The organism is Pigmentiphaga sp. NML030171 (genome assembly GCF_002188635.1).
In the GTDB taxonomy this organism is placed as follows: domain Bacteria; phylum Pseudomonadota; class Gammaproteobacteria; order Burkholderiales; family Burkholderiaceae_B; genus Pigmentiphaga; species Pigmentiphaga daeguensis.
Genome location: NZ_NINX01000011.1, coordinates 1 through 55,895, shown reverse-complemented (window position 1 = coordinate 55,895; position 55,895 = coordinate 1). Strand labels below are relative to the sequence as shown.

At 68.2% G+C, this 55,895-nt stretch carries 51 protein-coding genes, 1 tRNA gene and 1 pseudogene (2 of these 53 only partly in view); 27 read left to right on the top strand and 26 right to left on the bottom strand.

What is annotated here, in order from left to right:
- Positions 1–2, top strand: a 2-nt sliver of a protein-coding gene (locus CDO46_RS02105; protein WP_087836921.1) for a hypothetical protein. Its footprint begins 676 nt before the window's first position; a 2-nt sliver of its 678-nt coding sequence is all that appears in the window; the start codon falls outside the window, past its left edge; its stop codon straddles the left edge of the window (only 2 of its three bases are visible, at positions 1–2).
- Here CDO46_RS02105 and CDO46_RS02100 read toward each other — a convergent pair.
- Together CDO46_RS02100 and CDO46_RS02095 are read right to left on the bottom strand one after the other, a co-directional pair.
- Positions 1–1,268: the 5' portion of a CaiB/BaiF CoA-transferase family protein gene (locus CDO46_RS02100; RefSeq protein ID WP_176400642.1), read on the bottom strand. It extends 7 nt beyond the left edge of the window; 1,268 of the gene's 1,275 nt are visible here — the first part of the coding sequence; the start codon lies at positions 1,266–1,268; its stop codon lies off the left edge, out of view. The genes CDO46_RS02105 and CDO46_RS02100 overlap by 9 nt on opposite strands.
- A gap of 91 nt (positions 1,269–1,359) precedes the next feature.
- Complete coding sequence (locus CDO46_RS02095) at positions 1,360–2,337, bottom strand: LysR substrate-binding domain-containing protein (protein ID WP_176400641.1); 978 nt, start codon at positions 2,335–2,337, stop codon at positions 1,360–1,362.
- A gap of 143 nt (positions 2,338–2,480) precedes the next feature.
- Here CDO46_RS02095 and CDO46_RS02090 point away from each other — a divergent pair, with 143 nt between their 5' ends.
- The 5 genes from CDO46_RS02090 (at position 2,481) to CDO46_RS02070 (ending at position 6,944) form a co-directional block, all read left to right on the top strand.
- Positions 2,481–3,191: a glutathione S-transferase family protein gene (locus CDO46_RS02090; RefSeq protein WP_087836918.1), complete on the top strand. Its 711-nt coding sequence runs from the start codon at positions 2,481–2,483 to the stop codon at positions 3,189–3,191.
- A gap of 24 nt (positions 3,192–3,215) precedes the next feature.
- Positions 3,216–4,481, top strand: a complete 1,266-nt coding sequence (locus tag CDO46_RS02085; RefSeq protein ID WP_087836917.1) for a CaiB/BaiF CoA-transferase family protein — start codon at positions 3,216–3,218, stop codon at positions 4,479–4,481.
- 28 nt (positions 4,482–4,509) lie between these two features.
- On the top strand, positions 4,510–5,475 hold the full coding sequence (locus CDO46_RS02080; protein WP_087836916.1) for a tripartite tricarboxylate transporter substrate-binding protein: 966 nt from the start codon (positions 4,510–4,512) through the stop codon (positions 5,473–5,475).
- Positions 5,476–5,507: 32 nt separating this feature from the next.
- A complete protein-coding gene (locus tag CDO46_RS02075; RefSeq protein ID WP_087836915.1) occupies positions 5,508–6,110 on the top strand; it encodes a 2-hydroxychromene-2-carboxylate isomerase in 603 nt (200 codons plus the stop codon).
- A gap of 111 nt (positions 6,111–6,221) precedes the next feature.
- The gene (locus tag CDO46_RS02070; protein ID WP_087836914.1) at positions 6,222–6,944 is read left to right on the top strand and encodes a GNAT family N-acetyltransferase; all 723 of its coding nucleotides are present in this window, start codon (positions 6,222–6,224) and stop codon (positions 6,942–6,944) included.
- A gap of 9 nt (positions 6,945–6,953) precedes the next feature.
- On the opposite strand, the gene CDO46_RS02065 is transcribed toward CDO46_RS02070, so the two are convergent.
- The 8 genes from CDO46_RS02065 to metC form a co-directional block, all read right to left on the bottom strand.
- Positions 6,954–7,148 (bottom strand): hypothetical protein, encoded by a 195-nt coding sequence (locus CDO46_RS02065; protein WP_087836913.1) that lies wholly within the window; start codon positions 7,146–7,148, stop codon positions 6,954–6,956.
- A gap of 134 nt (positions 7,149–7,282) precedes the next feature.
- Positions 7,283–9,190, bottom strand: coding sequence for an ATP-binding protein (locus CDO46_RS02060; RefSeq protein ID WP_087836912.1), 1,908 nt, complete (start codon positions 9,188–9,190; stop codon positions 7,283–7,285).
- Positions 9,191–9,300: 110 nt separating this feature from the next.
- Positions 9,301–11,475, bottom strand: coding sequence for a glycogen debranching protein GlgX (glgX, locus tag CDO46_RS02055; protein WP_087836911.1), 2,175 nt, complete (start codon positions 11,473–11,475; stop codon positions 9,301–9,303).
- Between the two features lie 93 nt (positions 11,476–11,568).
- Positions 11,569–12,828 carry a D-amino acid dehydrogenase gene (locus tag CDO46_RS02050; protein WP_087836910.1) on the bottom strand — a complete coding sequence of 420 codons (1,260 nt, stop codon included), beginning with the start codon at positions 12,826–12,828 and terminating at the stop codon, positions 11,569–11,571.
- Between the two features lie 12 nt (positions 12,829–12,840).
- Positions 12,841–13,845 carry a tripartite tricarboxylate transporter substrate binding protein gene (locus tag CDO46_RS02045; protein ID WP_087836909.1) on the bottom strand — a complete coding sequence of 335 codons (1,005 nt, stop codon included), beginning with the start codon at positions 13,843–13,845 and terminating at the stop codon, positions 12,841–12,843.
- Between the two features lie 196 nt (positions 13,846–14,041).
- On the bottom strand, positions 14,042–14,821 hold the full coding sequence (locus CDO46_RS02040) for an SDR family oxidoreductase (RefSeq protein WP_087836908.1): 780 nt from the start codon (positions 14,819–14,821) through the stop codon (positions 14,042–14,044).
- A 16-nt stretch (positions 14,822–14,837) separates the two neighbouring features.
- A complete protein-coding gene (locus CDO46_RS02035) occupies positions 14,838–15,773 on the bottom strand; it encodes a 4-hydroxy-tetrahydrodipicolinate synthase (RefSeq protein ID WP_087836907.1) in 936 nt (311 codons plus the stop codon).
- Between the two features lie 82 nt (positions 15,774–15,855).
- Positions 15,856–17,058, bottom strand: a complete 1,203-nt coding sequence (metC, locus tag CDO46_RS02030; protein ID WP_087836906.1) for a cystathionine beta-lyase — start codon at positions 17,056–17,058, stop codon at positions 15,856–15,858.
- Positions 17,059–17,241: 183 nt separating this feature from the next.
- On the opposite strand from metC, the gene CDO46_RS02025 reads away from it, so the two are divergent.
- Together CDO46_RS02025 and CDO46_RS02020 are read left to right on the top strand one after the other, a co-directional pair.
- Positions 17,242–17,700 carry an Lrp/AsnC family transcriptional regulator gene (locus CDO46_RS02025; RefSeq protein ID WP_087781515.1) on the top strand — a complete coding sequence of 153 codons (459 nt, stop codon included), beginning with the start codon at positions 17,242–17,244 and terminating at the stop codon, positions 17,698–17,700.
- Between the two features lie 16 nt (positions 17,701–17,716).
- Positions 17,717–20,029, top strand: a complete 2,313-nt coding sequence (locus CDO46_RS02020) for a molybdopterin guanine dinucleotide-containing S/N-oxide reductase (protein WP_087836905.1) — start codon at positions 17,717–17,719, stop codon at positions 20,027–20,029.
- On the opposite strand, the gene CDO46_RS02015 is transcribed toward CDO46_RS02020, so the two are convergent.
- Positions 20,010–21,425, bottom strand: a complete 1,416-nt coding sequence (locus CDO46_RS02015; protein WP_087836904.1) for an amino acid permease — start codon at positions 21,423–21,425, stop codon at positions 20,010–20,012. The two genes, CDO46_RS02020 and CDO46_RS02015, sit on opposite strands and share 20 nt — an antisense overlap.
- A 126-nt stretch (positions 21,426–21,551) precedes the next feature.
- Here CDO46_RS02015 and CDO46_RS02010 point away from each other — a divergent pair.
- Positions 21,552–21,626, top strand: a tRNA-Arg gene (locus tag CDO46_RS02010).
- Positions 21,627–21,662: 36 nt separating this feature from the next.
- On the opposite strand, the gene CDO46_RS02005 is transcribed toward CDO46_RS02010, so the two are convergent.
- Positions 21,663–22,616, bottom strand: coding sequence for a LysR family transcriptional regulator (locus CDO46_RS02005; protein ID WP_087836903.1), 954 nt, complete (start codon positions 22,614–22,616; stop codon positions 21,663–21,665).
- A gap of 114 nt (positions 22,617–22,730) precedes the next feature.
- On the opposite strand from CDO46_RS02005, the gene CDO46_RS02000 reads away from it, so the two are divergent.
- From CDO46_RS02000 to CDO46_RS01990, 3 genes are read left to right on the top strand one after another with little or no spacing between them, the layout of a single operon-like run.
- The gene (locus CDO46_RS02000; protein ID WP_087836902.1) at positions 22,731–23,798 is read left to right on the top strand and encodes an Ldh family oxidoreductase; all 1,068 of its coding nucleotides are present in this window, start codon (positions 22,731–22,733) and stop codon (positions 23,796–23,798) included.
- A 51-nt stretch (positions 23,799–23,849) separates the two neighbouring features.
- Entirely contained in the window at positions 23,850–24,821 is a 972-nt protein-coding gene (locus CDO46_RS01995) for a tripartite tricarboxylate transporter substrate binding protein (RefSeq protein ID WP_087836901.1), read from the top strand.
- A gap of 16 nt (positions 24,822–24,837) precedes the next feature.
- Positions 24,838–25,251 carry a cupin domain-containing protein gene (locus tag CDO46_RS01990; protein WP_087836900.1) on the top strand — a complete coding sequence of 138 codons (414 nt, stop codon included), beginning with the start codon at positions 24,838–24,840 and terminating at the stop codon, positions 25,249–25,251.
- Between the two features lie 8 nt (positions 25,252–25,259).
- Here the strand turns inward: CDO46_RS01990 and CDO46_RS01985 are convergent, their stop codons facing one another.
- The 4 genes from CDO46_RS01985 to CDO46_RS01970 form a co-directional block, all read right to left on the bottom strand.
- Positions 25,260–26,144, bottom strand: a complete 885-nt coding sequence (locus CDO46_RS01985) for a TauD/TfdA family dioxygenase (RefSeq protein ID WP_087836899.1) — start codon at positions 26,142–26,144, stop codon at positions 25,260–25,262.
- Between the two features lie 26 nt (positions 26,145–26,170).
- Positions 26,171–27,160 (bottom strand): tripartite tricarboxylate transporter substrate binding protein, encoded by a 990-nt coding sequence (locus CDO46_RS01980; protein ID WP_087836898.1) that lies wholly within the window; start codon positions 27,158–27,160, stop codon positions 26,171–26,173.
- A 42-nt stretch (positions 27,161–27,202) separates the two neighbouring features.
- A complete protein-coding gene (locus CDO46_RS01975; RefSeq protein ID WP_087836897.1) occupies positions 27,203–28,036 on the bottom strand; it encodes an IclR family transcriptional regulator in 834 nt (277 codons plus the stop codon).
- Between the two features lie 131 nt (positions 28,037–28,167).
- Positions 28,168–29,103: a LysR substrate-binding domain-containing protein gene (locus tag CDO46_RS01970; RefSeq protein ID WP_087836896.1), complete on the bottom strand. Its 936-nt coding sequence runs from the start codon at positions 29,101–29,103 to the stop codon at positions 28,168–28,170.
- Positions 29,104–29,223: 120 nt separating this feature from the next.
- Here CDO46_RS01970 and CDO46_RS01965 point away from each other — a divergent pair, with 120 nt between their 5' ends.
- From CDO46_RS01965 to CDO46_RS01950, 4 genes are read left to right on the top strand one after another with little or no spacing between them, the layout of a single operon-like run.
- Positions 29,224–30,111 carry a MaoC family dehydratase N-terminal domain-containing protein gene (locus tag CDO46_RS01965; protein ID WP_176400639.1) on the top strand — a complete coding sequence of 296 codons (888 nt, stop codon included), beginning with the start codon at positions 29,224–29,226 and terminating at the stop codon, positions 30,109–30,111.
- Complete coding sequence (locus CDO46_RS01960; protein ID WP_087836894.1) at positions 30,108–31,355, top strand: CaiB/BaiF CoA-transferase family protein; 1,248 nt, start codon at positions 30,108–30,110, stop codon at positions 31,353–31,355. The genes CDO46_RS01965 and CDO46_RS01960 overlap by 4 nt, the downstream gene beginning before the upstream one ends.
- Positions 31,352–32,269, top strand: a complete 918-nt coding sequence (locus tag CDO46_RS01955) for a CoA ester lyase (RefSeq protein ID WP_243724452.1) — start codon at positions 31,352–31,354, stop codon at positions 32,267–32,269. The genes CDO46_RS01960 and CDO46_RS01955 overlap by 4 nt, the downstream gene beginning before the upstream one ends.
- 57 nt (positions 32,270–32,326) lie before the next feature.
- Positions 32,327–33,301, top strand: a complete 975-nt coding sequence (locus CDO46_RS01950; protein ID WP_087836893.1) for a tripartite tricarboxylate transporter substrate binding protein — start codon at positions 32,327–32,329, stop codon at positions 33,299–33,301.
- 45 nt (positions 33,302–33,346) lie between these two features.
- Here CDO46_RS01950 and CDO46_RS01945 read toward each other — a convergent pair whose 3' ends face one another.
- Positions 33,347–34,300 (bottom strand): tripartite tricarboxylate transporter substrate binding protein, encoded by a 954-nt coding sequence (locus CDO46_RS01945; protein WP_087836892.1) that lies wholly within the window; start codon positions 34,298–34,300, stop codon positions 33,347–33,349.
- A gap of 62 nt (positions 34,301–34,362) precedes the next feature.
- The gene (locus tag CDO46_RS01940; protein WP_087836891.1) at positions 34,363–35,271 is read right to left on the bottom strand and encodes a dihydrodipicolinate synthase family protein; all 909 of its coding nucleotides are present in this window, start codon (positions 35,269–35,271) and stop codon (positions 34,363–34,365) included.
- Between the two features lie 213 nt (positions 35,272–35,484).
- Here CDO46_RS01940 and CDO46_RS01935 point away from each other — a divergent pair, with 213 nt between their 5' ends.
- From CDO46_RS01935 to CDO46_RS01895, 10 genes are all read left to right on the top strand, one after another.
- Positions 35,485–36,207 (top strand): GntR family transcriptional regulator, encoded by a 723-nt coding sequence (locus CDO46_RS01935; protein ID WP_087836890.1) that lies wholly within the window; start codon positions 35,485–35,487, stop codon positions 36,205–36,207.
- Between the two features lie 82 nt (positions 36,208–36,289).
- Entirely contained in the window at positions 36,290–37,495 is a 1,206-nt protein-coding gene (locus tag CDO46_RS01930) for an MFS transporter (protein ID WP_087836928.1), read from the top strand.
- Between the two features lie 27 nt (positions 37,496–37,522).
- Positions 37,523–37,690, top strand: a complete 168-nt coding sequence (locus tag CDO46_RS28245; RefSeq protein WP_176400638.1) for a hypothetical protein — start codon at positions 37,523–37,525, stop codon at positions 37,688–37,690.
- 117 nt (positions 37,691–37,807) lie between these two features.
- Entirely contained in the window at positions 37,808–39,766 is a 1,959-nt protein-coding gene (parE, locus tag CDO46_RS01925; protein ID WP_254914541.1) for a DNA topoisomerase IV subunit B, read from the top strand.
- Positions 39,766–42,075 (top strand): DNA topoisomerase IV subunit A, encoded by a 2,310-nt coding sequence (gene parC, locus CDO46_RS01920; protein WP_087836888.1) that lies wholly within the window; start codon positions 39,766–39,768, stop codon positions 42,073–42,075. The genes parE and parC overlap by 1 nt, the downstream gene beginning before the upstream one ends.
- A 4-nt stretch (positions 42,076–42,079) precedes the next feature.
- Positions 42,080–43,168, top strand: coding sequence for an MBL fold metallo-hydrolase (locus tag CDO46_RS01915; protein ID WP_087836887.1), 1,089 nt, complete (start codon positions 42,080–42,082; stop codon positions 43,166–43,168).
- Positions 43,169–43,419: 251 nt separating this feature from the next.
- Positions 43,420–43,986, top strand: a complete 567-nt coding sequence (locus CDO46_RS01910; RefSeq protein ID WP_254914542.1) for an HNH endonuclease — start codon at positions 43,420–43,422, stop codon at positions 43,984–43,986.
- A gap of 254 nt (positions 43,987–44,240) precedes the next feature.
- Positions 44,241–46,145, top strand: coding sequence for a molecular chaperone HtpG (htpG, locus tag CDO46_RS01905; protein WP_087836885.1), 1,905 nt, complete (start codon positions 44,241–44,243; stop codon positions 46,143–46,145).
- Positions 46,142–46,957: a spermidine synthase gene (locus CDO46_RS01900; RefSeq protein ID WP_087836884.1), complete on the top strand. Its 816-nt coding sequence runs from the start codon at positions 46,142–46,144 to the stop codon at positions 46,955–46,957. Before htpG ends, CDO46_RS01900 begins: the two co-directional genes overlap by 4 nt.
- Positions 46,954–47,463: a DNA-deoxyinosine glycosylase gene (locus tag CDO46_RS01895; RefSeq protein ID WP_243724450.1), complete on the top strand. Its 510-nt coding sequence runs from the start codon at positions 46,954–46,956 to the stop codon at positions 47,461–47,463. Before CDO46_RS01900 ends, CDO46_RS01895 begins: the two co-directional genes overlap by 4 nt.
- A 146-nt stretch (positions 47,464–47,609) precedes the next feature.
- Here the strand turns inward: CDO46_RS01895 and CDO46_RS01890 are convergent, their stop codons facing one another.
- The 5 genes from CDO46_RS01890 to hda form a co-directional block, all read right to left on the bottom strand.
- Complete coding sequence (locus CDO46_RS01890; protein ID WP_087836882.1) at positions 47,610–48,227, bottom strand: LON peptidase substrate-binding domain-containing protein; 618 nt, start codon at positions 48,225–48,227, stop codon at positions 47,610–47,612.
- Positions 48,228–48,364: 137 nt separating this feature from the next.
- The gene (gene folK, locus CDO46_RS01885) at positions 48,365–48,853 is read right to left on the bottom strand and encodes a 2-amino-4-hydroxy-6-hydroxymethyldihydropteridine diphosphokinase (protein ID WP_087836881.1); all 489 of its coding nucleotides are present in this window, start codon (positions 48,851–48,853) and stop codon (positions 48,365–48,367) included.
- The gene (gene pcnB, locus CDO46_RS01880) at positions 48,850–50,253 is read right to left on the bottom strand and encodes a polynucleotide adenylyltransferase PcnB (RefSeq protein WP_087836880.1); all 1,404 of its coding nucleotides are present in this window, start codon (positions 50,251–50,253) and stop codon (positions 48,850–48,852) included. The genes folK and pcnB overlap by 4 nt, the downstream gene beginning before the upstream one ends.
- The gene (locus tag CDO46_RS01875) at positions 50,250–50,942 is read right to left on the bottom strand and encodes an HAD family phosphatase (RefSeq protein WP_087836879.1); all 693 of its coding nucleotides are present in this window, start codon (positions 50,940–50,942) and stop codon (positions 50,250–50,252) included. Before CDO46_RS01875 ends, pcnB begins: the two co-directional genes overlap by 4 nt.
- Positions 50,939–51,661, bottom strand: a complete 723-nt coding sequence (gene hda, locus CDO46_RS01870; RefSeq protein ID WP_087836878.1) for a DnaA regulatory inactivator Hda — start codon at positions 51,659–51,661, stop codon at positions 50,939–50,941. Before hda ends, CDO46_RS01875 begins: the two co-directional genes overlap by 4 nt.
- Positions 51,662–51,908: 247 nt before the next feature.
- Here hda and purM point away from each other — a divergent pair, with 247 nt between their 5' ends.
- Positions 51,909–52,958, top strand: a complete 1,050-nt coding sequence (purM, locus tag CDO46_RS01865; protein ID WP_087836877.1) for a phosphoribosylformylglycinamidine cyclo-ligase — start codon at positions 51,909–51,911, stop codon at positions 52,956–52,958.
- A 92-nt stretch (positions 52,959–53,050) separates the two neighbouring features.
- Here purM and hisC read toward each other — a convergent pair whose 3' ends face one another.
- The 3 genes and pseudogenes from hisC to mutL form a co-directional block, all read right to left on the bottom strand.
- Positions 53,051–54,115, bottom strand: a complete 1,065-nt coding sequence (gene hisC / locus CDO46_RS01860) for a histidinol-phosphate transaminase (protein ID WP_087836876.1) — start codon at positions 54,113–54,115, stop codon at positions 53,051–53,053.
- Positions 54,116–54,229: 114 nt separating this feature from the next.
- A complete protein-coding gene (miaA, locus tag CDO46_RS01855) occupies positions 54,230–55,204 on the bottom strand; it encodes a tRNA (adenosine(37)-N6)-dimethylallyltransferase MiaA (RefSeq protein WP_087836875.1) in 975 nt (324 codons plus the stop codon).
- Positions 55,205–55,217: 13 nt separating this feature from the next.
- A pseudogene (gene mutL, locus CDO46_RS01850) lies at positions 55,218–55,895 on the bottom strand (DNA mismatch repair protein MutL); the annotation flags it as partial.

Below are 55,895 nucleotides of genomic sequence, written 5' to 3'. Positions count from 1 at the left end.
GACTTGTGCTGTAGCTCGGCCGCTTGTGGTGCGCACCGTACAACCCCGCGTGCCGCCAGTTCCTCGATGCGCTGGGGCGACAGCCCGGCCAGCGTTTCCAGGATCTCCTGCGTGTGGGCGCCGGGCAGCGGCGCCGGCGCGTCGTAGCCGGCCTGGCCGGCGCTGAACTTGATGGGGAAGCCGGGGGCGCTGGCGGCCATGTCGGTGCCGGTCATGGGGTTGTGCACCGGGACCACCATGCCGCGCTCGCGCAGTTGTCGCCATTGCATGACCTCGTCGATGCTGCGCACCGGGCTGCACGGAACCTTGGCCGCGTGCAGGGCCTGGACGATGTCCAGGGTGGCGCGCGCCTCGGTCCAGGCGGACACGATGGCGTCGACCTGCGCGTTGTGGGCGATGCGCCAGCCCAGGTCGTTCATCCGCGTATCGTCGGCCAGGTCCCGCCGGTCCATCGCGCCCAGCAGCGCGGTCCAGTCGGCGGCGGTGGCCGCGCCCAGCACTACCCAGCCATCGCGCGAGCGATAGACGTTGAAGGGCGAGAACCGCATGATGCGGCTGCCTTGACGCTGGGGCAGGCCCAGCTGCTCGTAGCAGTCGAAGGGTTCGTCGAACATCAACGAGAACAGGCAGTCGGCCATCGAAATGTCCACCGCCTGGCCGCATCCCGTGCGCTGGCGGTGCAGCAGGGCGGCCAGGATGCCGGACGCGGCGAACACGCCGGCGATGGCGTCGGACAGCGGCGAGCCGGTCTTGACCGGGGGGCCGCCGGCTTCGCCGGTCACGCTCATCAGGCCTACCGCCGCCTGCACCATCAGGTCGTAGGCCTTCAGGTGCCGATCGGAACCGGTCGAGCCGTATCCCGTCAACGAGCAATAGACGATGCCGGGGTTGACCGCCGCCAGCGCGTCATAGCCTACCCCCAGCCGGTCCGCCACGCCCGCGCTGAAGTTGTCGATCACGACGTCGGCGCCGGCTGCCATGCGCAGGAAGACCTCGCGGCCCGCGTCCGATTTCAGGTCCAGCATGACCGATTGCTTGCCGCGCGCGCGTTTCAGGTAGGCCAGCCCCATGTCCGCGTCCGAGGTCCGCTGGAAGGATACGCCGCCGGGGCCGGCGTAGGGGGGCGAGAACGCGGTGGGGTCGCCTGTGGCGGGATCGTCGATCTTCACGACCTGCGCGCCCATGCCGGCAAGGAACAGGGTGGCCTGCGGGCCTGAGAAGAAGCGGGTCAGGTCCAATACGATCGTCCCGGATAATATTTTCTGCATGCTCAGGTTCATTCGGTGGCTTGGCGGGCAGTCTAAGCAGAACCGGCGATGCCGGCGTCATAGGACTTTGCGCGGGGGACATATCCCGCAGTTATGGACCCTCCGTGGCAGCCAGCATCGTCGCGCCGGGCCAGCCGCCCGCCGCGACGATGTCCCGTACCAGCTCGGGGACCAGCGCGGCCACGCTTTCTGCGGCGGAGCCCATGGCGACGATGTCCGGGCTGCACAGCGAGAGCCGCCGCAGGATGGGCGGATCGCCCACCGACAGCGCCGACAGCCGGTCGCGCGCGCCTTCGCCTACCAGCGAGGACAGCGACAGGATGGTGGCCGCCTGGCCGCGTTCGACGATGGCCTGGATGGTGGACAGCGAATCGAGTTCGGCCATGACCTGGGGGGCCAGCCCGCGCGCGGCGAAGACCTGGTCGATGAGCTGGCGCGTGATGTTGGCGCGTCCGGGCAGCACCAGCCGCATCGCCGCGGCGTCCTCCAGTCTGACGCGGCCGCCGCGGGCACTCGGGGCGGGAGTGGCTGACAGCAGAAACAGTTCTTCCTCGACCAGCGGGACCCGGTGGATGTGGGGCAGGTCGCCGCCCTCGCGCGCGGCCGCGCCCGGCGGCGGAGCCGGCTCGAACAGCAGGGACATCTCCAGGCGGCCGTTGCCCACCAGTTCGCGCAGATGGCCGCTCAGGCTTTCGACCAGGCTGAGCTGGATGTCGGGATAGCGCTGCTGCACGGCGGCGATGAGCGGGCCGGCCAGTACGTTCGCGGCGCTGGTGGGCATGCCCACCGATACCGGGCCGCCGGGCAGAGCGCCGGCATGGGCCACGTCCCGGCGCAGGCGATCGACCTGCCGCAGCACGGCTTGGGCATGCAGGTACAGGGTCTTGCCTCCCGCCGTGGGCGTGACCCCGCGCACGCTGCGCGCCAGCAGCCGCACACCCAGTTCGGATTCCAGGTTCGCCAGTTGCGCGCTCAGGGCCGGTTGCGCGATGTAGAGATCCTTGGCGGCGCGGGACACGCTGCCCAGTTCAACGATGCGAACGAAGTACCGCAACTGTCTCAGCTCCATGTCCTTCCTTCGTACTCGAGGCGGAACACTGTAGACCATAGGTTCCGCGTATACCGGGATCGCAATGTCCTATTATTCCCGACGGATCGATGTCCCTACCATGGCTCCCATTCCCGGCGAAGTCGCGCAAGGGCACGGACATCATGATCGACCTCTATTTCTGGACCACTCCCAACGCCTACAAGGTCTCTATCCTGCTGGAGGAGCTGGAACAGCCCTATCGCGTCGTGCCGGTGCACATCGGCAAGGGCGAGCAGTTCGATCCTGCCTTCCTGGCCATCAGCCCCAACAACAAGGTGCCCGCCATCGTGGACCATGACGGCCCGGGTGGGCGGCCGCTGGCCATGTTCGAATCGGGCGCGATCATGATGTATCTGGCCGAGAAGTTCGCCAGCCCCTTGCTGCCCGCGGACCCTGTCGGACGCTATGCCACCGTGCAATGGCTGATGTTCCAGATGGGCGGCGTGGGCCCCATGCTGGGCCAGGCGCATCACTTCCGCAAGTACGCGCCCGAAACCATCCCATACGCGGTGGAACGCTACACCAACGAGGCACACCGTCTGTACGCCGTGATCGACCGCCGCCTGGGCGAGGTCGAGTACCTGGCCGGAGACGCCTGCACACTGGCCGACATCGCCACCTACCCCTGGCTGCGCCCCTATAAGTGGCAGGGCCAGGACATCGATGCCTGGCCCAACCTGAGACGCTGGTACGCGGCGGTCCGCGCCCGCCCGGCCGTGCAGCGCGGGCTTGCGGTAATGGCCGGCAAGGTGGACCGCAGCGGCGCGCCGCCCCAGGGCGAGCGTTGGAACAACCTGTTCGGCGACGCCCAGTTCGGCGCACGCCGCGCCTGAGAACCATCACACCGAAGGAGTCCCATGTCCGCCGCCTTGCCCATGCTCAAGGGATACCGCGTCCTGGATATGACGCAGATCGTGGCCGGGCCGACCTGCTCGCGCATCATGGCCGAACTAGGCGCCGACGTCATCAAGCTCGAACTCGCGCCATTCGGCGACCGTACCCGCATAGGCGGATTGCGTTCGCGCGATCCGCTGCTCAAGAACTCCAGCCGTAGCACCTACTACTTCCAGCACAATCATTCCAAGCGCAGCCTGGCGGTGGACATGAAGCATCCGCGCGGCGTGGCGCTGATCAAGGCACTGGCCGCGCGCTGCGACGTGCTGGTCGAGAACTTCAGTCCGGGTGTCATGGAGCGTGCGGGGCTGTCCTATGAAACCTTGCGGGAAGCGAATCCGGGGCTGGTCATGTGCTCGATCTCGCTGGCGGGCCAGCACGGGCCGCTGAGCCGCAAGCCCGGCTACGACTATGTCGCCCAGGCCTATGCCGGGGTCACGGACCTGATCGGCGAGCCGGATGGCGATCCAGCGATGATCACGATGGCCGTGGGCGATACGGCCACCGGCCTGGCCGCTGCGATGGCCGTGGGCTACGCGCTGCTGCATCGCGAACGCACAGGCGAAGGCCAGCACGTCGAGGCCTCGTTGCTGGATACCTATTTCCAGATGCACGAGGTGGCGGTGCCGCGCGTGTCGCTGCGTCCCGCCTACACGCCGCGCCGCACTGGCTCGCAGCATCCCGACGGCGGTCCGACCGGATTGTTCCGCTGCGGCGATGGCCGCTACATCGCCCTGGCCACGCTGCCCCACCAATGGGAAGCCTTGGTCCGCGCGCTGGACATGCCCGAGCTGCTGGCCGATCCGCGCTTTGCCACGCCGGCCCTGCGGCGCGATAACAATGCCGCGCTCAAGATCTTGTTGGAGCGGTGGCTGGCGCGCTTCGATTCCTGTGAGGCGGCCATTGCCGCCCTGGAAGCGTATCGCATTCCCTGTGCACCCGTCCTGACCCTGAACGAGGCGATGGCGCACCCGCACCTGCGCGAGCGCGGCACTGTGCGGCGCGTCCGGGACGAGGTGCTGGGCGATTTCGACATCCCCGGACTGCCTGTCCGGTTTTCCGCCTGGGAGCCGGCGAGCGAGCTGCGCGCCGATGCCCTGGGCGAGCACAACGAAGACGTGTTGAGCGAGGTGTTGGGGCTGGGGCCCGAGGACATCGAGACGCTCTACGCGCAGGAGGTCCTGGTACAGGACAGGCTGATCGCGCGCGGCAGACGCGGGGCGGCCTGACGAGTCATCCATCCAAGGAGGAGGAACCATGCGGACATTCATGCTTGCGGCGGCATTGGCCGTGGCGGCCGGACCGGTATCGGCGCAGACCTTTCCGACGCGGCCCGTCACGATGATCGTGCCTTTCTCGGCCGGCGGACCGACGGATGTGGTCGCGCGCCATCTGGCTCTGGCCATGGGCGCCAACCTGGGCCAGACCGTGGTGGTGGACAACCGCCCCAGCTCGGGCGGCATCGTCGGCGCGGAAGCGCTGCTGCGCGCCGCACCCGACGGCTACACGCTGATGATCCACAACATTGGCATGTCCACCGTGAAGGCCTTGTCCCCTGAGATCAAGTTCGATCCGGTGCATGACTTTGGCTATGTGGGCGAAGTGGTCGATGTACCCATGACCCTGGTGGGCAAGAAAGACCTGCCTCCGAGGAATTTCCAGGGGCTCTCTGCCTACCTGAAAAGCCAGGGCTCGCGCATCAACCTCAGCAACGCCGGTGTCGGCACCGCTTCCCATCTATGCGGGCTGATGCTGATGACGCGCCTGAAGGTGACCCTGACGACCGTCCCGTACAAGGGCGCCGCGCCGGCCATGACAGACCTGCAGGGCGGTCAGGTCGACCTGCTGTGCGACCAGATCACGACCACGCAGCAACCCATCCTGACGAACCGCGTGCAGGCCTATGGCAGCACCACGGCGGTCCGCCTGCCTTCGCTGCCGGAACTGCCTACCCTGAGCGAGCAAGGCCTGCCCGGCTTCGAGGTCACCGTCTGGCACGGCCTGTACGCGCCGCGCGCCACGCCGCCGGCCGTGATCGGCCGGTTGCAGCAGGCCTTGCAGGCGGCCCAGTCGGATCCGGCCTTCGTCGACAGCATGAAGAAACTGGGCGCCATGCCCGTGGGTGCCGAGCGTGCGACGCCCGCTGCGCTGGAGCAGAAGCTCAAGAGCCAGGTGGCTACGTGGACACCACTCATCCAGCAGTCGCAGGGATTGGCGCAATAGCACGGACGCGGTTTTTTCTGGAGCAAGACGCGATGAAGATCGAGATGTACTGGGACGTGGGGAGCACCAATACCTATTTCGCCATCAAGCTGATCAAGCCACTGCTGGCGCGCTACGGAGCCGAGCTGGTGCTGCACCCGTTCAACCTGGGCTACGTGTTCCGCAGCAACAACTACGAACTGATGAAGGAGCCCAAGGCGAAGCTGCGCAACCGCAAGCGCGACCTGATGCGCTGGGCCGAGAAGTACGGCCTGCCATTCCAGATGCCGCGCGAATTCCCGATCAAGTCCAGCCGCGCCTTGCGCGGATCGCTGGCCATGCGCCGCCACGGCAAGGAACTGGCGTTCGTCGAACGGGTCATGGAGTGCTACTGGGAGCAGGGCGACGCCAGCATTGCCGAGTATGCCGGCCTGCGGCCCATCGCCCAGGCGCTGGGGGTGGATCCGGACGAGTTCGAGCGCGTGAGCGCCTCGGACGAGATCGCCGAGGAACTGGCCCGAAGCACCAACGAGGGCATCGAGCGCGACGTGTTCGGCGTGCCGATGATCATCGTGGGCGACGAGTTGTTCTGGGGTAAAGACCGGATGGAATTCGTCGAGGACGAGCTGCGGCGCCGGCAGGTCCGTGCGGCCTGAAAGACCGCGCAGGCGGCCTCCCTCCCGGGAGGCCTTTTGCCATGGGGCTTTTGGAAAGGCCGGGCTTGGCTTATCTTGGAGCGTTGCACACCAGGCAGAGGCGGGAACGACGTGACGGCCAGATTGAACGAATTCCAACAGCCGGTCGGTGCGGCCCTGCCGGATTGGCAAGGCGCCCGGCTTCCCGATGGCCGAACGCTCGCGGGGCGCTATTGCAGGATCGAGCGCATCGATCCGGAGCGCCATGCGGCCGAGCTTTACGAGGCGTATCGCGATGCGCCCGACTGGCGCGACTGGACCTATCTTTCCGTCGGCCCGTTCGACTCGCTGGATGCCTATCGCCGCTATCTGGAAACGGTCGCGGGCTTGAACGATCCCATGCATTATGCCGTGATCGACCTCGCCAGCGGACAGGCGGTGGGCACGATCGCCCTCATGCGCATCGATGCGCCCAACGGCGTGATCGAAGTGGGCAGTGTCACCTATTCGCCGCGCATGAAGCGCACGCGCATCGCCACCGAAACGATGGCGCTCCTGCTCGGGCATGTGTTCGAAGACCTCGGCTATCGCCGTTTCGAGTGGAAGTGCGACGCGCTGAACGCCCCGTCACGCGCGGCGGCTTCGCGCTACGGCTTCACCTTCGAAGGGATTTTCCGCCAGGCCGTGGTCACGCGCGGGCGCAATCGCGATACGGCATGGTATTCGATCATCGACAGCGACTATCCGGCCCTGCATGCGGCGTATGGGCGATGGCTCGACCCCGCCAATTTCGACGGGCAGGGCCGCCAGATCGAAACGCTGGCAGAGATCCGAAGCCGCGTGGCCCCGGCCTGACCGCCGTTCCTAGCCGCGCTGTTCGGCCAGGCAATGCGGGCAGTAACGGGCGTGCGGCTTCAGGTATCGGCCGCATTCCATGCACAGTGACCCGCCTCGCAACTCGATTTCCCGCAGCCGGCGCCGCTTGCGCCACGACGCGCGGAACTTGAGCAGGCCCAGCAGGAAGGCAACCGCGAGCGAGCTGTAGGCGAGGGTGGTCATGGCACCTCGAAAGCGAGGAATAGGGACCGTTTATTCTATGTTTTCGGTGTTGCATCCTGTAAACATTTCCGCAATGTAATGTTGCAGTGGCGTTTTACATACGGATACAGGTACCGAAGGGCGCGCCTCCGGGTTTATACGGAATGGGGTTCGTGCGGCAGCGTGAACCGGAGCGTGGCGCCCTTGCCGGGTTCGCCATGGGCGACGATGCGCCCCCCGTGGCGCTCGACGATGCGGCGGCAATGCGCCAATCCGACGCCGGTGCCTTCGAAATCCCGGTTGGAATGCAACCGGCTGAACATGGTGAAGAGTTTGCCGGCCTGACGCATGTCGAAGCCGGCGCCGTTGTCGCGTACGTTGATGGCGATGGTCTGCTCGTACTCGTCCGCCCAGACCTCGATCAGCGCGTTGGGGGTATAGCGGGTGAACTTGACCGCGTTGTCCAGCAGATTGACCATGACCAGCCGGATCAGGTGGGGATCGGCGAACACGCGCGGCAGTTTGTCGATGCGCCACGAGACCGTGCGGTCCGCCACGTTGGCGGCCATTTCCGACTGGATTTCCTGCACCATGGTGCCCAGCGGCCACAGCGAGGGCACGATGCCGGCGCGTCCCAGGCGTGACAGCTCCAGCAGCGCGTCGATGGTGCGGTTCATGCGCTCGGCGGTGGTCAGGAGCGCCGACAGCATGGGCTTGATGTCGCCGCCCGGCTGTCCGGCCTTGCGCAGCATGATATCGGCGGCCGACATGATCTGGCGGGCCGGCGCACGCAGGTCGTGGCTGACGGAACTGGTGAACGCCTCGAGTTCGGCCGTCCGCTCGGCCACGCGCAGCTCCAGGGTTTCGTTCAACTGCCGGATCTTGTCCTCGGCCAGCCGGTGTTCCGTGACGTCGACGCAGAACAATTCGACCCGCTGTCTGCCGTCCCGGGTGACGCTGATCGCGGCCAGCTCGACGTCGCGCTTCTGGCCGTCCAGCGCCACCAGCCGATAGGGCCTGAACTCGGCGAAGCCCGGGGCCTGGGCGAGTTCCTCGATGCGCCGGCGGACCTTTTCGCGGTCCTTGTCGACGATGAAGTCCGAGAACGGCCGTCCGATGGCGCGGCCCGACCAGTCCGCCGACAGCATGAGCAGCGCCGCGGGGTTGGCATAGATCAGCAGGCCGTCGACCTGGGTCAGGATGCCGATGGGAGCATGCTCGATGACGGCCTTGTACATCGATTCGCGTTCGATCAGGCCATGCTTGGCGCGTACCGCGTCGGTCACGTCCACCAGCATCATCAGTGTGGCCTGGGTGCCCCCGTCCGTATCGGCGTGGGGCGAGAGGAAGACGTCGAATTCGCGCTTGACGTTGTCGGGCGTGGTGAAGGGCAGCCGGAAACTCGCGGCCTTGCCCTGGGCGGCCTGTTCCAGGTGGGGCGCGCACAGCGAGGCCGCGCGGCGCGGCCACAGCTCGCGCATGGTGCGCCCCAGCGCGACGTCGGCGGGCTTGTCGATCAGGGCCAGGTAGGGGCCGTTGGCATAGGCCAGCGCGCCGTCGGCGCCGGCGATCGCCATGGCGTGCGGCAGGCGGTCCAGCAGCGGCTCCATGTGTGTGGCCGGCCGCGCGGGGCGGTCGAGGGCCGCTCGCGCAGCCAGCCGCTGGCCCGCCGCCTGCGATGCCGACAGGCAGAGGTGAACCACGGCGACGGACAGCAGCGTGGTCACGGCGAACAGCGGCGCGACCGGGACGTCGGGCAGACGCCAGACCAGCGGCAGCGGACCGATCATCCAGTTCCAGAAATCCAGCAGCGAGGTGAAGACCACCGAGGCCGCCGACAGCAGCGTCGATTCGCGCAGGGGTAGCACGATGACGCCGGCGACCAGCGTGGAGATCAACGGCAGGGCGATGGGCCATTGCAGGCCGCCGGTGACCGCGCAGGCCAGCAGGGCCAGCGCGGAGCATCCGTATATCAGGCCCCGTCCACGGACGGGAAGGCGGACTTGGGCGGGGGCAGCGGCTCCGGCGTCGCCTGCCTGGGCGCTTGCTCGGTCAGCCGACATTGGAACTTGGTATCAATTGAAATAAAGGGTTACTTGTGGCAGCCGCGCCGGATTGTACCGGCTTCCCCCGGGGCTGGGAATCGGCGCGGCCATGCAAGAACCAATTTGGTCTATTCCGGCGCGTCGGTCAGGCGGGTCTCGATGTTGGCCAGCACGCGTGCCGAGGCGCCCTTGGCCTCGAGCGCGAACAGCAGCAGGGAGTGCGCGGTGACCTGGTAGACGTCCCCTGCGTTGAATACCGGCAGGTCTTCGCGCACCGGCATGTTGGTGTCCAGCAGGCAGGTCCAGGCATCGGGGCCGGGGACGTCCGGCAGCGTGAAGTTGACCGTGTCGTGATGGGCGTTGAAGACCAGCAGCAGCGTCGCATCCGAGGCCGGGCGCTTGATGCCCGAGGCCTGGGCGCGGCCGTCGATCAGCATGCCGAAGCAGCGCATGGATTCGTCGGCCCATTGTTCGCCGGTCAGCGGCGTCGCGGCGGGCGAGAGCCACTGTACGTCGGTGACGTCCAGGGCTTCGTTGTACTCTCCCGTCAGGAAACGGTTGCGCCGCAGGACCGGCAGGCGCCGGCGCAGGTACAGGAGCTTGCGCACGAACTCCTGCAACGCGCGGCCGTCGTCGTCCACCCCTTCCCAATCCACCCAGCTGATCTCGTTGTCCTGGCAATAGGCGTTGTTGTTGCCCCGCTGGGTGCGGCCGAACTCGTCGCCGGCCAGGATCATGGGCGTGCCCTGCGACAGCAGCAGGGTCGCCAGCATGTTGCGCTTCTGGCGTTCGCGCAGCGCGCGGATGTCGGGGTCGTCGGTCGGGCCTTCGGCGCCGCAGTTCCACGATCGGTTGTCCGAATGTCCGTCGCGGTTGTCCTCGCCGTTGGCTTCGTTGTGTTTGTCGTTGTAGGACACCAGGTCGTTCAGCGTGAATCCGTCGTGCGCGGTGATGAAGTTCACGCTGGCCCAGGGCTTGCGTCCGCGGCGGTTGAACCGGTCGCCCGACGCGGTGATCCGGGTGGCGAAGTCGGCGGCCGTGCCGGCATCGCCCTTCCAGAAGCCGCGCACGGTGTCGCGGAAGCGGTCGTTCCATTCGGCCCAGCCGGGCGGGAAGCCGCCGACCTGATAGCCGCCTGGGCCGCAATCCCAGGGTTCGGCGATGAGCTTGACGCTGGAGAGGATCGGATCCTGGCGGCAACTGTCGAGAAAGCCGCCGCCTTCGTCGAAGCCATGGGTCTCGCGCCCCAGTATGGTGGCCAGGTCGAAGCGGAAGCCGTCCACCTTCATCTCCGCGACCCAGTAGCGCAGGCTGTCCGTCACCATTTGCAGCGTGCGCGGATGGCTCAGGTTCAAGGTGTTACCGGTACCCGTGTCATTGATGTAGTAGCGGGCCTGGTCGGGCAGGAGGCGGTAGTACGAGGCGTTGTCGATGCCCTTGAAGGACAGCGTCGGCCCCATTTCATTGCCTTCGGCCGTATGGTTGTAGACCACGTCCAGGATGACTTCCAGGCCGGCATCGTGGAAGCGGTCCACCATGCCCTTGAATTCCTGCACGGCCTCGCCGGCGAAATAGCGCGGGTCGGGCGCGAAGAAGCCCAGGGTGTTGTAGCCCCAGTAGTTGGTCAGTCCTTTTTCGAGGAGGTGGTTGTCGTTGACGAAGGTATGCACCGGCAGCAGTTCCACCGACGTCACGCCCAGGCCGCGCAGGTAGGAGATGACTTCGGGATGCTGCAGCCCGGCCAGGGTCCCGCGCAGTTCGGGCGGCACGGCCGGGTGCAGCCGGGTGTAGCCCGCCGCATGCATCTCGTACAGGACGGTCAGGTCCCAGGGCACGCGCAGCCGTTCGGGGCGGCTTCCCGACGTCGAGTCGACCACGATGCACTTGGGGACGAAGGGCGCGCTGTCGCGTTCGTCGAAGGACAGGTCCGCGTCCGGATCGCCCACGCGGTAGCCGAACACCTCCGGCGACCACTTCAACTGGCCCGCGTGGGCCTTGGCGTAGGGGTCCAGCAGCAGCTTGTTGGGATTGAAGCGATGCCCCTCGTCGGGGACATAGGGACCATGCACCCGGTAGCCGTACAGCGTGCCCGGCTGCAGGCCGTGCAGGTAGCCGTGCCAGATCTCGTCGGTGAACTCGGGCAGTTCGATCCGTTCGGTCTCATGGCCGTGCGCGTCGAACAGGCACAGCTCCACCTTGGTGGCATGGGCCGAGAACAGCGCGAAATTGGTGCCTCGTCCGTCCCATGTCGCCCCCAGGGGATAGGGGTGGCCTTCGGCAAGTCGATAAAGTCCGTTCGCCATGCTGCTTCTTCCGCTACGAGCCGGGCCATAGCATGCAACAAGCGGGCGCCCAAGTGTCCTACGCGAGGTAAAAGACGTAAGCGGCCCTAGGTTCTAGGCGTGGAAACGTTCCGCCGTCAGTCCGTCCAGGTCGATGGCGGGTTGCCGGCCGGCCACGATGTCCGCCACGATGCGGGAGGTGCCGCAGGATTGCGTCCAGCCGTTCGAGCCATGGCCGCTGTTCAGGAACAGGTTGCTCCAGCGCGTGCGGCCCAGGATGGGCGGGCCGTCCGGCGTCATGGGCCGCAGGCCGGCCCAGAACTCCACCTGGTCCCAGTCCAGTCCCCGCGGGAACAATTCGCCCACGACGTCGACCAGCAGCTTCTTGCGCGCGGGGTTCAGTCCCAGCCCGTAACCGGTCAGCTCGGCCATGCCGGCGGCGCGTATGCGGTTGCCCAGGCGCGAGATCATGATCTTGTTGTGCTCATCCATGACCGCCATGCGCGGGACCGCGTCGGGGTCGGACACGGGCACGGTGATGGAGTAGCCCTTGAGCGGATAGACCGGCAGGTTCAGGCCCAGCGGCCGCACCAGGAACGGCGCATGGCTGCCCAGCGCGACGACGTAGGCATCGGCGCGCAGCGGGCCCTGCGACGTGCGGACGGCGCCGATGGCGTCGCCCTCGCGCTCCAGCGCGTCGATGCGCACGCCGTAGCGGAAATCCACGCCGCGCTGCTGCAGGAAGGCGGCCAGCCCTTGCGAGAACTTGTAGCTGTCGCCCGAGGCATCGGCCGGCATGTGCAGCGCGCCCGCCACCGTGGCGCGGCTATGCGCCATGGCCGGTTCGAGGGCGCTGATGTCGGCGGCATCCAGGATGCGCCAGGGCACGCCGTATTCCTCCAGCGCCTTGGCCGACAGGCGGCCCAGGTCGAGCTCGGCGGGCGTGCGGAAGATCTGCAGCGTGCCGCCTTCATGGAAGTCGAACGAGGGCAGGTCCTCGCCGCTGGCGATCTCGCGCAGGCATTGCAGGCTGTAGTGCGCCACGCGCTGCATGCGCAGCTTGTTGACGCGGAAGCGCTCGGCATTGCAATTGCGCATCCATTGCAGCACCCAGGCCACCTTGCGGGGCTCGGGCAGCGGCGAGAACCGGATGGGGGAATCGCGCTGGACCGACAGCTTCAGCACCTTGGAGATCATGCCCGGCGCGGCCCAGGGGCCGGCGAAGCTGGGACACAATCCGCCCGCGTTGCCGTAGCTCGTTTCCCGGCCGGGGCCGGGCTGGCGCTCGACCACGGTGACTTCGTGACCGTCCTTCCACAGGTAGTAGGCGGTCGCGACGCCGACCACGCCGGCGCCCAGCACGAGTACTTTCATGAACCTTGCCGCTTATTCGACCGTGATCTTGGCCGCGTCGATGATCTTCTGGTAGCGCGCCATCTCCGAGTCGATGTACTTGGCGAAGTCGGCCGAATTCTTGTAGGCCGATTCGAAGCCCAGCGACGACAGGCGTTCCTTCATGTCGGGCGACGCCATGATCTTGGCCGTGGCGGCGTCCAGCTTCTTCAGGATGGGGGCCGGCACCTTGGCGGGCGCCCACAGGCCATACCAGGAGTAGAACTCGAAGTCCTTGAAGCCGGATTCGCGCATGGTGGGCACGTCGGGCAGCAGCGGGCTGCGTTCGCGGCCGGTCACGGCCAGGGCGCGCAGCTTGCCGGCCTTCACGTGCGGCAGCGACGACAGCATGGGATCCATCATGGCCGACACCTGGCCGCCCACCAGATCCTGCAGCGCCGGGGCGGCGCCCTTGTACAGCACGATGGGGATGTCGCCCGTCAGGTGGGCCTCGTGCAGGAACTGCGCGGCGCCGAGGTGGCCGGCCGAGCCGAAGCCGCTGGTCACGAAGGTGTACTTGGTGGGGTTGGCCTTCAGGACGGAGACGAACTCCTGCACGTTGTGGGCCGGGACCGAGGGATGGACGCTGAAGATCAGCGCGCCCTGGGCCAGCATGCTGACGGGGGCGAAGTCCTTGACCGCGTCGAACTTGATGTTCTTCTTGTACAGCAGCGGATTGATGGCGTGGATCGAGGCATTGAAGTACAGCGTGTAGCCGTCCGGTTCCGCGCGCGCGACATAGGCGGCGCCGATCATGCCCGACGCGCCGGCGCGGTTCTCGACCACGATCGACTGCTTGAGCTCGTCCCTGAGCTTGTCGGCGAACAGGCGCGCCGTGTTGTCGACCGCGCCGCCAGGGGCGTGCGGGACGACGATGGTGATCGGACGGGACGGATAATCGCCCTGCGCATGGGCAGGGCTGGCCAGGGCTGCGGCACCGGCCAGGCCGGCGACGGCCAGGGAGGTGTGCAGGAAAGAGCGGCGGGTCGTGCGGTTCATGATTTCCCCATATTCGAAAAACAGAATTGTCTCCGTTTTCTATATATTTTTCGGTTATTAGAAAATGCGCCAGCCGTCCCCCGAAGGGGTGGGCCGGAGCCCGCGCATCCTGGGCCGTTCCGCAAGCGGGACGGCGCGGACGCCTTGTTGTTCTCCTGTTTTCCTTCTTGTTCCCGGATCGCTGTCCAGGTGCCCGTCAGAACGTGCCCGGGTAGCCGCCGCCATCGATCAGGAGGCTTTGGCCGGTGATGTAGCCCGTGTGCGCCGAGCACACGAAGGCGCACAGCGCACCCAGTTCCTCGGCGCGCCCATAGCGGCCGGCGGGGTTGTTGCTGCCGCGTTCTTCCCACAACTGGTCGAAGGTCTTGCCGGTGTCCTCCAGCATGCCCTCGATGTGGCGGCGCTGGGCGTCGGTGGCGAACACGCCCGGCAGCAGGTTGTTGATCGTGACGTTGTGGCGCACGGTCTGGCGCGCCAGTCCCGCCACGAAGCCCACCAGGCCCGAGCGCGCACCGTTGGACAGGCCCAGCTCGATCTGCGGCGTCTTCACGCTGCGCGACACGATGTTGACGATGCGGCCGAACTTGCGTTCGACCATGCCATCCACCGTGCGGCGGATCATCTCGATCGGACCCAGCATCATCGAGTCCAGCGCCTGGTGCCAGTCGTCCAGCGTCCACTTGCGGAAATCGCCGGGCTCGGGACCGTCGGCATTGTTGACCAGGATGTCCGGCGCGGGACAGGCGGCCAGCGCCGCGTCGCGTCCCGCTTCGGTGGTGATGTTGGCGACCACGTAGCGTACCGGCGTGCCGGTCTGCGCGGTGATCTCCGCCGCCGCCTTCTCGAGCGTGGCCTGGGTGCGCGCCGCGATGGTCACGAGCACGCCCTCTTGCGACAACTGGTGCGCGCAGGCGCGCCCCATGCCGCGGCTGCCGCCGAATACCAGCGCGCTCCTGCCTTGGATGCCGAGGTCCATGAGTCGCGTCCGTCCGTCAGGCCGACTTCAGCTCGGGCGAGCTCCAGCCGTATTTCTTGTCGAGCTCCAACTCGCGCACCACGCGCAGGCCCTTCTGCAGCGCCTCGGGCGCCAGACCCTTGAGCGGCCTGCGCAGGTCGCCGGCGGGCAGGCCCACGGCCTTCATCAGCGACTTGATCGCCACCGGGTTGATGGCGGAGTACGAGAAGTGCAGCATGGGCAGCATGTGCAGGTACATGTCGCGGAAGCTCTCGGACACTTCCGGCGTCTTCCAGGGCTTGGAGATCGTCGCGATCTCGGCCGGGGCGATGTTGCCGGTCATGTTGGCGGTGCCGTGGCCGCCCAGGCTCATGGTCGGGACGACCAGGCCCAGGTTGGGCGAGTCGCAGCACATCACGGCCACGTCGGGGCGGGCGCGCAGCACTTGGGCGACCTGGCCCACGCGGGTGGTCGATTCCTTGTGCACGACGTAGTTGGGATGCTTGAAGATGCGCAGCAGGTTGTCCCAGTGCAGGTCGGTCTTCACGCGCGGCGGGTTGTTGTAGATGCCCAGCGGCAGGTCGGTGGCGTCGGCCACTTCCAGGAAGTAATCCTCGATGTCGGACTCGGGACCGCAGATGTAGGCCGGCGCGGCCAGGATGGCGCCGTCCGCGCCGTTGGCGTGGGCGAAGCGCAGGTAGTCGATGGTGGTGTCGGTGTTGTTGCCGGTGCAGCCATAGAAGAACTTCATCTTGCCGTTCTTCATCTTGGCGGTCTCGGCGATGATCTGCTGGCGCTCCTGCTGCGACAGCATCGAGACTTCGCCCGTCGAGCCCATGATCAGCACGGCGGAGGTGCCGTTGTCCTCATGGAACTTGAGCAGGGTGCGGAAGCCTTCGAAATCGACGCTGCCGTCTTGATTGAAAGGAGTGATCAGGGCGACGAACGACCCTTCGATTTTCATCTTAGCCATGGCGATTCCACCGATTGAATAACTGTTACATGATACTCCGCGGGGAAACCTTCGTTCCCCGCGCGAGACCTGGGTTTCTCGGTCAGGCCCGGCGCGCGACGGGGGCCGAATCGATTTCGGCCAGCGCGGCGAAGCCGCCTTCGAGGTCGGCGATCAGGTCGGCCGGGTCCTCCAGCCCGACGTGCAGCCGCAGCGCCTGGCCGGTGTACGGCCACTTGGCGGTGACGCGGTCGCCCGACGGGTTGAAGGGGATGACCAGGCTTTCGTAGCCGCCCCACGATACGCCGATGCCGAACAACTGCAGGCTGTCGATGAAGGCTTCCACCGCGGCCGGCGATGCGGGCTTGAGCACCACCGCGAACAGTCCGGCGGCGCCCAGGAAGTCGCGTTTCCACAGCGCGTGGCCGGGATGGCTGGGCAGCGCGGGGTGCAGCACCTTTTCCACCTCGGGCCGGGTCTCCAGCCACGAAGCCACCTCGACGCCCGACTTCCAGTGCTGCTGCAGGCGCACGTTCATGGTGCGCAGGCCGCGCAGCGCGAGATAGACGTCGTCGGGGCCGGCGGTCTGGCCCAGGTCCTGGGTGGTGCGCTTGATCAGCGGCCAGGTTTCCTCGGTGCAGGTGACGATGCCCAGCATGGCGTCGGAGTGGCCGACGATGTACTTGGTCGCGGCCTGGATGGAGACGTCCACGCCGTGCTGGAAGGGCTTGAAGAACAGCGGCGTGCCCCAGGTGTTGTCCATGACCACCTTGGCGCCGTGGCGATGGGCCACGGCCGCGATGGCGGGGATGTCCTGGATCTCGAAGGTCTCGGATCCGGGCGACTCGACGTAGACCACGCGGGTGTTGGGCCGCATGCTGGCTTCGATGCCGCCGCCCGAGGTCGGGTCGTAGATGGTCACTTCCACGCCGAAACGGCCCAGCACGCGGGTCAGGAAGGTGCGCGTGGGGGAATAGGCGCTGTCGGTCAGCAGCACGTGGTCGCCGGCGGCCAGCAGGGCGGTCAGCGCGGTGGCGCAGGCCGCCAGCCCCGACGGGAACACCTGCGAACGGTGGCCGCCTTCCAGTTCGGCGATGGCTTCTTCCAGCGCGTGGTGGGTGGGCGTGCCGAAGCGGCCATAGGTGGTGGCGCCCGGCTCGTCGGCGGCGCGCCGCTTCTTCTTTTCCTCCCATTCGGCCATCGACCCGTGAAGAATGGTCGATCCGCGGAAGATCGGGGTATTCACGAGCCCGGCGAAACGCTCGGGATGCCTGCCGGCGGTAACCAGCCTGGTCTTCTCTTTCATTGCTGCGTTTGTCCTCGAATGCACAGACGGCGCCGGCGGCGCCGAACCCCATCCGCGATACGGTCGGGCATGGAGAAAGTGTAGGGGGGAAGGGGATTAAATTTTTTTCCTTATTGACACCGGTTTGTCAAAAAATGGGAAAATTATTTATCCTCCAATCTCTAGAATAGTGATTGATTCCCCATGGATAAAAAAGACAGCAATATTCTTTCTATCCTCCAGGAAGACGCCACGCTCTCGGTCAACGAGATCGCCGAGCGGGTCAGCCTGTCCCCCACCGCGTGCTGGAAACGCATCCAGCGTCTGACGCAGGAGGGTGTGATCCGCAAGCAGGTGTGCCTGCTCGACAACCGCAAGCTGGGCGTGGGAGTGACCGTGTTCGTGGCCGTCAAGACCAACCACCACGACCTGCAATGGCTGCAGAAATTCGCCGCCGGGGTGCGCGACATGCCCGAGGTGGTCGAGTTCTACCGGATGAGCGGCGAGATCGATTACCTGCTCAAGGTCGTGGTTCCGGACATCCAGGGCTTCGATATGGTGTACAAGAAACTCATACAGGTCGTGGAACTCTTCGACGTCAGCTCGAGTTTCGCGATGGAAGAACTGAAATACACGACGGCGCTGCCGTTGGACTACGCTTGATCCTGCCGAGACCGCCATGGCCGTAGATGTCAAACGCTTTCCGTCCCTGTCCCACTGGGGCGCCTTCACCGCCGTCGTCGCCGACGGTCGCCTGCAGGCCTGCGAGCCGTTCGCGCTCGATCCGGCCCCGTCGCCCATCCTGCGGTCCATGCCCGGCATGGTCCACTCGCCCTTGCGCATCGCCCGCCCCGCCGTGCGCGAGGGATGGCTGCGCGACCGCGAACGCGCCGATCGCAGCGCGCGTGGCGGCGACCGGTTCGTGGAAGTGGAATGGGACGTAGCCCTGAAGCTCGTGGCCGACGAACTGGCGCGCATCCGGACCACGCATGGCGATGCGTCGATCTTCGGCGGATCGTACGGCTGGTCCTCGGCCGGCCGCCTGCACCATGCGCGCACGCAGACCCACCGTTTCCTGAACGCGGGCGGTGGCTGCGTCAACCAGGCCGGCAACTACAGCTGGGGCGCGGCGCAATTCCTGCTGCCGCACATCATCGGCACCTATTCGCCGGTCACCGGGCGGGTCACCGACTGGAACAGCGTGGCCGCGCACACGCGGCTGCTCGTGGCCTTCGGCGGGATACCGCTGCGCAATACCCAGATCACCTCGGGCGGCGCCGGCGAGCATTCCACGCCGCGCTGGCTGGCGCGCGCCAGGGAAGCGGGCGTCGAATTCGTGGTCGTCAGCCCCACCCGGGCGGACGTGCCGGAAGGCATCGATGCGCGCTGGATCCCCATCCGGCCCAACACGGATGCCGCCCTGATGCTGGCCATGGTGCACGTGCTGTTGGCCGAGGGCCGGCACGCCGCCGATTTCGTGCAGACCCATTGCGCCGGCTTCGACCGCTTCGCCGACTACGTGCTGGGCAGGGCCGACGGCCAGGCCAAGAGTCCCGAGTGGGCGCAGGAGCTGTGCGGCGTGCCGGCGGCCGACATACGCGCCCTGGCGCGGCGCGCGGCCGACACGCGCACCATGCTGACCTGCACCTGGTCGCTGCAGCGGGCGCACCGCGGCGAGCAACCCTATTGGGCGGCGATCGCGCTGGCGGCGGCGCTGGGGCAGATCGGCCTGCCCGGCGGCGGCTTCGCGTTCGGCCACGGTTCCATGAACGGCGTGGGCAATCCGCGGCCGGCCGCGGCCTCGCCCGAGATGTCCTCGGGAGCGAACCCCATCGGCCGCTCGATTCCCGTGGCGCGCATCGCCGACATGCTGCTGCAGCCCGGCGAGCCTTTCGAGTTCAACGGCCGCAAGGACGTCTACCCCGACATCCAGATGATCTACTGGGCGGGCGGTAATCCCTTCCATCACCACCAGGACCTGAACCGCCTGGTGCGCGCCTGGAGCAAGCCCCAGACCATCGTCGTGCACGACAGCTGGTGGACGCCCACCGCGCGCCGCGCCGACATCGTGCTGCCGGCCACCACCACGCTCGAGCGCAACGACATCGGCGGTTCCTCGCGCGACCGCTTCGTGCTGGCCATGCATCAGGCGCTGGCGCCGCATGCGCAAAGCCGCAACGACTTCGACATCTATCGCGAGCTGGCCGCCATGGGCGGCTACGAGCAGGCCTTCACCGGCGGCCGCGACGAGTTCCAGTGGATACGCCACATCTATGACGGCATGGCCGCGGGGTGGCGCGAGGCGGGATTCGAGGCGCCCGGTTTCGAGGACTTCTGGCGCGCGGGACACCTGGAACTGCCCGAGCCGACGCGCGAGTTCGTGCTGTTCGAGGAGTTCCGCCGCGATCCCGCCGCCCATCCGCTCAAGACGCCGTCGGGCCGCATAGAAATCTATTCCGAGCGCATCGCCGGCTTCGGCTACGACGACTGCCCGCCCCATCCGGCCTGGGTGCCGCCGGCCGAATGGCTGGGCGCGGACCTGGCCGCGCGCTTTCCGCTGCACCTGGTCACATCGCAGCCGGGCGACAAGCTGCACTCGCAGCTGGACGCCGGCATTGTGTCCACCGCCAACAAGCTGCACGGGCGCGAGCGCGTGCGGATGGCGGCCGAGGACGCGGCGGCGCGCGGGATCCGGGACGGCGACCTCGTCAGGGTCTACAACGACCGCGGCGCCTGCATCGCGGCGGCCTCCGTGCAGGACGACGTGATGCGCGGCGTGGCCATCATGTCCACCGGCGCGTGGTTCGATCCCCTGGATGCGGCGCTGGAGCGGCATGGCAATCCCAACGTGCTGACCCTGGACGCGGGTACCTCGCGCCTGGCGCAGGCGCCCAGCGCGCTGTCGGCGCTGGTGGAGATCCGCAAGTGGGAAGGCGAGGCGCCGCGGGTGGAAGCCTTCGAGGTGCCGGCGATCAGCGTCCAGGCGGCGTGACCGGTTCGCCGGCCAGCACGGCCTTGCGGCGCGAATACAGGAAATACACCGCGAGGCCCGCCAGCAGCCATACGCAGAAGGCCAGCCAGGTGATCCGGTCCAGGTGCGCGATCAGGAAGACGCAGCAGACGACGGCCGCGAGCGGGACGTAGGGGACGCCGGGGCAGCGGAAGCCGCGGCGCAGTTCCGGATGGGTCCTGCGCAGGACGATGACCGCCAGCGAGATCAGCGCGAAGGCGGTCAGCGTGCCGATGTTGATCAGCTCGGCCAGCACCGCCAGGGGGATGAGCCCGGCGATCAGCGCGAAGGCCAGTCCGACGGTCCACGTCAACGTGAAGGGCGTCGCATGGCGCGGATGCAGGCTGGCCAGCCGCCGTGGCAGCAGGCCGTCGCGCGCCATGGCGTAGAGGATGCGCGTCAGGCCGTAGCTCATGACGAGGATGACCGTCGTCATGCCCAGGATCGCGCCCAGGTCGACCACGCCGGCCAGGCCCAGCTGCCCGGTGCGCTGCAAGGCCAGCGAGACCGGGTGGTCGGAATTGGCGGTGAAGTCCTGGTAAGGCACGATACCGGTCATGACCAGGGTCACGAGCACGTACAGCACGGTGCAGATCAGCAGCGAGCCCAGGATGCCGAGGGGTAGCGACCGCTGCGGATTCCTGACTTCCTCGGCCGAGGACGCGACCGCGTCGAAGCCGATGAACGCATAGAACATCAGCGCGGCGCCGGCATAGACGCCGCTCATGCCGTAGGGCATGAAGGGCGTCCAGTTCTCGGTTCGCACGTGGGTGGCGCCGGCGGCGATGAACAGCACCACCACCAGGATCTTGATCACCACCATCGCGTTGTTGACGCGCTTGGATTGGCGCACGCCGAGCGAGAGCAGGGCGGTGATGGCGGCCAGGACGAGGAAGGCCGGCAGGTTGAACAGCGACGCGCTGCCGGCCACCGCGCCCGGCGCGGCGCGCAGCGCCTCGGGCAGGTGCAGGCCGAAGCCGGCGATCAGCGATTGCAGGTAGCCGGACCAGCCAGCGGCGACGGCCGAGGCCGCCAGGCCGAACTCCAGGATCAGGATCCAGCCGATCAGCCAGGCGGGCAGTTCACCCAGCGTGGCGTAGACATAGGTGTAGACCGAGCCCGATACGGGCAGCGATGACGAGAATTCGGCATAGGACAGCGCCGAGAAAAAGCAGGCGATGGCGGCCAGGACGAAGGACAGCGACAGCGCGGGGCCGGCGATCAGGCTGCCGGTGCCGGTCAGGATGAAGATGCCCGAGCCGACGACCGCGCCCACGCCCAGCATGACGAGGTCGAAGGTGGACAGGCTTTTGCGCAAGCCCGCCGTCTCGCGCTGCGCCAGCATGCTGTCTATGCTCTTGACGCGGAACAGGTCCATGGGCACCTCGCTGGATGTGGTGTCGGCGCGTTCTCGCCCGGTCCGTTGACCGCATTCTCACATGGCTTGCACCGCAAGGCGATTCTTGTCCCAGGGGCCTTTCTGCTGTTACAGTAGCGGGCTTGCGTCCCTGTAGTTCAATGGATAGAACAGGTTCCTCCTAAGAATCAGATCCAGGTTCGATTCCTGGTGGGGACGCCACCCGCCGCCCCTCGTCGTTCCTGCGCCCTTTCCCCGTCACTCTCCTGCCCGCATGGCATCCCGTTCGCCAGCGAATGGCCCGCCCAGGTTCGATATGCCGAATACATTGGCGCGATTGAGCCGCGCGAATTCCGCGTGCAGCAGGTCCTGCACCGCGTCGTAGGCCGCCGGGCTGTCCCGCTCGATGCGGCGCGCCAGCACCAGCATGCGGTTCAGTTGCACGCCGGTGATTTCCGAGCCGGTCACCCGGCCCGCGGCAACCAGGTCCTTGAACACCGAGATCGGCATGATGGTGGCCCAGCGGCCCCGGCAGACGAGTTCCCGGATGGCGTCGACCGAGTCGATCTCGGCCTCCAATCGCAGGTCCACGCCCAGCGGCATCAATTGCCTGTCCACGATGTCGCGGTGCAAGGAGGTCATCAGCAGCGGCATGCGATGCAACTGCGTGGCCGGGATGACGGGGCCCAGGCCCAGCGCGACGTTGGCGACCAGCGCGAAGGGTTCGCCCAGCAGCGGCTGCAGGGCCAGCGCACCGCCTGGACTGGGGTTGGTGACCACGGCCATGTTCACCATTCCACGTTCCACCCATTCCAGCAGCGAGGGCGTGAAGGCCTCGCGCACCTTGATGCGGATGCCGTCCAGGCCCCGCCGCGATTGTTCGAACAGGCCCGGCACCAGCACCGCGGCCAGGGTGGGCGAGATGCCGATGGTGACCGTGGTGGCGGCGCTGGCCGGGCGCTGCGTCATCTGCCGGCGCAGCCGGGCCGCCTCGGCCAGCATGCGCTGCGCGGACTCGTACAGCGTCAGCCCCGCGGCCGTCAGCCGCACGCCGCGCGCGCCTCGTATCAGCAGGGGCTGGCCCATTTCCCGTTCCAGCTCGCGCAGTTGGCGGCTGAGCGCGGGCTGGGCGATGGAGATGGCCTGCGCGGCCGCGCTCAGGCTGCCGGCGTCGACGATGGCGACGAAGTACCGCAAGGTGCGCAGATTCATGGCTGCCCCCGATAAACCATATCAGGATGATATGGCCCGGAGCGAATTCTGTATTGGATTTCCGCCCTGGCGCTCTCTAGCATTGGCCGTCAACGCGCTGTGGCATGGACGGACATGGGTGTAGATAGCAATTCGATATCGGTTTCCCTGGAACAACTGGAGCGATTCATTGCCGCGGCGCTGCGGCGGGCGGGGCTGCCCGAGGGCGATGCCGCCACCGTGGCGGGCCTGATGGCCCAGGCCGACCTGCAGGGCTCGGACGGCCACGGCGTCATCCGCCTGCCCCAATACGTCAGGCGGATCCGGTCGGGCGGCATCAACGTGCGGCCCGACATCCGGGTGGTGGCCGACATGCCGGGCATGGCCGTCGTGGACGGCGACAACGGCATGGGACACCTGGTGGTGTCGCGCGCGACCGCAATCGCCATCGACAAGGCCAGGACCCAGGGTGCGGCCTGGGTGGGCACGCGCCGCAGCAACCATGCCGGCCCGGCCTCGCTGTACTCGGCCATGCCGCTGCGGCACGACATGGTCGGCATCTATTTCGCGGTGGGCAACGCCAATCACCTGCCGCCCTGGGGCGGCACCGACATGCTGCTGTCGACCAATCCCATCTCGGTCGGCGTGCCGGCGGGCGACGAGCCGCCGGTGGTGCTGGACATGGCGACCACGGTGGCGGCCTATGGCAAGGTCAAGGCCAAGGCCAAGCGCGGCGAAATGATGCCCGAAGGTTGGATGATCGACCGCCAGGGCCGGCCGCTGCTCGACCCCGCTCGATCGGACGAGGGTTTCCTGATGCCCATAGGCGGCCACAAGGGCTATGGCCTGGCCCTGATGGTTGGCCTGCTGGCCGGCACGCTGAACGGTGCCGCGATGGGGCGGGACGTCGTCGATTTCAACAAGGACCACGTCACGCCGACCAATACCGGCCAGGCCATGCTGGTCCTGAACCTGGCCGCCTTCGGCCCGGTGCAGGGCTTCAAGGAGGCGGTCGACCGGCTGGTGGGAGACCTGCGCGGCAGCGCCCGCATGCCCGGCACCGAGCGCATCTGGATGCCCGGCGAACAGAGCCACGTGCGCCGCCGGCACTACCGGGAAACGGGCATTCCCGTTTCCCGCGGCGTGGCGGCCGAGCTGGACCAGCTGGCCAGGGAACTGGAGATTCCGCTCCTGGCCAGCTGACCGCAGATTCGTTCCCAGACACCACCCGCACAGACGGGGGAGGAGACAGACATGAAGTCCATCATCGCAAGCGTGGGCATGGCGCTGCTGGTCTGCGCGGGCACCCCCGCGCGGGCAGCCGACGCCTATCCCGCCAAGCCCGTCCGCATGGTGATCCCGCTGGCCGCGGGCTCCGCGGTGGACAAGGCGGTCCGGATCGTGGTCCAGAAGATGTCCGAGGACCTGGGCCAGCCCTTCGTGGTCGAGAACATTCCCGGCTCGTCCGGGCTGATCGGCGCGGACAAGGTGGCCAAGGCCGCGCCGGACGGCTACACGCTGGGCGGCTTCAACGACAGCATCCTCACCATGATCCCGCACATCTATCCCAGCATGCCGTGGCATCCCCTGAAGGACTTCGATCCGGTGTCGCTGGTGGCGACGGTCGAGTGGGGGCTGGTGGTGCCGGCCGACTCCCCCTACAAGACCGCGGCCGATTTCATCGCCGATGCGCGCGCCAACCCCGGCCGCATCAACTACAGCTCGGGCGGCAACGGCAGTCCGCAGCACATCGCGATGGCGCTGTTCGCCCGCAAGGCCGGCCTGGACATCGTGCACGTGCCCTACAAGGGCGCGACGCCCGGCGCCGTGGCGGTGGCGGGCAAGGAAGTGCAGGCGGGATTCCAGGGGCTGGGAACGGTGGCGGGGTTGATCCAGGGCGGCAAGGTGAAGCTGCTGGCGGTATCCACGAAGGAGCCGCTGGCGCAGTTCCCCGGGGTGCCGACGGTGGACACCTCCGGCCTGCCCGGGTTCTTCTTCGACTCGTGGGCCACGATCGTCGCGCCGCACGGGACGCCCCGGCCCATCGTCGACCGCCTGCACCAGAGCGTGGTGAAGGCCCTGGCCGCGTCCGACGTGAAGGCGCAGTTGGCGCCGCTGGGCATGACCCTGCGCGGCATCGGCCCCGACGAATTCGGCGCCGCCACGCGCGGCAACTTCGACCTGTACCAGCAACTGATCCGCGACGGCAACATCCAGTCCAACTGAGGCCGAGGAACCCACGATGAACGTCACGCCATCCCGGGCCGTCCTGCTCAAGGCCGCCGAACTGCCCGTCCACGACCGCGGCGGCGGCGCGCGCACCACGCCGCTGGTCGGGCGCCAGGTCGGCGCCCAGGGTTTCCTGACCGGCTACACCGAATTCGAGGCCGGCGCGCAGATTCCCTTCCATTTCCACAACTGCGAGGAAAGCGTCGTGCTGATCGAGGGCGAGGCCGTGCTCGACATCGACGGCGAGTCCCACCCGCTCAAGGCGCACGACGCGACCTACATTCCGCCGGGCGTGCCGCACCGCTTCCGCAACCTGTCGGCGACGCGGCCGATGAAGATCCTGTGGATCTACGGCTCGCCGGACGCCACCCGCAGCCTGGTGGAGACCGGCGAGACCCGGCCGATCGCGGCCGAGCACGGCAAGTAGCGGCAGGGTCAGGCCGCCGCGCGCGCCTCGGCCGACAACTGCACTTCCTCGGTGGTCGCGCGCCGCAGCTCGCGCCGCTGCGCGAAGTCGAAGCGCCGGCCGCGATGCAGGGTGGCGGTGTTGTCCCACATGACCAGGTCGCCCACGCGCCACGCGTGGCGGTAGACGAACTCGCGCTGGGTCGCGTGTTCGAGCAGGTCGAGCAGCAGCATGCGGCCCTCGGCCACGGTCATGCCCACGACTTCGCAGGCGTGGATGCCCACGAACAGGATCTTGCGGCCGGAGCGCGGATCGGTCTGCACCAGCGGCCAGCGCACCGGAGGCAGGGCATTGCGCTGGGCCTCGGTATAGTCGGTGTCGCCCAGCAGGAAGCGCGAGTGCAGGGCGTAGTGCACGGCCTGGAGGTCGCCGATGGCGGCCTTCATGGCCTCCGGCAGATGGTCGTAGGCGGCGCGCAGGTCGGCGAATTCCGTCTGGCCGCCGTCCTGCGGCACGACCACCGCCGACAGCATCGAATACTTGGCCCGCGGGCGCTGGAACGAGCTGTCGCTGTGCCAGAGCTGGTTGGCGATGTTGCCGACGATCTTGGCGTGTTCGCGGCCGGCGACCGAGCCGTCGACGGTGACGTTCGAGATGTCCGCCAGTTCCGCGTGGTCGAAGCGGTGGGCGCCGCCCTTGACCTTGCGCAGCCCCAGGTCCAGCGGACCGAAGCTCTTGGCGAAGCGGATCTGCTGGTCCTGGTCCAGCGGCTGGTCGCGGAACACCAGCACGGCGTAGTCGTCCATCGCTTTTTCGATGGCGCGGACGGCGGCCGCATCCAGCGGCCGGGCGAGGTCCAGTCCCGAGGCTTCGGCGACGAAGCCGGGCGTCAGGGGCGTGAGCGTAAGTGCCATGGTATGGATTTCTCCTTGTGGGGAATCTATTCGATCTTGATGCCGGCGGTCTTGACCACCTTGGCCCATTTGTCGATTTCGGCGTCGATCAGCGCGGCGTATTGCTCGGGGGTCGAGCCCACCGGCTCCATGCCCAGCTGCTGCATGCGCGCCGCCAGGTCCGGTGCCTTCACGATGCGTCCGATGTCCGCGCCGACGCGCCGCCGCAGCGCGGCGGGGACGCCCGCGGGCTCGACGATGCCGATCGTGCTCATCGCCGAGAAGCCCGGCACGGTCTCGGCGATCAGCGGAATGTCGGGATGGCTCGCGGCCCGCTTGGGACTGGCGAGCGCGATCAGCTTGAGCCGCTTGTCCTCGACGTAGGGCATGGCCGAGAACATCACGTCGAACAGCAGCGGCACGCGTCCGCCCACCACGTCCTGCTGCGCCGGGCTGCTGCCCTTGTAAGGCACGTGCACCAGCTCGATGCCCGCCATGTGGGCCAGCAGTTCGCCGGCCAGGTGCGTGCCCGTGCCCACGCCCGGCGTGGCGTAGCTGAGCTTGCCCGGGTTCTTCCTGGCATAGGCGATCAGTTCGGGCACGGTGTCGACCGGCAGCGAGGGGTGCGCGAACAGGCCGAAGTGCGTCAGCGCGACCTGCGAGACGGCGGCCAGGTCCTTGCGCGTGTCGTAGGGCAGCGAGGGCTGCATGCTGGGATTGATCATCAGCGCGCTGATGGCCATGCCCAGCGTGTAGCCGTCGGCCGGCGCCTTGGCGACCGTATTGGTGCCGGTGATGGTGCCGCCGCCCGGCTTGTAGTCGACCACGACGGGTTGCTGCCAGGCGGCCTGCATCTTCTCGGCCAGCATGCGGGCGATCGTGTCGGTCGGCCCGCCGGGCGCGAAGGGCACGATGAGCTTGACGGGGCGATTGGGCCAGTTCTCGTCCTGGGCGGCCGAGAGGCGGGGCGCGGCCGCCGCGGCGAGCAGCGCGGCAAGCGCGGTGCGCCGCCCCGGGCGGGGAGGAAAGTCGGGCATGGGTGTCTCCTTCTGTTTTCTGGTCGTGGGGGGCGGATGGCCCTACGCCGACGAGGCGGCCATCCGTTTGCGGGGAACGGGCGGCACGGCCGCGGTCAGCGCGGGGCCGGAAATGCCGCCGATTTCGTCGGCGAAGTCGGCCGCCGCGCGCAGCAGCCGGGGAATGACGAGGTCGTGTAGCTTGTCGGGCGTGATCAGGAACGAGGGGCCGCCGCAATTGATGGCGAAGACCTCGCCGCTGGGCGCGCGCACCGGCGTGGCCACGGCATTGATCTGCGCGTGCCATTCGCCCTGCGAGGCCGCGTAGCCCAGCCGGCGCGCCTTGCGCAGCGCCGCGTCCAGGCGCGAGGCGGTCACGGTGCTGCCGGCAGCCAGCGTATCGGCGCCGACGGTGGCGCAGGTCAGCGCATCCACGCCCGATAGCCAGGCCCGTCCCAGCGCCGAACTGGCCAGCGACATGCGGGTGCCGACGTCGGCGCCCAGGAAGGCCACGGCCGATCGCGCGCGGGCCGCCTCGACCACCAGGATGTCGGTGCCGTCGCGCAGGCCCAGGAAAGCCGAGGCGCCGCATGCCTCGGCCAGCGCCACGAGGTGCGGCCGCACCAGGCGGCGGGCGTCGATCGCGCCGAGGAAGGATTGCGCCAGGCGCACCACGCCGGCGGCCAGTTCGTACTTGTCGGAGTCCGGACAGGGCCGCAGCTGGCCTAGCGCGACCAGCGTGGAGATCAGGCGATAGGCGGTGGGGCGGGGTATGCCGGTGGCTTCGGCGATGTCGCCGTTGCCCAGCGGGCCCGCGGCGCGCGCGAAGCAGTCGAGTACGGCGAATCCGCGTTCCAGGGCGGTGACGTTGGCGGGCGGCTGGGTGCGGCGGCGCATGGCGTGGGCGATATCCGGGGGGGCGGCCCGGGATGGCCGCCGTCGGAAATCACTCTAGGATCGCCGCCACGCGAAAACAACCGTTTCCAAAAACCATTTTCATTTTTCCGCTTTTGCATGCGGAATGCGCGTCAGGCCGGCGGCTCGGTGCTCAGCAACGCTTCTTCGATCGCGGCCGGCGTCAGGTCCGGAGCCAGCTTGCCGACGAACTCGTACAGGTGGCGCGGCCAGTACGCGCCGCGCCGGGCCAGCGCGTAGACGATGCTGGTGGGGAACAGGTGGTCCACGGGGCGCGCGTCGAGCTTGCGGTCGCGCGTGCGGGAATAGGCGATCAGCGGGATGACGGCCAGGCCCACGCCGGTGGCCGCATAGCTTTTCATGATCTCCACGTCGGTGCCGCGCATGGCGATCTTGGGCGACAGGCCGGCGGCGGCGAAGGCTTCGTTCACCCGCCGGCCGATGGCGTGCTGTTCGCTGTAGGTGATGAGCGGGTGGCGGGCAATGGCCTCCAGTGTCAAGGGCGACGTCTCGAACACGGGATGGCCGCGCTCACCGATCAGCACGTGCTTGAGCTGGTAGCAGGGGATGGTGGCCAGCGAAGGCGGCAGGATCTGCGGCGCGGTGGACAGGCCCAGGTCGACTTCGCCGGTGGCCACCAGGTCGGCGATCTCGGACGGCGTGGCCTGGACCAGGTGCAGGCCCACGCCCGGGTGGCGCCGGGTGAAGCCCGGCACGATGTCCTGCAGCGCGTAGCGGGCGTGCGTGTGCGTGGTGGCGATGGCCAGCCGGCCGCCGGCCTCGCGCCGGTGGTCGGCCACGATCAGCGAGATATCCTCGGTCGCCGCCAGGATGCCGCGCATGCATTGCAGCACCTGCCGGCCCACGTCGGTCAGCCCCAGGATGCGGCTCTTGGCGCGGATCAGCAGCGCCACGCCCAGGCTGTCCTCCAACTGGCCGATCTGCTTGCTGACCGCCGACTGGGTGGTGTGCAGGGCCCGCGCCGCCCGCGACACGCTCATGTCATGGTCGATGACGGCGCAGAAGGCGCGCACTTGCTGGAGTTTCATGGGGGTATTCCAGGAGTACGTTTCCAAAATGGAATAGACATCCGCAATTTATCATTTCTCGGAAACGAGGGGCGGGTCTACGATGGGCGCCGTACTACAGAACTCCAGCGAGACACCATCGTGACCTCCGACACCACGCCCGCGGCACTCGACGCGTTGCAAGCCTGGGTGGGCCGCAGCGAGACGAACGCCGACGTCGTCACCCCCCAACTGGCCGAACGCCTGTCGGCCACCATCGAGTCCTCGCGCGGCGCCGCGTTCGCCCGGGGCGCCGAATTCCCGCAGATGTGGTATAGCGTGCTCTTCCCGCGCGTCGTGCCGCGCTCCCAGCTCGGCCGCGACGGCCATCCGGCGCTGGGCGACTTCCTGCCGCCCGTGCCGCTGCCCAAGCGCATGTTCGCCGGCAAGCGCATCCAGTTCGTCGCGCCCATCCGCATCGGCGACGAACTCGAGCGGGTGTCCACCATCGCCTCGATCACCCCCAAGCAGGGCAGTTCCGGACCGCTGGTGTTCGTTACCGTGCGCCACGTCGTCAGCAATGCCGCCGGCACCGTGGTGGTCGAGGAGCAGGACGTGGTCTACCGCGACAGCACCCTGGCCAAGGACGGCGGCGCGGCCAAGGCTGCCGCCGCGCCCGCCTTCGAGGCCCTGCACCGGTCCGACACCATCGTGGCCGATGCCGTGATGATCTTCCGCTACAGCGCGCTGTGCTTCAACGGCCACCGCATCCACTACGACCAGCCCTATGCCACCCAGGTCGAAGGCTATCCCGGCCTGGTGGTCAACGGCGGCCTGGGGGCGCTCTGCGCCGCCGAGCACCTGCACGAGGCCTGGGGCGGCGCGCGCCTGTCGAGCCTGACCACCCGCAATACCTCGCCGCTGTTCGAGGGCGTGCCCTTCCGCGTCGAGAGCCGCGCGGGCGAAGCGCCCGGCGCGATCGAGTTCCGCGTCGTGACCGAAGCGGGCAAGACCACGCTGCAAGGCTCGGCCACGAAGGAGTCGGCATGACGGCATCCGTATCGCAGCAGGCGGGCCGCGCGCCGCTGGAAGGCCTGCGCATCGTCGACCTGACGCAGGTGGTGGTGGGGCCCTACGCGACGCAGTTCCTGGCGGACTTCGGCGCCGAGGTCATCAAGATCGAGCATCCCTCGGGCGATCTGGCGCGCTGGATAGGCGGGCGTTCTCCCACGCCCGGCATGGCGGCGAAATACCTGCACCTGAACCGCAACAAGAAGAGCCTGGCGCTGGACCTGAAGAAACCCGGCGCGCTCGATGCCCTGAAGAAGCTGATCGCGTCGGCCGACGTGGTGGTGCACAACATGCGGCCGTCGGCGGCGGCGCGCCTGGGCCTGTCGGCCGAGGACCTGATCCGGCTCAAGCCCGACCTGATCTATTGCAGCGTGGTGGGCTTCGGCCAGGAAGGTCGCTACCGCGACAAGCCCGCCTACGATTCCATCATCCAGGGCGCCTCGGGCCTGGCTGCCATCAACAACGGCGGCGACGGCCAGCCGCGTTTCGTGCCCATGGTCATCGCCGATCGTACCGTGGGGGTGATGGTGGCCAACAGCATCCTGATGGCGGTGGTGCAGCGGTTGCGGCACGGCGGCCCGCAAGTGGTCGAGGTGCCCATGTTCGAGAGCATGACCGCCTTCGTGCTGGCCGAGCACATGTTCCTGAAGACCTTCGATCCGCCGCTGGGCGCCACCGGCGACTCGCGCCTGCTGGACCCCAATTCGCGGCCGGTCCGCACCGCCGACGGCTATATCTGCGTGACCGCCAATACCGACGCGCAAGTCTTCGCGATGTTCGAGGCGATGGGCCGCCCCGAGTTGCGGACCGATCCGCGCTTTGCCGAGAAACGCGCCCGTTTCGAGAACATCGGCGAGATGTTCCGCATCCGCAACGAGGTGTTCGCGACGCGGACCACGGCCGAATGGCTGGAGATCCTGGAGGCCGCCGACATTCCCGCGATGCCGCTGCACACGCTGGATTCGGTGCTGGACGATCCGCACCTGGCCGACACGGGGCTGTTCCAGAAGGTCGAGCATCCCACCGAAGGCACGATCACCAACCTGCGCAATCCGGTCCGTTTCTCGACCTACGAGCCGGCTCTCAAGTGGCCCGCGCCGCACATCGGCGAGCACAGCATCGAACTGTTGCGCGACGCCGGCCTGGGCGAGGAGGACATCCAGGCCATGGTGGCCAGCGGCGCCACGGTCGATCACGCCGCCACGCGGGAGGAGGCACGATGACGAGCATGGCCGAACAAGCCAGGCAGCGCGAGCTGCCGGTCTGGCGATCGCTGCTGTATGTGCCGGCGAACGTGCCGCGCTTCATCGAGAAGGCGCACACCCGCGGCGCGGATGCCATCATGCTCGACCTCGAGGACAGCGTGCCGGCTTCCGAGAAAGCCGTGGCGCGCGAAGCGGTCGCGGCCGCCGCCGCGCAGGTGCGGCGCGGCGGGGCCGACGTGCTGGTGCGGGTGAACCGCCCGCTCGGCCTGTGCGTGCGCGACGTCGAGGCCAGCGTGGGCGCGGACGTGGACGGGATCGCCATCACCAAGGTGGACGGCCCGTCGCACGTGCGGCTGCTGGACGAACTGGTGACCGAGCTGGAGGCGGACCGTGGCCTGGCCATGGGACACACCCGTTTCCTGGTCATGATCGAGACGCCCGAGGCGTTCGAGGAGATGACCGACATCGCCCGCGCCTCGCCGCGCGTGGCGGCCATCAACATAGGGGGCGAGGACTTCGCCCTGAACGGCGGCTTCGAGCCCACCGACGAGGCGCTGCTGATGCCCAAGCAGCGAATGATCCTGGCGGCGCGCGCCGCCGGCGTCATGCCGCTGGGCTATATCGGCACCGTGGCCGATTTTTCCGACTGGGACCGGTTCCGCGCCATGGTCAGGCGCTCGCGCCAGTTCGGTTTCGACGGCGCGAGCTGCGTGCATCCGGGGCAGGTCGCCATCGTCAACGAGGAGTACGGGCCGCGGCCCGAGGACGTCGCGCATGCCGCGCGCGTCATCGAGGCGGCGGAGCAGGCGCAGGCCGAAGGCCGCGCGTCGTTCCAGCTGGACGGCAGGATGATCGACATTCCGGTCATCGAACGGGCCCGAAGGCTGATCGCGCGCCAGCGGCGCATCGAGGCCCGGGGCGCCCGTCCCTGAGCCACGGGGCGGCGGGCTCGCCGCCCATATATCAATACACACAGGAGACCCATCGTCATGTTCAAGCAAGTCGTCACCTCGGCCATCGTCTGCGCCGCTTTCGCCGCTCCGCTGCATGCGGCCGACAACTATCCGTCCCGGCCCATCACCCTGGTCGTCCCGTTCACGCCGGGCGGCAGCACCGACATCATCGCGCGCGTCATGAGCAAGCAGCTGGGCGCGGCGCTCGGCCAGCCCATCGTGGTCGAGAACAAGCCCGGCGCGGGCGGCATCGTGGGCACGCAGTACGCCAAGTCGCAGCCGGCCGACGGCTACACCCTGATCATGGGCGCCATCGGCACCTTCGGCGCCAATGCCACGCTGTATCGCCGCCTGCCCTACGATCCGGTGAAGGATTTCGCCCCGATCTCGCTGGTGGCCGGCGTGCCCAACGTGCTGGCGGTCAACCCGGCCAAGCTGGACGTGCGCACGGTGGACGAACTGATCAAGGCCGTGCGCGCCAAGCCCAACGGCTACGACTACGCCTCGGGCGGCAACGGCAGCGCGGCCCACCTGGCCACCGAATACTTCAAGCTCAAGGCCAACATCCAGATCCAGCACGTGCCCTACAAGGGAACGGCGCCCGCGCTGAACGACCTGGTCGGCGGCGTGACTTCGCTGGTGCTGACCGGCTATCCGCCGCTTGCGCCGTTCTTCCAGGCCGGCCGCCTGCGCCCCATCGCCGTGGCCACCGCCAAGCGCCTGCCGCAATTGCCCGACGTGCCGACCATCAGCGAGACCAAAGGCCTCGAAGGTTTCGAGGCCAGCCAGTGGTATGGCCTCCTGACCATCGCGGGCACGCCCAAGCCCATCGTGGATCGCTTGAACAAGGAGATCGTGGCGGTGCTGAAGAATCCGGAAACCCTGGAGCAGTTCCGCAAGGAAGGGCTGGAGCCGATGTACAACACGCCCGAGGAATTCGGCCAGTACATCAAGGACCAGATCCAGCTCTGGCGGCCGGTCATCCAGAAGGCCAACATCATCATCGACTGATGGCCCGCGGGCGGCCCGGATGTTCTTCGGGCCGCCCTTCGCGCATTACTGCTTGAGGTTGAGCTTGGGCACCAGGGTCTTGAAGGCCTGGCCCTGCCTGGCCACGTCGGACGAGAACTCGGACAGGTCGGCGTAGGCCGGCGTCAGGTTCTGCTTGCGCATGGTGGTCTGGAACTCGGTCGACTGCGACAGGGTCCGGGCCGCCGCGCGCCATTTCTCCACCGCCTCGGCGGGGGTGCCCTTGGGGACCCCCACGCCGCGCCACACGCTGAACAGCAGGTCGTGGCCCAGTTCCTTGAAGGTCGGAACCTGGCTCAGCGTCTCGATCCGCTTCTCCGACATCACCGCTAGCGTGCGCAGCTTGCCGGTTTCCACATGCTGGCGCAGTTCCGCGTAGGCCACCGTGGTGGCCTGCACGTCGCCCGACAGCAGGCCCATGATGGCCGGCGCCGATCCCTGGTAGGGGACGTGCGTGAACGCGATGTCCACCGATTCTCCCAGCGCCGCGGCCGCCATGTGCGGCACCGTGCCGTTGCCGGCGTTCGAGATCGCGACGCGGCCGGGGTTGGCCTTGGCATAGGCCAGGAACTCCTGGATGGTGTGCCACGGCGCGTCGGCGCGTACCGTGATCGACGACGGATCGTCGGTGAAGCGGGCGATGGGCTGGAATTCGTCCACGCTGGTCTTGCCTATGCCCATCAGCGGCACGACCAGCATCTCCGGCGTCATGAGGACCAGGCGGTACCCGTCGGCCGGGCCGGTGGCCACGTAGGACCAGCCGATAGAGCCGCTGGCGCCGGGCTTGTTGACCACGTAGACGGACTGCGGAAAGATGGGGCGCACCGCGTCGGCGATGGCACGGGCGGTGTTGTCGCTGCCGCCGCCGGGTTGGTAGGCGACGACGAGCTCCACGGGCTTGGTCGGATAGCCGGCGGCCCAGGACGAAGCCAGCATGGACAGGCTGGCAAGCGAGGCGCAAAGCAGGCGGGCGAGGTTCATGGTGCGGTCCTTCTGCTGTGGGAAAGCCCCCGGTGGCGCCAGGCGCCTTGGGGGCGGGGGAGTCAGTAGTCGTATCCCAGCCGGCGCAGGCCGGCCTGGGTCTCGCGGACGATGGCGATGGTGCGTTCCCGTTCGGCGCCCGACAACGGGAGCCGGGGCGGCTTGACGGTTTCCGCTGTGCCGTCGATCAGGTGCTCGGCCAGCTTGATGTGCTGCACCAGCTTGACCACGGTATCCAGGTGATAGAGCGGCGTCAGCACGTGATACAGCTGGCGGGCCTTGTCGAAGTCCCCCGCCGCGGCCAGCGCGAGCAGGTCCACGGATTCGCGCGGCACCGCGTTGGCCATGCCCGACACCCAGCACCGGACGCCCAGCGCGGCGCTTTCGACCACCAGGTCGTCGACGCCGCAGACCACGGCCAGGCGATCGCCGAAGCGGGTGATGAGATCGGTGACGCGCGTGGTGTCGTAGGACTCTTCCTTGAGCGCGACGATGGTGGGCTCTTCCAGCAGGCGGGCCACCACGTCGGGCGTGAGATCCACGCCGTAGCCGCGGGGATTGTTGTAGAGCAGGATGGGCAGGGGCGAGGCCTGCGCCACCGTCCGGTAGAAGGCCACGGTCTCGTCGGCATCCGACTTGTAGGTCAGGCCGGGGAACACCATCAGGCCGTCCACGCCCAGCGCGTGGGCGTCGCGGGCGAAGGCGGCGGCCCGCTCGGTGCTGGTCTCGGCCACGCCGGAGAGCACCGGCACGCGCCCCTTCACCGTATCCAGCGCGATGCGCAGCACTTCCTGCTTTTCCCGGGGCGACAACTGCGCGTTCTCGCCCACCATGCCCATCATCAGCACGCCGTTCACGCCGCGGGCGATGAGGCGTTCCAGGCCGGCGCGGATGGCGTCGGCATCCAGTGAATAGTCGGGCTTGAGCTTGGTCGTGACGGCGGGAAACACGCCTTGCCATCGGATGGTCATGCGGACACTCCTTGGAATCTTTCGAGGATATTGACTACTTTATATTGGATCCAATTTGAAAGTCTACGAAAAACGGCCATGAAGGCCGTCATCAGCCAACGGTAGATGACCGGTGGCTGTTGGATAGTGGATCCAATATACTTCTATTTAAACCCCCGTGTCCGTGGCGCGTCTGTCGGGGTTTACCTGGACCCCGTCATCTCTGCCTTCGCCATGCCCAGAAACGACCTGCCCCCGTCTTCCCCTCCCGCCCGGCCGTCCTCCGGCAACCGGCTCGTGCGCCGGACCACGTCCGAACTGGTGGCCGAGGCGCTGCGCGACCGCATCCTGTCGGGGGCGATCCCTCCCGGCTCGCCCCTGCGCCAGGAATTGCTGGCCGACGAATTGGGCGTGAGCCGGATTCCGGTCCGCGAAGCCATCCGCCAGCTCAGCGCCGAGGGCCTGGTGGACGCCATTCCCCACCGGGGGGCCTTCGTCTCCATGCTGTCGCGCGCCGAGGTCGAGGAATTGTTCGACATTCGCCTGCGCCTGGAGCCCTGGCTGATCCACGAGGCGGCCGCGCGGATATCGGAAGAGGAACTGGCGCTGGCCGAACAATGCGTGGCGCGCATGGACACGGCGGGGCCCGATCAGTGGGGCCAGTTGAACTGGCAATTGCACGAAGGCCTGTACCGGGCGGCCCAGCGGCCGGCCGCCCTGGCCATCGTGCGCGGCCTGCACGAGAAGTCCGAGCGCTATTTCCGCTTCCAGGTGGTCAACGCCCCGATCCGGCAGCAGGCCCACCAGGAGCACCTTGCCCTGGTCTCGCTGTGCCGCGAGCGCCGGGCCGACGAGGCCCGATCGGTGCTGGAGCGCCACATCGGCGACGCCGCGGGGCAGATCCTGGCCATCGTCGAGCGCCTGCTGGACCAGGCGCCGGGCCGCGAGCCGGCGTAGCGGGAGCGGTGCGACTACAATGCGCAGGCCGTGGCCGGTCGCGCACGCACCGGCGCCGCGATTTTCCATCATCCAGTCCTTCATGCCGCCGCAGCCTCTTTCGTCACCGACTCCCTCGTCCCGCTCAGGAAGCATCGTCGTCTGCGCGTCGCTCGTGCTGTTGTTCGCGATGGGCGTGCGCGCGACCTTCGGCCTGTTCATGCAGCCCATGGGGCTGGTCCACGGCTGGGGGCGCGACGTGTTCTCGCTCGCCTTCGCCATCCAGAACCTGGTGTGGGGCGTCTCGGCCATCCTGATGGGATCGGTGGCCGACAAGTGGGGGTCGGGCCGGACCATCGTCGCATCGGCGCTGTTGTGCGCGCTGGGCCTGGTCGGCACGCGCTACGCCGGGTCCGAGGCCATGCTGTACCTGTGCGCCGGCGTGCTGGTCGGACTGGGGCAGGCCGGCACGACATTCGCCGTGCTGCTGCCGGTGGTGGCGCGCGCTGTGCCGCCCGAGGGCCGCAGCACCGCGATGGGCATCGCCAGCGCGGGCGGCTCCATGGGGCAGTTCGTGGTCGTGCCCGCCGGGCAATTGCTGATCGATCGTTTCGACTGGACCGGCGCGCTGTGGGCGCTGTCGGCGCTGATGCTGCTGGCGCTGCCGCTGGCCACGCGGCTGACGGGCAAGCCGGCGCATGTCGCCGGCGCGCAGTCGCTGGGCGCGGCGGTACGCCAGGCCATGGGGCACGGTTCCTACCACTTCCTGTTCTGGAGTTACGCGGTCTGCGGCTTCCACACGGCCTTCATCACGCTGCATCTGCCGGCCTTCGTGGTGGACGGCGGCCTGAAGGCCTCGGACGGCGCGCTGGCCATCGCGCTCATCGGCCTGTTCAACGTGTTCGGCTCGTACTGGGCCGGCCGGATGGGCGGCCGCCACAGCAAGAAGCACCTGCTGGCGCTGCTGTACGCGACGCGCTCGGCGGCGATCATGCTGCTGATCCTGCTGCCGCTGACGCCGGCGGTGCTGTATGCGTTCTCGGCCTTGATCGGGCTGGTCTGGCTGGGGACCGTGCCGTTGACCACCGCGCTGGTAGGACATATCTACGGCATGCGCTATGCGTCGACCCTGACCGGCATCGTATTCTTCGGCCACCAGATCGGCAGCTTCGTCGGTGTCTGGCTGGGCGGCAAGCTGTACGTCGCCACCGGCAGCTACGATGCGGTCTGGTGGATTTCGGTCGCGCTCGGTCTGGTCGCGGCGGCGCTGTGCATGCCCGTGCGCGAGCGCGCATTGGTGCCGGCATGAACACGGCCGGGAACAGGAGGCAGGTCCATGGCCGATCGCAACCGGCAGGGGCAATCCGGGAGGCGCGGGCGCGCCTGGCGGGCGGTCCTTGCCTATGCTTTGCTTGGCACCGTGCTTACGGTAGCCTTCCTGGGCTATTTGCGCCCGCAACTCGTCGTCGGATGGGAAGGGCTCATGGCCCTGTGCGGCCTGTGACCGCCACCCGCCGGGCAAGGCAGGGGTGCCCAAAAAATGGGCGTGCCACGCCGGCCCGCATGGCCAGGCCCTCCGTCCGTAAAATACCCTTCATTTTCCACAGTCGCTGGGGATAACTTGGCCACTCGCTACAACGAAGCTTCCATCCGGGTGCTGAAGGGGCTGGAGCCCGTCAAGCAGCGCCCGGGCATGTACACCCGAACCGAAAACCCCCTGCACATCGTGCAGGAGGTGATCGACAACGGCGCCGACGAGGCGCTTGCCGGCTACGGCAAACATCTGCAGGTCACCCTGCACGCCGACGGCAGCGTGACCGTCGAGGACGAGGGCCGCGGCATTCCCGTCGGCCTGCACCCCGAGGAAAACGCGCCGGTCGTCGAGCTGGTCTTCACCCGCCTGCACGCCGGCGGCAAGTTCGACAAGCAGGGCGGCGGCGCCTATTCGTTCTCCGGCGGCCTGCACGGCGTCGGCGTCTCGGTCACCAACGCGCTGTCGTCGCGCATGGAAGTCACGGTCTGGCGCGACGGCGCGGCCCACCGGCTGGTGTTCCAGCACGGCGACGTGGTCGAGGAACTGGCGCAGGTATCCGATCCCGCCCGCAAGAAGAGCGGCACGCGCGTGCGCTGCTGGCCGGACCCCAAGTATTTCGACAGCGGCACGATCCCCATGGGCGAGCTGTCGCGCCTGTTGCGCAGCAAGGCCGTGCTGCTGCCCGGCGTGAAGGTCACGCTGCGGGTCGAGAAAACCGGCGAGACCCAGACCTGGCTGTACGAGCAGGGCCTGCGCGGCTACCTGACCGAGGCGCTGGCCGGCGCCGAACTGCTCATTCCCTTGTTCGAAGGCGAGCAGTACGCCGGCCGCGACAACGAGAACTTCGCCGAGGGCGAGGGCGCGCAGTGGGTGGTGGCCTGGACCGAGGACGGCAACGTCGTGCGCGAGTCCTACGTCAACCTGATCCCGACGCCGGCCGGCGGCACGCACGAGGCCGGGCTGCGCGACGGTCTGTTCAACGCGGTCAAGGGTTTCGTCGAACTGCACAACCTCAGTCCCAAGGGCGTCAAGCTGCTGCCCGAGGACGTGTTCGCGCGCGCCAGCTTCGTGCTGTCGGCCAAGGTGCTCGACCCGCAGTTCCAGGGCCAGATCAAGGAACGACTGAACAGCCGCGACGCGGTGCGCCTGGTGGGCGGGTTCTCGAAGCCGGCGCTGGAGCTGTGGCTGAACTCCCACGTCGAATACGGCAAGAAGCTGGCCGAGCTGGTCATCCGCCAGGCGCAGTCGCGCGTGCGGGCCACGCAGAAGGTCGAGAAGCGCAAGAGCTCGGGCGTGGCCGTGCTGCCCGGCAAGCTGACCGATTGCGAAAGCAGCGACGCCTCCCGCACCGAGGTCTTCCTGGTCGAGGGCGACTCGGCGGGCGGTTCGGCCAAGATGGGGCGCGACAAGGAATTCCAGGCCATCCTGCCGCTGCGCGGCAAGGTGCTCAACGCCTGGGAGGTCGAGCGCGACCGCCTGTTCGCCAACAACGAGATCCACGACATCGCGGTGGCGATCGGCGTCGACCCCCACGGTGCGAACGACGATCCCGACCTGTCGGGCCTGCGCTATGGACGCGTCTGCATTCTGTCCGACGCGGACGTGGACGGATCGCACATCCAGGTGCTGCTATTGACGCTGTTCCTGCGGCATTTCCCCAAGCTGGTCGAGGCCGGGCACGTGTACGTGGCGCGCCCGCCGCTGTTCCGCGTGGACGTGCCGGCGCAGGGCAAGCGGCCGCCGCGCAAGCTCTATTGCCTGGACCAGGGCGAGCTGACCGCGGTCGAGGACAAGCTGCGCAAGGAAGGCGTGCGCGAGGGGTCCTGGAGCATCAGCCGCTTCAAGGGCCTGGGCGAAATGAGCCCCGAGCAGCTTTGGGAAACCACGATGAACCCCGACACCCGCCGCCTGCTGCCGGTCACCTACGGCGAACTCGGCGCGGACGAGACCACGCGCATGTTCGACATGCTGATGGGCAAGGGTGAGGCCGCGCAGCGGCGCTCGTGGCTGGAAGAGAAAGGCGACCTCGCCGAGGTGGATATTTGATGACGGACGAACAACAACCCGGCCTGTTCGAGCGGCCGGGCGGCGACGCCGCGATCACGCTGGCGCGCTATGCGGAACAGGCTTATCTGGATTACGCGGTATCGGTGGTCAAGGGCAGGGCGCTGCCGGACGTCAGCGACGGCCAGAAGCCGGTGCAGCGGCGCATCCTGTATGCCATGCAGGCCATGGGGCTGGGCGCGAACGCCAAGCCCGTGAAGTCGGCCCGCGTGGTGGGCGACGTGCTGGGCAAGTACCATCCCCACGGCGACCAGGCGGCCTATGATGCGCTGGTGCGCATGGCGCAGTCGTTCTCGCTGCGCTATCCGCTCATCGACGGACAGGGCAACTTCGGCTCGCGCGACGGCGACGGCGCCGCGGCCATGCGCTACACCGAGGCGCGGCTCACGCCCATCGCCCGGCTGCTGCTGGACGAGCTGGACGAAGGCACGGTCGACTTCATTCCCAACTACGACGGCTCGTACCAGGAGCCCAGGCAACTGCCGGCGCGCCTGCCCGTGGTGCTGCTGAACGGCGCCTCGGGCATCGCGGTGGGCATGGCCACCGAGATCCCGCCGCACAACCTGCGCGAAGTGGCGCAGGCCGCGGTGGCGCTGCTGAAGAATCCCAGGATCGCCGACGACGAGCTCTACGGCCTGCTGCCCGGACCCGATTATCCCGGCGGCGGCCAGATCATCACGCCGCGGTCCGAGATCGCCCAGATACTCGGCACGGGCCGCGGCTCGATCAAGGTGCGCGCGCGCTGGAAGTTCGAGGAAATGGCGCGCGGCCAGTGGCAACTGGTGGTCACCGAACTGCCGCCGTCGACCTCCGGCCAGAAGGTGCTGGAAGAGATCGAGGAACTCACCAATCCCAAGGTGAAGGCGGGCAAGAAAAGCCTCTCGAACGAACAACAGCAGACCAAGGCGGCCTTGCTGAGCCTGCTCGACGCGGTGCGCGACGAGTCGGGCAAGGACGCGGCCGTGCGGCTGGTATTCGAGCCCAAGACCTCGCGCGTGGACCGCGACGAGTTCGTCAACACGCTGCTGGCCCATACGTCCATGGAAAGCAGCGCGCCCATCAACCTGGTGGCGGTGGGCAACGACGGGCGGCCGCGCCAGAAGTCCATGCGCGAGATCCTGGACGAGTGGCTCGTCTTCCGCACCCAGACCGTCACGCGGCGTTCGCGCCATCGCCTGGACAAGGTGCTGGACCGCATCCATGTGCTGGAAGGCCGCATGGTGGTCTACCTGAACGTGGACGCGGTGATCAAGGTCATCCGCGAGTCGGACGAACCCAAGCCCGCGCTGATGCAGGCCTTCAAGCTGTCCGAGCGCCAGGCCGAGGACATCCTGGAGATGCGCCTGCGGCAGCTGGCGCGCCTGGAAGGCTTCAAGATCGAGCAGGAACTGAAGGACCTGAAGGACGAGCAGGGCAAGCTCGAGGAACTGCTGGCCAATCCGAATTCGCTCAAGCGCCTGATCGTCAAGGAAATCGAAGCCGACGCCAAGCAGTACGGCGACGATCGCCGCACGCTGATCGAAGCGGCCGAGCGCGCCACCGTCGAGGCCAAGGTCATCGACGAGCCGGTCACCGTCATCGTGTCGCAGAAGGGGTGGCTGCGGGCCCGCCAGGGCCAAGGCCACGATGCCAGCCTGTTCACGTTCAAGGCGGGCGATGCGCTGTACGGCGCGTTCGAATGCCGGACCACCGATACGCTGATCGCGCTCGGCAGCAACGGTCGCGTCTATTCGGTGGCCGTCAGCGCGCTGCCGTCGGCGCGCGGCGATGGCGTGCCGGTGACCACGCTGATCGACCTGGAAGCCGGATCCCGCATCCTGCACATGATCGCGGCGGCCCCCGAAAGCCGGTGGCTGCTGGCCACCGAGCGCGGCATCGGCTTCGTCACCCGCCTGGGCGACATGGCCACGCGCCAGCGTGGCGGCAAGCAATTCATGACGCTGGACGAGGGCGACAGCCCGCTGCGGCCCGTGCCGGTGTTCGACGGCGCCGATTCGCTCGCGCTGCTGACCGACAAGGGCCGTTTCCTGGTGTTCGGCCTGGCCGAGGTCAAGGCGCTGTCCTCGGGCGGTCGCGGCACGGCGCTGATGGACATCGATCCCAAGGACACCCTGGCCCAGGTGGTGCCGGTCGGGCCGGCGGGGCTGCGGATCACGGGCATCTACCGCAACAAGCCGCATGAAGAGATCCTGTCCGGCGGCGGACTGGCGGTCTACGTCGGCAAGCGGGCCCGCAAGGGCCGGCTGCTGGACGCCAAGCCCAAGCAGCCCGTGCTGTCGCCGGTGCTGTAAGGCCATGATGCGGCGGGGGCTGGCGGCGGTCCTGGCGACCTGCGCGGTGGCGGGGTGCTCCCCCGTCAACCCGTACTACGATGCCGCCCAGCCGCACCATACGCCGCATGGATTCCGCAACCTGTATTCGTATGCCCAGCCGGGCACGCTGGACTTCTGGCGCTGGCAGTTCGACCGGTGGGCGCAGGGCCTGCCGCCGCCTCCGACGGAGTCCCTGTCGCCGGTCGTGGCGGACACCGCCTGGCTGAAGGAGGCCTCGCCGGACGTGCGGGTCAGCTGGGTCGGGCATTCCACGCTGCTGGTGCAGCTGGGCCGCTTCAACCTGTTGACCGATCCGGTGTTCTCCGAACGCGCCTCGCCCTTCGGGTTCATGGGGCCCAAGCGCCACCAGCCGCCCGGCATCGCGCTGGCCGACCTGCCGCACATCGATGCCGTGGTGATCTCGCACAACCACTATGACCACCTGGATTTCGCCTCGGTCAAGGCGCTGGCGGCGCAGCCCGGCGGTCCGCCCGTCTTCATGGTGCCCCTGGGCGTGGACGTCTGGTTCCGCCAGAACGTGCCCGAGGCCACCGACTTGCGGCCGCTGGACTGGTGGGGCCAGACGGTGGTGGGCGATGCCATCCTGACGCTGCTGCCCGTGCAGCACTGGAGCGCCCGCACGCCCTTCGACCGGAACGTTTCGTTGTGGGGCGCCTGGGCGGTCCGGACGCGCGAGCCCGCGTTCAACTTCCTGTTCGGCGGCGACTTCGGCTATTCCAAGGACATCGCCGCCATAGGCGAACGCATGGGGCCTTTCGACCTGGCGGCGCTGCCGATAGGCGCCTATGCGCCGCGCTGGTTCATGCGCGGCCATCACATGAATCCCACCGAGGCCGTGCAGGCGCATCGCGACCTGGGCGCCAGGGCTTCCGTCGCCATCCACTGGGGCACGTTCGAGCTGACCGACGAGGCGCTGGACCAGCCTCCCCGGGACCTGGCGCGGGCACGCCGCTACGCGGGCGTCGCCCCCGACGAGTTCTTCGTGATGCACCACGGCGAGAGCCGGGTCTGGCGCGATGGCCGCTGGCTGATCCGCGCTCCGACTGATTGACCCCCCCTACGCGCTTACGCGCGCAAGGGAAGCCCACCCCCTACGCCCTTCGGGCGCCCCCTCAAGGGGGCGATGCGGGCGGACCGGCGGAGCCGGATCCACCGCATCCTGGGCCTGGGTTGTTTGTCTTGGTGGGCAGGGGAATGTTGTGCGGAATCGGCATTTGTCTTGATTTGGTCATTGAGGCGCTGTATAAAAAACCAGTGAAAGATAGCGATAGGCAATCCATTCAGGAGAAAACTGTGGCTCATCTGGTTCTCGCGCTCGATGTCGCCGGCACGCCGGTGCACTGGGTGGATATCGAAAAAGCCATCTGCCTGCACGTGGCGGGAAGGGTGGCATGGGAACTGGGGGACACCACCGTCACCTACCGCGGGGGGACGAACCGGCTGACCGGGCAGGTGTCCACCGTCAGCACCGCCAGCATCATCGCCGTGCGCGGCCGCGAGTTCCGCGGCGACCGTTCCGCCTCCATCAGCATCAGCCGTGAACGCCTGTTCTCGCGCGACATGCACGTCTGCGCCTATTGCGGCGGCTGTTTCCCCGAGGCCGAACTGACCATCGAGCACGTCCGCCCCGAGTCGCGCGGCGGCGCCAATACCTGGGAAAACGTGGTCACGGCCTGCCGCTCGTGCAACCAGCGCAAGGGCAACCGCACCCCCGAGCAGGCCGGCATGCCGCTGCTCTACCTGCCGTACCGGCCCAACCGCTGGGAAGGCATGATCCTGCGCAATCGCCGCATCCTGGCCGACCAGATGGAGTTCCTGCTGGCGGGCGTACCTATCACCAGCAGATTAGGACCCTCCCCTACGCGCTGACGCGCGAGGGAAGCCCACCCCCTACGCGCTGACGCGCGCCCAGAATGGTGGGCCCCCAGCCGCTACGCGGCGGCCCCCCAAGGGGGCCGGGACCCGGGGGGCGATGCGGGTGGGGGCTGTTATGCTTGAAAAAGGTGCGCGCGGCCCTATCTACGCCGCGTGAGCTTTTTGCTCCAACCGGACAACTTCCTTTCGTCAACCGCCATGCCTGGCTCGCCTGAACCGTGCGCGCCGGGATGGGCCTTGTTATTGCCATGAGTCAGACCAACACCTCCGAAACCCTGGGCTTCCAGACCGAAGTCAAGCAGTTGCTGCACCTGATGATCCACTCGCTGTACAGCAACAAGGAAATCTTCCTGCGCGAACTGGTCTCCAATGCGTCCGACGCCTGCGACAAGCTGCGTTTCGAGGCCATCGACCGGCCGGAACTGCTGGAAGGCGAGGGCGAGATGGCCATCCGCGTGGGCTTCGACAAGGCCGCGCGGACCATCACGATTTCCGACAACGGCATAGGCATGACGCGGGACGAGGCCATTGCCAACCTGGGCACCATCGCCCGCTCGGGCACGCGGGAGTTCTTCCAGCAGCTGACCGGCGACAAGCAGAAGGATGCGCAACTGATCGGCCAGTTCGGCGTGGGCTTTTATTCGTCGTTCATCGTCGCGCAGAAAGTCACCGTCGTCAGCCGCCGCGCGGGCCAGCCGGCGGACCAGGCGATACGCTGGGAGTCGGCCGGCGACGGCGAGTTCACGATCTCGGCGGCCGAGAAGGCCGGGCGGGGCACGGACATCATCCTGACGCTGCGCGAGGGCGAGGACGACTTCCTGTCGTCGTGGAAGCTGCGCGAGATCCTGCGCCGCTATTCGGACCACATCTCCGTGCCCATCCTGATGAAGAAAGAGGAATGGGACGCCGAGAAATCCGAGCAGGTCACCCGCGACGAGGAAGAGACCGTCAACCAGGCCAGCGCGCTGTGGACGCGCAGCAAGTCCGAGGTCACCGACGAGCAGTACACCGAGTTCTACAAGCACGTGGCGCATGACTTCGAGGCGCCGCTGGCGTGGAGCCACAACCGGGTGGAGGGCCGCAGCGAGTATACGCAGCTGTTGTACGTGCCGCGGCGCGCGCCGTTCGACATGTGGGACCGCAACAGGAAGCACGGGGTCAAGCTGTATGTGAAGCGTGTCTTCATCATGGACGACGCGGAACAGCTGTTGCCGGCCTACCTGCGCTTCGTGCGCGGGGTCATCGATTCGGCCGACCTGCCGCTGAACGTCTCGCGCGAGATTCTGCAGGAAAGCCGTGACGTGCGCGCCATCCGCGAAGGCAGCGCCAAGCGCGTGCTGAGCCTGCTCGAGGACCTGGCCGAGAACCGCAAGGACGATTACGCGACCTTCTGGACCGAGTTCGGCCAGGTGCTCAAGGAAGGCGTGGGCGAGGACGCGACCAACCTGGAGCGCATCCTGAAGCTGCTGCGCTTTGCTTCCACCCAGGACGGCACCCCCGCGCAGACGGTGTCGCTGGCCGACTACGTGGCCCGCATGAAGGAAGGCCAGGACAAGATCTACTACGTCACGGCCGAGACCTTCGCCGCGGCCAGCAGCAGCCCGCACCTGGAAATTTTCCGCAAGAAGGGCATCGAGGTCCTGTTGCTCACGGACCGCGTCGATGAATGGATGCTGTCCTTCGTCAACGAGTTCGACGGCAAGCCGCTGGCCTCCATCGCCAAGGGCGGCCTGGACCTGGGCGCGCTGGCAGACGAGGAAGAGAAGAAGCAGCAGGAAGAAGTCTCGGAAGAGCTCAAGCCGGTGGTCGAGCGGCTGAAGGAGGCGCTGGGCGAGGCGGTCAAGGACGTGCGCGTGACCTTCCGCCTGGTCGATTCCCCCGCCTGCGTGGTGGTGGACCAGCAGGACATGAGCCAGCACTTGCAGCGCCTGCTCAAGGCGGCCGGACAGGCCGCGCCCGAGTCGCGCCCCATCCTGGAGATCAACCCGGGCCATCCGCTGATTGCGCGCGTGCGGCAGGCCGGCGATGCCGACTTCGGCCAGTGGGCCCGCTTGCTGCTGGACCAGGCCCTGCTGGCCGAGGGCGCGCCGCTGGAGGATCCGGCCGCGTTCGTGCGCAGCATGAACAGCCTGTTGCTGAGCCAGTCCTCTTGAGCCGCAAGGCGCAACGGCCCGGGCCGGACCGGCGGCGCGCCGCCGGCCCCAGCGAGCTCGACGAGCCGACGTTCTCGGAAGAGCAGGGCGTTCGCTACCTGCATTTCGGCAGCCCCTGGATCCAGGGCGCGATGCGGATACGCAGCCCTTTTTCGCTGGAGCTGGAGTACACGCGCCAGATGATGGCGTGGCTGCTGTTCCTCGATCCGCCGCAGGCCGGCGGCGAGCAGGCCATCGGTACGCTGGGGCTGGGCGCGGGATCCCTGACGCGCTTCTGCCTGAAGCACACCGACAGCCTGGTGCGCGTCGTGGAATGGAACCCCAGCGTGACCGCCGCCTGCCGCGCCTATTTCCGCCTGCCCGCCGACAACGAGCGATTCATGGTCACCCATGATGACGCGGGCGCGTGGGTGGAGGACATAGCCAATCGCGGCAGTTGCCGCGCCTTGATGGTGGATTTGTACGACCATGCCGCGCGCGGCCCGGTGCGCGATTCCGTCGAGTTCTATCGCGGCTGCCGGCGGGTGGTCAGCGCCAACGCCAGCCAGGCGGGTGTCGTGACCGTCAACCTGTTCGGCGCGCACGACAGCTACGAACATAACCGCCGCAATCTGGACGAGGCGTTCGAGGGGCGCGTGGCGGTCCTGCCCGAAATCGAGGAAGGCAACCGGGTGGCGATCGCCCTGGCCGGCCCGGCCTTGCGGATCGACGCGCAGGCGCTGCTGGCGCGCGCCGAGGAGGTCGAGAACCGCTACGGCCTGCCGGCGCGCAAATGGGCGCGTTCGCTGGCGCCGGAGCTGGGGCGGTTGTGAGCGCCGCGGCGCAGCCCCAGCTCAGCGGCTTTCCGCCGGTGCTGGCGTCCGACGCCACGGTGCTGCTGCTGGGCAGTTTCCCGGGCGTGGCGTCGCTGAACGTGGGCCAGTACTACGCCCATCCGCGCAACCAGTTCTGGCGCCTGCTGGGCGCCTGCCTGGAGGTCGAGGCACTGCACCTGGTGCCCTACGAGGAACGACTGCGCGTTGCCATCCGGCACCGCGTGGGCATCTGGGACGTCGTCGCCAGTTGCCGGCGCCAGGGCAGCCTGGATGCCGCCGTGACCGAGGCCGAGGTCAATCCGCTTGCGGCCTACCTGAAGGAACATGCGCCGCTGCTCGAACGCATCGGCTTCAACGGCGGCCTGTCCTGGAAGCTGGGCCATCACCTGGCCGACTACGGCTACCGCGTGTTCCGGCTGGCTTCTTCGTCGCCGGCGGCCGCGATGTATAGCTTCGAGCAGAAGCTGGAGCAATGGCGGCCCCTGTTCGCATGTCGGTCGTGATTTCCTGCTGCAGCAGGTCGTCCGTCAGGTGGCGGATCTCCTGGATCAGGGCCTTGCTGGCGGTAGACAGCATGGTGTCGCGCCGGTAGGCGACGCCGATCAGGCCCACGCCGCACATTGCCGGGCTCCCGCCCGGGAATCTCATCTCATTCGGCCAGGAGCTTGCGCCGCTTCAGGATGTCCTGGATCTGGTCCAGGCGGCTTTCCGGGTCATCGTCGGCCAGCAGGTGGCGCTGTTGCGGCGGCAGCAGCGGCAGCATTTCCGCCCAGCGGTTCGCGACCCATCCGCATTCGTCCAGCCGGAAGGGCGGCTCGATGGGAAGGTCGGGGCCGGCTGCGCGCTGCTGCTGGAGTTCGGCTATCAGGCGGCCCAGCGTATTGGCCGCGGGCTGCAGGGCAGCCGGGATGGGGACCACGGGGTCGTCGGCCAGCGGCTCGACCTGCCCGACCCAGAGACCGTACTTGCGCTGTTCGCTCGCCACCAGGCGAAAGCGCGTCGTCCCCACGCAGCGCAGTTGCAGCAGGCCCGGCATGGGTGCGTCCCACTGTTCTATCCTCGCCATGGTGCCGAAGTCGGCCAGGACTTCCTTGCCTTCCGGCGTGCGGACTTCGTGGCCGGCCAGGAGCGGCACGACGCCGAACGAGGACTGATCGGCGATGCACTGCTTGATCATGTCCAGGTAGCGGATCTCGAAGATGCGCAAGTGCAGGACGCCCTCGGGATACAGCGCCCGGCCGAGGGGGAAGAGCGGGGTCGTGTTCATGGCGGTAGGCGGTTGGTTGCCCGAGCCTCCAGGATAGCGCGAGGCACTCGCCGCCGCGTAACAAGGCAATACGCGGGGCAAGACCGCCTAGGCCCCATTCCCGGCCTGTGCGAGCCTTCTTTTGGCGTGAGCAGGCCTTAGTCCAGCGGCAGGACCGCCTGGTCCGCGCAGGCCCGCAGCAGTTCCTCCACCCGCCCCTGGGGCAGCGCCATGTCCGGATCGATGTCCGACAGGGGGCGCAGCACGAAAGCGCGCTGGTGCATGCGGGGGTGGGGCAGGGTCAGCCGAGGGGTATCCAGGCGCTGGCCGTCGTATGCCAGCAGGTCCAGGTCCAGGGTGCGGGGGGCGTTGCGATAGGGACGTTCGCGGCCGTGGCGCCGTTCGATGTCCTGCAGCAGGTCCAGCAGCGCCAAAGGGGGCAGCGTGGTGCGCAGGCGCACGACGGCGTTGACGTAGTCGGGACCGCTGGAGTCGATCGGCTCGGTGCGGTAGAAGCGCGAAAGCGCGTCCTGCCGTACCTCGGGATGGGCAGCCAGCGCGGCCAGCGCCGCGCGCAGGGTGGCGGCCGGGTCGCCCAGGTTGGCGCCCAATCCCACCCAGGCCGTCTGCCAGGCGGGCGCGTTCATCCCGCTACCGGGGTGCCGCCTTCCGGACCGCCCTCGGCGGGGCCTCCCTGGCGCGAGCGGCCGCTGCGCCGGCGGCGCTTGCGGGGGGCCGCGGCTTCCCCGGCCGCGCGCGGCTGGCGGGCCAGTTCTTCCAGCATCTCGGCGCGCGCCGAATCGCTGGCGTCGGCCAGGTCCATCCACCATTGCGCCAGGGCGCTGTCCACCTCGCCGGCGGCGGCGCGCAGTTGCAGGAAATCGCAGGCGGCGCGAAAGCGCGGCTGTTCGAGCATGCGCCAGGCGCCCTTGCTCTGGCGCCGTTCGAAGCGCGGCTGCATGAACCAGATCTCGCGCATGTCTGAGACGAAGCGGCGCTGGATGGCCAGCTTCTCGGTCTGGTCGTCCAGCACGGAATCCACGGCCATGCCCAGGGCGGGCATGGGCAGCTCGCCATCCGCGCGGTACTGCTGCCAGCGCTGGTTGACCTGCTGCCACAGCAGCGCGGCGAACAGGAAGCTGGGGCTGACCGACTTGCCGCTGCGCACGCGCACGTCGGTGCGTTCCAGGGCCAGCTTCACGAAGCGTTCGCCCCCGGGCTGTTCCAGCACCACGTCCAGCAGCGGCAGCAGGCCCTTGTGCAGGCCTTCGGCGCGCAGCCGGCGCAGGCAGTCCAGCGCGTGGCCGCAGGTCAGCATCTTCAGCATCTCGTCGAACAGCCGCGAGGCGGGCACGTTCTCGATCAGGTGGGCCATCTCGCGGATGGGCGCGAGCGTGGCCGGCGCGATGGTGAAGCCCAGCTTGGCGGCGAAGCGCATGCCGCGCAGCATGCGGACCGGGTCCTCGCGGTAGCGCTTGGAGGCGTCGCCGATGATGCTGACGGTCTTTTTCTTCAGGTCGGCCACGCCGTCGTGGTAATCGATGACGATCTCGGTGGCCGGGTCGTAGTACAGCGCGTTCAGCGTGAAGTCCCGCCGCGCGGCGTCTTCCTCCAGCGTGCCGAAGACGTTGTCGCGCAGGATGCGGCCGTGTTCGTCGGTGGTCTGTTCGTCCGAGCCCGAGGCGCGGAAGGTGGAGGTCTCGATGATCTCCTGGCCGAACACCACGTGCACCAGGCGGAAGCGGCGGCCGATGATGCGGGCGCGGCGGAACAGCGGCTGTATCTGTTCCGGCGTGGCGTTGGTGGCCACGTCGAAGTCCTTGGGCTGGGCGCCCACGATCAGGTCGCGCACCGCGCCGCCGACGATGTAGGCCTCGAAGCCGTGCTCGTGCAGCACATCGCAGACCTTGATCGCATGGCGCGAGACCAGCCGGCGGTCGATGCCGTGCTTGGCCTGGGGCACGCGCAGGGGCGCATGCCGCTTGACGCTCAGGATGGGGCGCGCGGCGCGGGGGGTGAATAGCTTACTGATGAGCTTCTTGATCATGCGAACAGGTCCGTGATGCGCCAGCCCCGTTCGCGCGCCAGTTCGCGCAGCGCGGCGGATGGGTTGGCGGCGACCGGGTCGGTCACCGCTTCGAGCAGCGGGACGTCGTTCATCGAGTCGCTATAGAAGAAAGACTGGCGGAAATCCGACAACTGCCAGCCGTGGCCGGCCAGCCACTGGTTGACGCGCACGACCTTGCCCTCGCGGAAGCAGGGAATGCCCTGGATGCGGCCGGTGTAGCGGCCGGCGACGTATTCCGGTTCGGTCGCCAGCAGCACGGGGATGCCGAAGGCGCGCGCGATGGGCGCGGTGACGAAGGTGTTGGTCGAGGTCGCGATGGCGCACAGGTCGCCCGCTTCCAGGTGTTCGCGCACCAGGGCGATGGCCTGGGCGGAGATGGCCGGACGGATCACCTCGGCCATGAAATCCTCGTGCCAGCGGGCCAGGTCGTAGGGCGTGTTGCGGGCCAGGAGGCCCAGCATGAATTCGGCCGACTCCATCGCGGTCAGCTTGCCTTCGTCGTAGCGGCGCATCAGTTCCTCGTTCCGGGCGCAGGCGGCGGCGGGGTCGCCGACGTGCCCGGCGCGGGCGAGGAAGTCGGCCCACCGGTAGTCGCTGTCGAGCGGCAGCAGGGTGTGGTCCAGGTCGAACAGGGCGAGGCGGGAAGGCGGCGCTTGGGTGGGGGTCATGACAACGAAGAATACGACTGAATGGTGGACGGTTGGGGCTGTTCGGCCAGCATGGCGCGCAACAGCGGCAGCGTGATCGGGCGCTTGGCCGCCAGCGAATAGCGGTCCAGGGCGTCGAGCAGGGCGGCCAGCTGGCGCATGTCCCGCTCGTAATGGGTAAGAATCCAGTTCACCACCTCGGGGGCGAGCTGCAGCCCGCGGCTGGCGGCCTGGCGGATCAGGGCGTCGGTCTTTTCGGCATCGGACAGCACCTCCAGCCGGAATACCAGGTCCCAGCCCAGCCGGGTGCGCAGGTCCTCGCGGATCTCCAGCTGGCCCGGGGCCCGCTCGCCGGCGACGATCAGGGACAGGGCGATGTCGGTGGCCGAGGTTTCGCGCCAGCGGTTGTACAGCGAGAACACGCAGGCCAGCCGCGGTTCGTCCAGGAGATGCAGGTCGTCGATGGCGATCAGCGCGGGGCGGACGTCGGATTCCTCGGGCTGGGCGGCGCGCCGGTAGGCCGACACGGGACTGTGGCTGTCCAGGTAGACCGCGCCCGGCCGGTCGGACAGGGCGCGCAGCAGGTGCGTGCGGCCGCATCCCGCCGGTCCCCAGAGGTAGACGGCGCGGCCCGGCTCCAGGGCGCGCAGGGTCGCCAGGGCCTCGACATTGGGGCCCGCGACATAGTTTTCCAGGGACGGAGCCGGCGCGGCAAGAACGTCGAGTAGCAACTGCTTCATGAGGGGCGGCTAAGAGACCCGCAGCGTCGGACGATCATGGCGTTGGGTGGCGACAGGTCGGGCCGGGCAAGGCTGCGCAGGCAGAAAAGGAATGCGGGGCGCGGCGGGTGCCACCGGGAGTTGTCCCGATGTAAATCCCTGTCCGCTGCATGGGAATACCAATCATCGTAAAATTATAGCTTTCAGGCGGTCCCGGCTGGTTTTTTTGCCGCGAAAGCCCGCGCCCATCCACTTTTCGGTCCATCCCATGTCCGCACAACAACCCAGCGCTTCCTCTCTAACCTACCGCGACGCGGGCGTCGACATCGACGCGGGCGATGCCCTGGTCGAGCGCATCAAGCCCCTCGCCAAGCGCACCATGCGCGAAGGAGTGCTGGCCGGCATTGGCGGATTCGGCGCCCTGTTCGAGGTGCCCAAGAAGTACCGCGAGCCCGTGCTGGTGTCGGGCACCGACGGCGTGGGCACCAAGCTGCGCCTGGCGTTCTCGTGGAACAAGCACGACACCGTGGGCATCGACCTGGTGGCCATGAGCGTGAACGACATCCTGGTGCAGGGCGCCGAGCCGCTGTTCTTCCTGGACTACTTCGCCTGCGGCCGCCTGTCGGTGGACACCGCCGCCACGGTCGTCGGCGGCATCGCCAAGGGTTGCGAACTGGCCGGCTGCGCACTGATCGGCGGCGAAACCGCCGAGATGCCCGGCATGTATCCCGACGGCGAATACGACCTGGCGGGCTTCGCCGTCGGCGCGGTCGAGAAGTCGCAGGCCATCGACGGCAGCCGCATCCAGCCCGGCGACGCCGTGCTGGGCCTGGCCTCCAGCGGCGCGCACTCCAACGGCTACTCGCTGGTGCGCAAGATCATCGAACGCGCCGGCGCCACGCCGGACCAGGACTTCCACGGCCAGCCGCTGCGCGACGTCGTCATGGCGCCCACGCGCATCTACGTCAAGCAGGTACTGGCGGCCATCGCCAAGCACGAGATCAAGGGCCTGGCCCACATCACCGGCGGCGGCCTGCTGGACAACGTGCCGCGCATCCTGCGTCCCGGCCTGGCCGCGCGCCTGCACCGCGACGCCTGGACGATGCCCGAGCTGTTCACCTGGCTGCAACGCGAAGGCCAGGTGGCCGACACCGAAATGCACCGCGTCTTCAACTGCGGCATCGGCATGGTGGTGGTGGTCTCCGCCGACCAGGCCGACGCCGTGGCAGCGACGCTGCGCGAACAGGGCGAAACCGTCTACCGCCTGGGCGAAATCATCGACCAACAACCCGGCGCCGCCCAAACCGAAGTGATCTGATAGACCCAGGATGCGGTGGATCCGGCTTTGCCGGTCCACCCGCATCGCCCCCTTGAGGGGGCGCCCGAAGGGCGTAGGGGGTGAGCTTCCCTTCAGCGCGTAGGGGGGAGATCCTTCAGTGCATTGAGCAGCGCATCGCATTCGGCGTCGGTGCCGACCGTGATGCGCAGGTACTGGTCGATGCGCGGCTGCTTGAAGTGCCGCACCAGCACCTTGCGTTCGCGCAGCGCCTGCTGCAGGGCCGCGCCATCGTGGCCGGGGTGGCGCGCGAAGACGAAGTTGGCGGCCGACGGCAGCACTTCGAAGCCCAGTTCTTCCAGCTTGGCGGTCAGGCGCACGCGCGAGGCGATGACGGCCTGGCGGGTACGGTCGAAGTAGGCGGTGTCTTCCATGGCCGCGGTCGCGCCGGCTATGGCCAGGCGGTCGAGCGGATAGGAGTTGAAGCTGCTCTTGACCCGTTCCAGCCCCTCGACCAGATGCGGCTGGCCGATGGCGTAGCCGACCCGCAGGCCCGCCAGCGAGCGGGCCTTGGACAGCGTCTGCACCACCAGCAGGTTGGGGTGGACCGCCACCAGCGGCACCGCCGAGGTGCCGCCGAAATCGACGTAGGCTTCGTCCACCACGACCACCGAATCAGGATGCGCCTTCAGCAGCGCCTCGATGTCCTCCAGGGGCAGCAGGCGGCCGGTGGGGGCATTCGGATTGGGGAAGATGATCCCGCCGTTCGGCTGGCCGTAGTCCTGCACGCGCAGCGACAGGTCGTCGGCCAGCGGCACGGTGCGGTAATCGATGCCGTACAGGCCGCAGTAAACCGGATAGAAGCTGTAGGTCACGTCCGGGAACAGCAGCGGCAGGTCGTGCTTGAGCAGGCCGACGAACACATGGGCCAGTACCTCGTCCGAACTGTTGCCGACGAAGACATGATCGACCGGCACGCCGTGGAAACGCGCCACCGCCGCCTTGAACACGTTGGCGTCGGGGTCGGGATAGCGCCGCAGCGCCTCGTTGGTGGCCTGGCGTATGGCTTCCAGGGCGCGCGGCGAGGGCGGGTACGGGTTCTCGTTCGTGTTGAGTTTGACGAGTCCGTCTATCTGCGGTTGTTCGCCGGGGACATAGGGCGTCAGTTGCTGAGTGACGCGGCTCCAGTACCTGTTCATGAATCGTGTCGTCGAAAGCGCAAAGCGCGGCAACGGGCCGCGCACGCATCCAGCATAGCAGGGCCGGCGTCCCGGCGCACGCCGCGGCTGGCGCGGCGTGGCGCGGGTGCGCCGTCAGCGTGGGTTGGCGGTCGCCGCGACGGCGGCGTCCAGCGTCGCGGCCGCCGCGTCGATCACGCGCGCGGTGCTGTCCGGCGCCAGGCAGTCCACCGCCAGCCGGTCCGGCAGCGCGCGCAGCCAGGTGATCTGGCGCTTGGCCAGTTGCCGGGTGGCGGCGATGGCCTGGCCCCGCATCTCGGCGCCGTGGATGTCCCCGGCCAGGTAGCTCCATACCTGGCGATAGCCCACGCATCGTATGGACGGCAGCTCGGGGCCCAGGTCGCCGCGCGCCCGCAGGCGGCGTACCTCGTCCACCAGGCCGGCTTCGAGCATGGCGTCGAAGCGCTGTTCGATCCTGGCATGCAGGCCGGCCCGTTCCGATGGTTCCAGGCTGAGATTGACGTAGCGCTGCTCGGTGGCGTCCGGCGCGACCTGGCCCGTCAGCAGGGCCGACATCGGCTGTCCGGTCAGCGCGTGGACTTCCAGTGCCCGCTGGATGCGCTGGCTGTCGTTGGGCGAGAGCCGCGCGGCGGTGGCCGGATCGACGCGCGCCAGTTCGGCATGCATGGCGGGCCAGCCGATGTCGGCCGCGCGGGCGTTCAATTGCGCGCGCAGGACGGCGTCCGCCTGCGGCAGGTTGTCCAGACCTTCGCGCAGCGCCTTGAAATACATCATGGTGCCGCCGGCCAGCAGCGGGATGCGGCCGCGGCCGCGGATGTCGGCGATCAGGCGCAGCGTCTCGGCGCGGAACTGGCCGGCCGAAAAGCTTTCGGCGGGATCGCGGATGTCCAGCAGGTGTTGCGGCACGCGCAGGCGTTCCTCCTGGCTGGGCTTGGCCGTGCCGATGTCCATGCCACGATAGATGGTGGCGGAATCGACGTTGACGATCTCGAGCGGCCAACGGTCGGCCAGCGCCAGCGTGGCCGCGCTCTTGCCGGCGGCGGTGGGGCCCATCAGGCACAGGACGGGAGGGGAGCTGCGGTCGGCCATCTTCGGTGCGGACTCAGCGCCCGCGCAGGAACAGGCGGTCGAGGTCGCCCACGCTCAGCTGTACCCAGGTCGGCCTGCCGTGGTTGCACTGGTCGGCGCGTTCGGTCGCTTCCATCTGCCGCAGCAGGCCATTCATCTCGTCGTGGTTGAGCCGGCGATTGGCGCGGACCGCGCCATGGCAGGCCATGGTCGCCAGCAGTTCGTTGCGTTGCTCGGTCAGCAGGCGCGACGCGCCCACCTCGGCGAAGTCGCGCAGTACCTCCCGCGCCAGGGTCTCGATGTCGGCCTGGGCGAGCGGCGCGGGAACGGCGCGCACGGCGATCGACGCCGGTCCGGCCGGCCGCAGCTCGAAGCCGAGGTCGGACAGGGCTTCCTGCTGCTCCTCGACCAGCGCGACGTCGCTTTCCGAGGCCCGGAACACCACCGGCACCAGCAGGTTCTGCCGCGGCATCTCGCGCGCATCCAGCGCATTCTTGAGCTGTTCGTACACGATGCGTTCATGGGCCGCGTGCATGTCGATCACGACCAGTCCGTGCGCGTTCTGCGCCAGCACGTAGATCCCGTGCAACTGGGCGATCGCCATGCCCAGCGGCAGCTCGGTGCCGTCCGGCAGAGGGCGGGGGCGGCCGCCGGCCAGGGCCTGGGCCACGCCGGCGGCGCCGGGCGGGGCGGCGGGCGAGGGGGCCAGGGG

Excerpts from the sequence above, each read along its gene's own strand:
- CDO46_RS01975 (WP_087836897.1), bottom strand. The coding sequence starts at position 28,036 with ATGCGCCGCCGCACCCAGCCGCCCGCCAACGTCACCGCCCTGGAACGC.
- CDO46_RS01945 (WP_087836892.1), bottom strand. The coding sequence starts at position 34,300 with ATGAACCTCGCCCGCCTGCTTTGCGCCTCGCTTGCCAGCCTGTCCATG.
- CDO46_RS02000 (WP_087836902.1), top strand. The coding sequence starts at position 22,731 with ATGGGTGTAGATAGCAATTCGATATCGGTTTCCCTGGAACAACTGGAG.
- pcnB (WP_087836880.1), bottom strand. The coding sequence starts at position 50,253 with ATGATCAAGAAGCTCATCAGTAAGCTATTCACCCCCCGCGCCGCGCGC.
- CDO46_RS02025 (WP_087781515.1), top strand. The coding sequence starts at position 17,242 with ATGGATAAAAAAGACAGCAATATTCTTTCTATCCTCCAGGAAGACGCC.
- CDO46_RS02045 (WP_087836909.1), bottom strand. The coding sequence starts at position 13,845 with ATGAACCGCACGACCCGCCGCTCTTTCCTGCACACCTCCCTGGCCGTC.
- CDO46_RS01995 (WP_087836901.1), top strand. The coding sequence starts at position 23,850 with ATGAAGTCCATCATCGCAAGCGTGGGCATGGCGCTGCTGGTCTGCGCG.
- CDO46_RS02060 (WP_087836912.1), bottom strand. The coding sequence starts at position 9,190 with ATGTCGGCTGACCGAGCAAGCGCCCAGGCAGGCGACGCCGGAGCCGCT.
- folK (WP_087836881.1), bottom strand. The coding sequence starts at position 48,853 with ATGAACGCGCCCGCCTGGCAGACGGCCTGGGTGGGATTGGGCGCCAAC.
- CDO46_RS02040 (WP_087836908.1), bottom strand. The coding sequence starts at position 14,821 with ATGGACCTCGGCATCCAAGGCAGGAGCGCGCTGGTATTCGGCGGCAGC.
- CDO46_RS01990 (WP_087836900.1), top strand. The coding sequence starts at position 24,838 with ATGAACGTCACGCCATCCCGGGCCGTCCTGCTCAAGGCCGCCGAACTG.
- CDO46_RS01890 (WP_087836882.1), bottom strand. The coding sequence starts at position 48,227 with ATGAACACGACCCCGCTCTTCCCCCTCGGCCGGGCGCTGTATCCCGAG.
- parC (WP_087836888.1), top strand. The coding sequence starts at position 39,766 with ATGACGGACGAACAACAACCCGGCCTGTTCGAGCGGCCGGGCGGCGAC.
- CDO46_RS01980 (WP_087836898.1), bottom strand. The coding sequence starts at position 27,160 with ATGCCCGACTTTCCTCCCCGCCCGGGGCGGCGCACCGCGCTTGCCGCG.
- CDO46_RS01915 (WP_087836887.1), top strand. The coding sequence starts at position 42,080 with ATGATGCGGCGGGGGCTGGCGGCGGTCCTGGCGACCTGCGCGGTGGCG.
- CDO46_RS02080 (WP_087836916.1), top strand. The coding sequence starts at position 4,510 with ATGCGGACATTCATGCTTGCGGCGGCATTGGCCGTGGCGGCCGGACCG.
- CDO46_RS02075 (WP_087836915.1), top strand. The coding sequence starts at position 5,508 with ATGAAGATCGAGATGTACTGGGACGTGGGGAGCACCAATACCTATTTC.
- CDO46_RS02050 (WP_087836910.1), bottom strand. The coding sequence starts at position 12,828 with ATGAAAGTACTCGTGCTGGGCGCCGGCGTGGTCGGCGTCGCGACCGCC.
- CDO46_RS02065 (WP_087836913.1), bottom strand. The coding sequence starts at position 7,148 with ATGACCACCCTCGCCTACAGCTCGCTCGCGGTTGCCTTCCTGCTGGGC.
- htpG (WP_087836885.1), top strand. The coding sequence starts at position 44,241 with ATGAGTCAGACCAACACCTCCGAAACCCTGGGCTTCCAGACCGAAGTC.
- CDO46_RS02090 (WP_087836918.1), top strand. The coding sequence starts at position 2,481 with ATGATCGACCTCTATTTCTGGACCACTCCCAACGCCTACAAGGTCTCT.
- metC (WP_087836906.1), bottom strand. The coding sequence starts at position 17,058 with ATGAAAGAGAAGACCAGGCTGGTTACCGCCGGCAGGCATCCCGAGCGT.
- CDO46_RS02035 (WP_087836907.1), bottom strand. The coding sequence starts at position 15,773 with ATGGCTAAGATGAAAATCGAAGGGTCGTTCGTCGCCCTGATCACTCCT.
- CDO46_RS02095 (WP_176400641.1), bottom strand. The coding sequence starts at position 2,337 with ATGGAGCTGAGACAGTTGCGGTACTTCGTTCGCATCGTTGAACTGGGC.
- CDO46_RS01985 (WP_087836899.1), bottom strand. The coding sequence starts at position 26,144 with ATGGCACTTACGCTCACGCCCCTGACGCCCGGCTTCGTCGCCGAAGCC.
- CDO46_RS01970 (WP_087836896.1), bottom strand. The coding sequence starts at position 29,103 with ATGAAACTCCAGCAAGTGCGCGCCTTCTGCGCCGTCATCGACCATGAC.
- miaA (WP_087836875.1), bottom strand. The coding sequence starts at position 55,204 with ATGGCCGACCGCAGCTCCCCTCCCGTCCTGTGCCTGATGGGCCCCACC.
- CDO46_RS02015 (WP_087836904.1), bottom strand. The coding sequence starts at position 21,425 with ATGGACCTGTTCCGCGTCAAGAGCATAGACAGCATGCTGGCGCAGCGC.
- purM (WP_087836877.1), top strand. The coding sequence starts at position 51,909 with ATGTCCGCACAACAACCCAGCGCTTCCTCTCTAACCTACCGCGACGCG.
- CDO46_RS01930 (WP_087836928.1), top strand. The coding sequence starts at position 36,290 with ATGCCGCCGCAGCCTCTTTCGTCACCGACTCCCTCGTCCCGCTCAGGA.
- CDO46_RS02020 (WP_087836905.1), top strand. The coding sequence starts at position 17,717 with ATGGCCGTAGATGTCAAACGCTTTCCGTCCCTGTCCCACTGGGGCGCC.
- CDO46_RS01955 (WP_243724452.1), top strand. The coding sequence starts at position 31,352 with ATGACGAGCATGGCCGAACAAGCCAGGCAGCGCGAGCTGCCGGTCTGG.
- CDO46_RS01950 (WP_087836893.1), top strand. The coding sequence starts at position 32,327 with ATGTTCAAGCAAGTCGTCACCTCGGCCATCGTCTGCGCCGCTTTCGCC.
- CDO46_RS02005 (WP_087836903.1), bottom strand. The coding sequence starts at position 22,616 with ATGAATCTGCGCACCTTGCGGTACTTCGTCGCCATCGTCGACGCCGGC.
- CDO46_RS01875 (WP_087836879.1), bottom strand. The coding sequence starts at position 50,942 with ATGACCCCCACCCAAGCGCCGCCTTCCCGCCTCGCCCTGTTCGACCTG.
- CDO46_RS01935 (WP_087836890.1), top strand. The coding sequence starts at position 35,485 with ATGCCCAGAAACGACCTGCCCCCGTCTTCCCCTCCCGCCCGGCCGTCC.
- hda (WP_087836878.1), bottom strand. The coding sequence starts at position 51,661 with ATGAAGCAGTTGCTACTCGACGTTCTTGCCGCGCCGGCTCCGTCCCTG.
- CDO46_RS01940 (WP_087836891.1), bottom strand. The coding sequence starts at position 35,271 with ATGACCATCCGATGGCAAGGCGTGTTTCCCGCCGTCACGACCAAGCTC.
- glgX (WP_087836911.1), bottom strand. The coding sequence starts at position 11,475 with ATGGCGAACGGACTTTATCGACTTGCCGAAGGCCACCCCTATCCCCTG.
- CDO46_RS02085 (WP_087836917.1), top strand. The coding sequence starts at position 3,216 with ATGTCCGCCGCCTTGCCCATGCTCAAGGGATACCGCGTCCTGGATATG.
- CDO46_RS01960 (WP_087836894.1), top strand. The coding sequence starts at position 30,108 with ATGACGGCATCCGTATCGCAGCAGGCGGGCCGCGCGCCGCTGGAAGGC.
- CDO46_RS28245 (WP_176400638.1), top strand. The coding sequence starts at position 37,523 with ATGGCCGATCGCAACCGGCAGGGGCAATCCGGGAGGCGCGGGCGCGCC.
- hisC (WP_087836876.1), bottom strand. The coding sequence starts at position 54,115 with ATGAACAGGTACTGGAGCCGCGTCACTCAGCAACTGACGCCCTATGTC.